Source organism: Actinomadura violacea, from assembly GCF_017573465.1.
In the GTDB taxonomy this organism is placed as follows: Bacteria; Actinomycetota; Actinomycetes; order Streptosporangiales; family Streptosporangiaceae; genus Spirillospora; species Spirillospora violacea.
On sequence record NZ_JAGEPF010000018.1, the window covers coordinates 107,619 to 159,615 of the forward strand.

Genomic DNA, 51,997 nt, shown 5'->3' on the forward strand with positions numbered 1-51,997 from the left:
GGGGTGGACGGCTCCGGCACGGCCGGCTGGGTGAACGCCGCGGCGACGCGGACCGCGGCGGCGCGGCTGAACGCCACGGCGACGGGGCGGCGGCGCGTCACCACCAGATGCATGCCCACCTCGTGCACGGTGCGCTCGATGACCACGTGCAGGCCGGGCAGGACCCGCACGGCGTGCGCCTCGGTGTGGCGCGTCGGCTTGTACCCCATCAGTCCTCGTCTTCGTCGGTGTCGAACCGGGCCGTGAACTTCGCGACGGCGCGGCACAGGTCTGCGGTCGACTCGGCCAGCGTCTCGACGGTGACTGCACCGGGGGTGGTGGTGTGGCGGGCCAGCAGGCGGCGGACGGCCGCGAGCTTGGTGTTGACGGAGTCCAGGTCTTCGGGCCACACCACGCTCGCCGTCACCTTGACGATGCGGCCGTCGACGACCTTGCACATCCACGGGTCGTCGTAGCTGTCGGCGTCGTCGCAGGAGAAGTGTCCGGCGAACGTGCGGGCCGTGCCGTCGGGTGCGGTGCCGTAGACGCCGATGAACCCCTTCAGGTGGTCGACGAGGTCGTAGGCGGGGTACGGGTCGTCCTTCAGCGGCTCCAGGGCGACGCCGGTGCGGCGGATGAGCGTGCCGTCGGCGGTCTCCTCTGGTGTCTCCTCGATGCGCACCTTGAACGCCATGTCGAACTCGTGGTCGCCGCGGTGCTTGACGAACCCGCAGACGTTCAGCTCGCTGTTGGTGAGCGGCGGCTCGATGGTGATCTGGCCGTTGACGGTGGTGGATCCCATGTTCAGTCCCTCGGGAAGGCGGGGCGGCCGTGCAGCGGCTCGCGGTGGCAGGTGGCGGCGTGCTCGTTGGCGAGCTGGTTGGTGGTGGCGTCCGGGTGCACGGGGCTGGAGCCGCTGCACCCGCTGCAGAAGTAGTGGGACCGGCCCCCGGGCGGGCCGCCGGAGCCGTCATCGGGGATGGCGAACATGAGCTGCCCGGCGGCCGTCCGGTAGCAGGCGAGGGCGCCGCTCGGCTGGAACATCTGGCCTGCGGTGACCTGCGGGGAGTACTGCACGAGGTCTCCTTGAAACGGGGAGCCGGGCGTGCTCGCGCACGGCCCCCTACATTGTCTGGTCGGTTAACGTCTGCCGCAAGGCGGCGGGCTCAGCGGGCCGCTATGCCGAAGAACAGCCAGCCGGTATGGCGGGGCGCCGGATACTCCACGTCGACCGTCAGGGTGGCGCCTGCGGCCACCCGGAACCGGTTGCCGCCCCGGCGCGGCGCGTACGCGCCGCTGCCGTAGTCGGGGGCGCCCAGGTACTGGCGCGGCACCCCGAACGCGATGTGCGGCAGGTCGACGGGCCTCCCGCCGCAGAAGTCGTACGCGCGGACGGCGGCGCGGATGGCTTCGCGGTCGGTGTCGTACACGCCGGGCGGCACCGGCACGCGCATCTGCACGCGGGTGCCCGACACCGCCACGGCACCGGCGGGCCCCGTCTTGGCTGCCACCAGGTGGTCGCGGGTGCCCAGGATGCGCCCGGCGAGCGCCAGCGCGGCGTCGGCGTCCATCGGCGTCCCGGCGACCACCACGTAGCGGTCCTTCTCGGCGATGGTGCCGGTGTAGCGCCCCCCGTGCTCGCGGGCGGCGTCCGCGACGGCGCGGTCGAACGCCTCGTCGGGGTCGGTGCCCGCCGCCGTGGTGTAGAACTCTTCCGCTCCCATGAGCGTGGCTCCTTCGATGTGAGGGGCGCCCGCCCGGGGCCGGCTGGGTGCCGGGCCCCGGGCGGGCGCCGTGGGGAAGGTCAGTTGAAGGCGCGGTACATCTGCCGCACGAACTGGGCGTCGTCGCCGTTGCTCTGGCTGTACGCCCACGCCACCTCCTTGATGAACTCCAGGGCGGCGAGCGCCTCGTACATGCGCGGCGCCTTGGCGTTGCCCGCCATCCCGTTGGAGCGGACCTCGCGGGGGAAGCGGAACACCGCCTTCACCGCGTCCTGCACCTCGCTCATCACGACCTCGCGAATGTCGTGGCCGCTGCCCACCGCCCGAAACACGCGGTGCGCGTACCGGGCGAGCCGCTCGGCGGTCTGGAAGTCGTCGCCGTGCCACTCGATCTGGTACGCCATGTCGTGCGGCTCAAGGGCCCGCACCGGCTCGCCGCTCTCGTCGACCTCGTGGGTCAGCTTCACCTTCGCCCGCTCGGCCGCCTTGATGAACCCGTTGAGCCGGGAGGCCATCTCGCGGTCGCCGCTCGCCTCCTCGGCCAGCCGGCGCAGCGTCGCGCCCGCCTCGTTGGCGTCGGCGTACGCCTCCACCGCCGCGTCGACCAGCTCCGCCTTCTTCTCGCGGCCGGTGAGGCGTGGGTTCTTGATGGCGCCCCGCTCAACGTCCTTGGTCAGCGCCGCCTTGATGTCGGCCATGTCCATGGCGTCGATGTCTGGGCGGTACCGGTCGGCGGCGGCGTTGCGCTGCTCGGTGAGCGTCTCGGTGCGCATGTCCTGCTCGCGGATGGCCTTGCTGGTGAGGGTGGCGAGATCGAACACGGCTGCTCCTTGCGATCGGGGCCCGGGTGCTTCAACCGGGCACATCTTCATTGTGGGGTCGGTTAACGCCGAACGCAAGGAGGGCAGCCGGTCAATCTGCGGGTTCTTCGACGAGCTGCCCGTCCACCACCCGGCCCGGCGGCATCTGGTCGCGGTCGGGGTCGCCGGCCAGCTCGTGCAGCCGCGCGGCCAGCGACGCGATCACCTGCGTGTGCTCCACCACCACCGGGCCGCCGCCCTCCCCGGTGACCTCGATCGCCGAGCGGCGCGCCCACCGGTCGGGGAACGCCCGCGAGGCGTAGTCGAGCGCGACCCGGCCGTCCGGCTGCGCGTACGTCCGCTCGGTCACCACCGTGCCGTCCGGCTCCCGCCGCGTCGTCTCCTTGATGATCTGGCCGCCCATGATGACCCGCTGGATCTGCCCGACGACGCGGACCTCCGACTCCGCGCGCGCGCGATTCACGGCATCACGAAACTCGCGCTTGGCGCGGGGTGCGCCGGGTTCGTCGCCTTCCTTCATCCAGCGGAACACGGTGCCGGGGTGGACGCCTGCGTAGGCGGCGGCGGTCTCGACGTAGTTGCCGGCTCGGACGGCGTTGACGATGGTGTCGTGGACGTCGGGGGTGAGTTTGGTGGGGCGGCCTCCGGTGCGGCGGGGGCGCCGGGTGGTGCTGGTGGTGGTGGGTTCGTTGGCCATAGCCTCCTCACGGTGACGTGTCTGGGGGGTTTGCGTCACGGGCTGTCCCCGCGCAGGCAGGGGAACCGGCTGTTCGGGAGAGGGGGAGGACGTGTTCGACCGGGTGATGTCTCAGGTGGAGCTGGCAGAGCTGCTGGGGGTGGGGGAGGAGCGGGTGTCGCGGACGCTGTCGAAGGCGCGTAAGGAGGGGCGTCCGCTGCCGGAGCGGGGCACGCATCCGCAGACGGGGCGGCCGGGGTGGGGTGTGGCGTCGTTCGTGTCCTGGTGGCGGGCGCAGGAAGGGCGGCGCGTGGAGCGGCCGGCGACGCCGTTGCGGCGGCCGGAGCTGCTGGAGTACGCGCGGCGCGGGTTCGATGTGCAGGACGTCGCCGAGGCGCGGGAGATGGACACGCGCAACGTGCGGCGCGCGGCCGAGCGGGAGGGGGTGGAGCTTGCGGACCGGTGGAAGCGGCGGCGGGAGCGGTGCCAAGCGATGGCGGCGCAGGGACTCGGTGCGGCTGAGATCGCCGCGAAGACCGGCATCCCGTACTCCACGGTGCGCAGGTATCTGCGGCAGTGGCGGGCCGGTAGCGCAGATGTGGCGGCCGGGGAGCCGCCCCGCTCGGTACCGTGAACAGGCAAGGTCCCCGATGCGACTCGGGGATTATGCGCGGATGCCGACGGCCGCCGGGGATCTGCCCGGCGGCCGTCGGTGTGCCCGGGGGTCACTTCTCCCAGTAGGTGCCGTCCTGGATGCTGTACCAGCGGTGCAGGTCGGTGTCGCCGTGGCCGTTGTCGACGATCTCCACGTCCTTGGACCAGCCGCCGTCGGTGCGGCGCGTCACCGGCATCACGGTGCACACGTTGCCGCCCGCCAGCTCGGCCTTGGCGGGCGCCATGACGTACCCGACGTAGTAGCCCTTCTTGGCGTCGTTGCGGCGCGCGACGCCCTTGCGCTCCGCCTTGGAGGGGTTGAACCATCCGGTGAACCGGCCCCGGCCGGTGTCGTCGGGCAGGAGCCCGAACACGTCGTCGGTGTCGTAGCCGCGGTTGACGGTGATGAGCTTGGCGGGCACCAGCCGGCCGTCGGTGTCGAACAGCGCGGGGAACATCGCCTTGCCGCCGTTCTCGGCGAGGTCGGCCTTCAGCAGGTCCAGGCCCGCCATGCGGCCGTGCGCCCACTGGGTGAGGGCGCCGTCCATGCCGGACCGCTCGAACGACTCCTCGGCGGCGCTGTGGTGGGCGGCGGCGCGGTCGCGCAGCTCCTGCGGGGTGGTGGCGGGTGCGGTGGCGGCGGTGGCGGCGTTCTGCATCTGGTGCTCCTTGACCTGGGTCCCGGCTGCTCTACCGGGGCACACCGCCAATGTATGGTCGGTTAACGCCCATCGCAAGGCGAAACGATCAATATTTCTGCTGGTCAGGACGCTGCGGCGCCGTCGCCGCGGACGTACGCGCGGAACGCGGCCGAGTCGAGCCTGAGGTGCCGCACCTCCCCGTGCGGCACGTCGCCCAGGTGCACTTCCCGCCTCCGGTCCACGGGCTCCTGCGCCCAGTACGCGGCCTGGAAGCGGTCGAGTAGCCCCGCCACCACGTCGACGTCGGCGTCCGCGGGCAGCATCGTGCTGAGCGTCCGCGCGATGCGCCACCCGGGCGTCGGCATGTTCGGGCCGTGCTCGACGCCGGCGACGTCGAACAGCGCCGCGGTGGTGCCGCGCGCCGCGTACTGCGCGACGACCGCCTCCCACTGCGCGGCCGTGGTCTGGGTGGCGGCGTGAAGGACCTGCTCGTACCACTGCCGGGCGAACACCGGGCAGTTCGCCTCGGACACGGCGCCGGAGCCGTGCGTGCACGGGCCCGCCGAGCGGCCGCGCCGCGACCCGGCCGCCGAGTCGCCCGACACCACGCCGGGTGCGATGAGCTTGAGGCCGAGCTTCTTCACCCCGAAGCCGTGCAGGCGGATGTTGCCGCCGAAGTGGTGGTGCAGCGCGGCGAACCGGTCGACGATCTTCACGGTGGACTGGAGACGGCAGACGGAGCCGACGCCGACGAGGGGTTCCTTGGTGAGGTCGATGCCGTGCTTCTCGTACATGTCGGCGCAGCGGAGCTGCGCGTCGATGCTGTTGCCCTGGATGACGGGGAAGATGGGCAGGTCGGGGTCGAGCCACCGCAGTTCGAGCGTGGACGTCACCGAGCGCGCCAGATGCTCGATCTCGGTGAGGCCGGTGGCGGCGCGGATGTGCGGCTCGGTCATGTAGTCCATGGGGGCGGCGCCGACCACGTGGCCAATCTCTTGCACGTAGCGGCGGACCTCGGCGATGTACTGGCGGGGCGTGATGGACCAGGTGGTGTAGCCGTCCTGGTCCTCGTCGGGGTCGAGTTCGGAGAAGCCGCCGGAGTCGATGAGGACGGGCGCCTGCGCGCGGGGCAGCGTCTTGCGGTGCGCCAGCCGTACCCGCGACATGCACAGCGGTATCGGTTGCTGGGGCGGGCCGCCCGGGTGGGCGGGGGCGAGCAGGGGCGAGTTGGGGCCCGCCCAGTGCGGCATGGACGCGCCGAGGAAGTACAGCTCCACGGGGTGTGGCTCCTTGAAGTGGGCGCCCGGGTGCTCAACCGGGCACAGACCCGCTGGCGGGTCGGTGTGGGGTGTACGACACCGCCCCGCGCCGGTAGGGGCGCGGGGCGGTGGTGAGGGGCCGCTAGACGCTGGCGCGGGCGGCGTGCATGGCGGCGGCGGCAGCGGCGTGGCCGGTTGCGTGCGTGGGCGTGGCCATGAACTGCTGGACGATGTCGTCGTCTCCGCCGGGCTCGGGGCGCCACGGCTCGGGTGCGGGTGCCCGCCAGTCGACCCAGCCGGCCGCGGGCTCGGGCACGCCGACGGCGGCCGGGTTGATGAGCCAGTGGCCCAGGCAGTCGATGACGACCAGGCGGGCGAGCACGAAGTGCTTCTCCCAGAACACCAGCCGGCTGCTCTCGCCCACGGGCACCATGCGCTCGCAGGTGGGGCAGGTGTCGCAGAACCACTTCCTGACGACGGTGTGGTCGTGGCTCAGCAGCGCGTGCTGCACGGCTTCGAGGTAGGCGACGTCTGCGGCGCTCACGGGCCGGGAGACGGGCGGCAGGGCGATGGGCAGGACTGCGTGATCAGGCACGACGTGTGCTCCTTGCGGTGAATCCCTGGGTGCTCGTCCGGGGATCTCATTGTGGGTCCGGTTGCCGGGCGCGGCAACCGTGTCGCGGTAGGTGAGGCGCACACCGACCACACATGCATTGTGTGGTCGGTTAACGTCCGATGCAAGGAGGCGGCGCCGTCATCCGGGCTGGTTGGCCAGCGTCAGGAACTCGTTGCGCAGCGCCGCGGACTCGCGGAACTGGCCGCGCATGTGGGAGGTGACCATGGCGGCGCCGTCGGCGCGGGCGCCGCGCAGCGTCATGCACGAGTGCTGGGAGCGGATGACGCAGGCGGCGCCGTCGGTGTCCAGGCTGCGGGTGATGGCCTGCACGATCTGGTCGCCGAGCCGCTCCTGCATCTGCGGGCGGGCGGCGTACTCGCGGGCGACGCGCGCGAGCTTGGACAGCCCGACGACGGGGGCGCCCGGCCGGGGCAGGTACCCGACGGCCATGGTGCCGGTGAACGCGAGCGCGTGATGCTCGCACACGCTGGTGAAGCGGATGCCGGGGACGATGATGATGCCGGGGTCGGCCGACGGCGCCGGGAAGGTGCGGGCGAAGTGCCGGTCGGGGTCGACGCGCAGGCCGGCCGTCAGCTCCAGCATGGCCCGGACGAACCTGTCCGGGGTGGCGGTGGTGCCCTCCTGGTCGCACGGCATGCCGAGCGCGGCGAACATGGCGCGGGCGTGCCGGATGGCGTCGCCGAGCTGGACACCGCAGTCGCCGTTGTCGGGGTCGCCGTCCTGGCCGGGTCGCAGGAACGGCGTCCAGTCGCCCTTCATCACGTCGGCGATGTCGGCCATCAGCGTCTCCGTTCGTCGGACCAGATGAGGGTGTGCAGGCGGGTGGTGAGCCGGAACCGGTGCGCCACGACGCGGTCGGCGATCGCCCGGGACGCCTCCAGCACCGTCGCCGGCGACGTGCCCTCCGGCATGATCCACACCCGGTCGCGGGGCAGGCGGTGCGCGGCCACGATCGCCGCGGCCTCGTCCACGTCGCCGGGGGTGGCGGCGACGAACTTGAACACCGCCTTGTTCGTTGCGGCGAGCGCGGCCAGCGCGGCGGGCACCACCCGCCGGGCGGTCGGCTCCCCGGAGTTGGCGAGCTTGGGCGAGCAGTTGAACTGCGCGACGCGGTGCGAGGTTAGCGACGACGGCACGATGGTGCCGTTGGTCTCCACCTCGATGCGGCGGCCGTGGTAGCTCAGCGCGTTCAGCAGCCGGTCCCAGCCGGGCTGCCCCTGGTGCAGCAGCGGTTCCCCGCCGGTGATGACGATGAGCGGGGTGTCGTGCGCCAGGACGTCGGCGACCACGTCGGCGACCGGTGTGCGGCGCAGCTCGGCGCGAAGGTCGTGGCGGCGGCCGTCCCAGGTGTAAGGGGTGTCGCAGAAGACGCAGCCGAGGTTGCAGCCGCCGGTGCGGACGAACGAGGCGGGCGTCCCCGCGGACGGCCCCTCACCCTGGAAGGTTGGCCCGAACCACTCCGCCAAGACGAGGGTCTCCCCCGTCGCCACGGCGGGCGCGGTCACCGCGCCTCCCAGACGGCGGCGTTCACGGCGGTCTCGGTGACGTGCACGCGGGTCACCTCGGTGCGGGCCGCGATGGTGGTGTCCATCGGGTCGTCCCACATCGACGACAGCCACCCGTACGCCTGCGCGGCCAGCAGCGCCGCGACCGCCTCCACCGTCGGCCACTGCGCGCCGCCCCAGTCGCCGCCCTCCCACTCGGCGCCGAACACGAACACCTTGCATCCGTCTTCGCGCAGCGGCCCGACCAGCGGGTCCCTCAGGCCGAGCATCGTGCCGTGGTCGAGCCGGTCATCGATCCATTCGCGCATCAGCTTCTTGAACCGCCCGAACTCCACGACGGTGCCCGCGCTGGACGCGCCGAGCTGGTTGCGGCCCGTCAGGCTCGGCGCCGACACCGTCACCTGGGCGCGCCAGGAATGGCCGTGCAGGCTCTGGCACTTCCCTTCCAGATGCGGGAGCCGGTGAGCCGTCTCGAAGTTGTGCTCGACGGTGATGGAGTGGGTGGTCATGGGCGGGACCGTAGGGCCGCGCGGGGGTTAGCGTCTCCGGCTGCGTTCCCGGCGGCGTCGTCGGCCGCCTTCACCGCCTGGATGGCGCCGTTCAGCTCCCGGTTGTTGACCACGCCGAGGAAGTAGGCGGGGCCGGGCGTGCGCCACCCGGGCGGCGGCGGGACGCGGTGCCGCCCGCTCAGCCATTCCTCGAACCGCAGGATGCCGGTCGCGGAGATCCGCAGCGCCATGTAGTAGTCGCGGACGTAGTCCTCGCGGGGCCGGTCGCCCAGCAGGCAGAACCCCTTGCGGGCCACGTCGGCGGCCACGCCGGAGTGCGCGCGGATCAGCTCGCGGTGCCGGTGCGCCTTGCCGTGGTCGCCGAACGGGATGGTGACGAACCGGGCCCGGCGGCCGTCCCACATCTGCAGGTTGCCGTACCGGATGCCGGCCTTCCAGGTGGTGGAGTCCACCGAGTAGAACGGGAGCCGGGCCAGCACGTCGGGGGTGGTCATCCCGAACCCGTGCAGGCCGGCGTCGTTGTCGCGGGCGATGCGGTGGCATTTGATCAGCCACTGCATGAGGAGCCGCTGATTGTTGGTGGCGGCCGAGGCCATGCCGCCGACGCCGACGTAGCCGTAGGCGGCGCACAGCCGCTCCAGCTCGGCCCACGGGGAGCCGGTGTGGAAGACCGGCAGCACCTTGCAGCCCGCGGCCTCCAGCTTCTCGCAGTTGCGGGCCGAGGCGGCGTGGTCGCCGATGACGTCAAGGTTGGCGGCAGTGGTGATGAGGGTGCGCCATTCGTGCAGCCAGGAGGCGTAGTCGGCCAGGCGGACGGTGGCGCCCACCGACTCGGCGGAGTAGGCGCCCGAGTCCACGAACAGCTCCACCGGCCCGTCGTAGTCGGCCAGCGCCGACAGGTCGATGTGGGAGGCGTAGTAGAAGGACACCAGCACCCGCAGGATCGGGCGCGTCACGATCGGGCCCGATCTGCGTGGATGCGGGCGTAGTTGACGATGCCGCCCGGGTGCAGCCCCCGGATGATGACGAATTCGCCGCAGTCGGGGTACTCGGTGGGCATCAGGGAGAAGAACTGCACGGGCAGCCCGTCCAGCAGCCGCGCGAACCCGGCGGTGTCCATCTCGGCCAGGTGGTAGGGGTTGTCGGCGCCCTTCCAGATCGGGATGCCGCCCGGCAGCCACGTCGGGCCCGACGCGTTGACCGACGACAGCAGCACGACGCGGGAGGCGACGCGCACCAGCTCGGCGACGGCGGCCAGCGGCGTCGCGACGTGCTCGACGGTCTCAAAGCACGTCACGAAGTCGAACGCGCCGTCGGCGAACGGCAGGTCGGTGACCGAGGCGGTGTAGTCGCAGCCGCAGGCGGGGTCGGCGTCGACGTCGGTGACGTCGCCGTACAGCAGGTGCTTGCCGAGCCGCTCGGTGCCGCCGCCGACGTCGAGGATGCGGCCCCGCCCCGACAGGGTGGCGCACGCCCAGTGGTAGGCGGCGCCGAACACGTCCCGGATCACCTCGGGGGCGCCGGGGTCGACCCGCTCGATCATGCGTGCTCCAGGATGTCGGGGCCGTAGCCGAGCGCGGTGAGCGCCTCGTCGGTGCCGGTGGCGCGGCCGGTACGCAGGCCGCCGGAGGCGCGCGCGGTCTTCTTGCTCCAGTACTTGGCGGCCGGGACCGACAGGTCGATGCCGCCGGGGAACGTCGCCTCGCACTCGGCACGGTGGCCGGCGACGGTGAACGCGAGCAGGCGTTGCATGCACGCCCAGCAGCGGCCGCAGTGCTCGGGGCGGCCGGTGAAGCAGGTGTAGGTGGACAGCGCCTCGTCGAGCCGGTCGCGGGCGGCCCACCAGCGGACCAGGTCCGGTTTGGTGAGCCCGCCCAGCGGCGACACCAGCCGCAGGTCGTGCCCGGCGGCGGTGAGCAGGTGCTGCGCGGTGGCCAGGAACCGGACGGACTTGTCGCCGCCGACGAGCTTGGTCTCCTCGGCGTGGTTGCCGAACCACAGCTCGCCCCACCAGTCGTGGTCGCGGGCCCATCCCGCGACGGTCCACAGCATGATCATGTTGCGGCCCACCTGGATGTGCTGGAACTGCTTGAACGCCACGGGCGGGCCGGACAGGACCCGCAGCTGCCCGCCGGTGAGCCGGCGGGCCCGCTCGATCTCCACGCCGGTGTAAGGGGCGTGGTTGTCGACGTAGACGGGCACGGCGGGCAGGTCGGCCTCGCACGCCATCGCCCACAGCGTGGAGGAGTCCAGGCCGCCCGACATCGGTACCACCACCCGCAGCGCCTCGTCGAAGTCGGCGCCCGACCAGTCGGGGTTCTCCGCGCAGTCGGCCATGGCGCGGCGGAAGGAGGTCTTGCGGGTCTCCCCCGCCCAGGTGGCGGCCAGCGGCGCGGTGGCGGCGCGCATCCACGCGTACTCCTCCATCGCGGCCGGGGGCAGCATCAGCCCCTTGTCGTCGATGTAGACGTCGACCGGCGGCTTGGCCGACAACGCGATCTGGCTGCAGGGGACGTTGTGCTCCTGCAGCCAGCTCTCGACCGTGAGGTGGTCGACGAGCGGGCGGGCGGAGTTCACCACCACCCACCAGCCGGTTTCGTGCAGGCGGCGGGCCAGCCGCACCATGGGCCAGCGGGGCCTGCCGGGCGTCTGCTGGCGGGTGTCTTCGCACAGGGTGCCGTCGAAGTCGAACGCCACCGACGGCGCGGCGTAGTGGTTACCCACGGGATGCCTCCTTGAGCGTCGCCGGCGCCTTCGCGGCGGCCTGCACGACCTGGTCGAAGCCGCCTTCGTCGCCGACGGCGAGGTACACCTTGGGGCCGGTGCCGCGGACCGGGCCGGGGGCAGGGACGGGCCGGTGCCGGGCCCGCAGATCGGCGCCGTAGGCGTGCCAGGACTCGCACGCGGCCAGCGCCATCCACTCGCGGTCGGTGCGGCCCATCGCGCCGCGCTCGGCGACACGCCCGAACCCGGGCGTGGCCACCTGCGCGGGGTCGCCGCCGTAGGCGCGCACCAGCGCGGCCATGCGCCGCGCATGCACCTGCCGGGTGCCGACGCGCATCCGCCGGAAGGTGTGCGCGGCGGGGTCGTACAGCCCGACGGTGCCGTTGCGCATGCCCGCCGACCAATAGGAGGAGTCCACCGAGTAGAACGGCAGCCGGTCGGGGTAGGGCGGCTTGGTCATCCCGAACCCGTGGAACACCGCGCCGTTGTCGCGGGCGATGCGGTGCGCCTTCACCAGCCACGCCATGAACGCGCTCTCGCGCTGCCCGACGCCGACTCCCCCGCCGAGCCCGACGTAGGGGTGGGCGGCGCACATCGCCTCCAGCTCGGCCCACGGAGACCCGACGTGGAAGATCGGGATGATGTACACCTGGTCGCCGACAGCGTCCCGCAGGGCTTCGGTGTTGCGGGCGGTCGCGGCCGGGTCGCCGATCACGTCGAGGGTGGCGGCGCAGTTGATGACGTGGCCGTGCACCGCCAGCCACGCCGCGTACTGCTTGACGGTGATGACCTTGCCGGAGGAATGGGCGGTGAACGCGCCGGAGTCGGCGAAGAAGTCCACGTCCACGCCGTACATGTCGCGGGCGCGGCGCACCAGGTGCGGCACGTCGGCCTTGGCAAGGTAGGCGAAGGATGCCAGCACGTACGCGGTCGCCATCACCGGATCCGGTTCGCGCAGGTGTCCCAGTGCATCCCGGTCGCCGCCCAGTAGGAGCATTCGCCGCCGTCGGCGCACGTGCCCGGGTTGGCGTGGCAGCTCTGGCAGTACCGGTCACCGTGCGCGGGACAGGTGGCATGCGGGTCGGGGAAGTGCGGCAACCGCTCGGCCAGGGCGGCCAGGGCGCGCCGCAGCCACGCCCCCGCCCGCACGGCCAGCCCGCAGCCGGTCACGCGTCGGCTCCGAGCTGGTCGGCGGCGACCTCCACCAGGTGGATGAACCGGGTGGAGTCCTCGGTGCCGCCCGCGTTCTCGGTCAGGGAGTAGAAGGTGTTGCGCACGTGCGGCGGCACCTTGATCCGCAGGATCGGCCACAGGTCGGAGTCGTCGGGGTCGCCGTACTCGTCGGCGAGCGCGTCCAGGTCGGGCGGCGGCGCGATCGCGGCGAGCATGTCGTCCAGGGCCTCGCGGGTGAAGCCGGCGACTTCCAGCATGTCGGGGTTGTCGGCGGCGATGTCGTCGAGCCATTCGGCCAGCGCCCGGTCGTCCCAGCCGCCGATGACGGTGAGCTGGTTGTCGGCGATGACGGCGGCGCGGGCCTGCTCGTCGTCGGCCGACGCCCAGCCGCGCACCAGCGGCACCAGCCACGTCCCCTCGGAGTCCAGGCGGACGCCGTCGGGGTGGCGGGCCAGCCCGTTGCCGCCCGTCAGGCCGTCCTTGACGGGCTTCTCGCTGAACACCGGCTCGTACTTGTCGGGGACGTCGTCGCCGTTGACGTAGGCGCGGATGATGCGCAGCGCCTCCAGGCGGCCGTTGCCGATGACGAGCTGCTCGGTGCGTTCGTCCAGCACGGCGGGCGCGGTGTAGCCGAGCGCGCAGATGGACCGGATCACCGAGCCGATGTCGTGCGCCTTGGGGTTGCCGTCGGTGCCGGCGATGTCGTCCAGCGGCACGTAGTCGATGCGGCGGCCCTCGCCGGGGCCGGTGACGTCGGGTGAGGTGCTGTCCACGCCGGGGACGGTAGGACCGCGGACCCGTTAACGTCGCGCCCTGCGCACGTAGGGGCCGGGCAGGGGGCGGGTGTGGCTGTGGTGGCCGCTCGGCGCGCCGCACTCCGTGCGGGCCGCCGCCATGTCGGGGCCCGCAACGCCGCGCCGAGCGGCCCGCTCAGGAGGCCGGCGTGTGCCGGTTGCCGCGCTTGCGGGTGCGGCGCGACGAGCCGCCCGGCTCCTCGGCCTTCGGCTCCTCGGCCTGCTCGCCCTCCGGCCGGTCGGTGTCCGGCTGGTCGGCCTGCGGTTCCCGGTTGGCGGTGGGCGCCTCGGCGGGCCCGGTGGCGGGCTCGGCGGTGCGCGCCTTCCACTCGGCGGCCAGCCGGTCGTAGATCGGGGTGTCGGGCAGCAGCGGGATGAAGGCGGGCGGGGCGGGGCGTGTCCCGGAGAAGTCCTGGTACGGCGGCGCGGCGTGCATGCCGGGCGCGGGCGCGTCCGGGTAGCGGGGCGGGGCCGGCTGGGGCGTGGCGTCGTCCATCGGCGTAGGGGGCGCTGGGAAGTGGTGTCCCGGGCCGCCCACCCCCCCTTTTCCTTTGGCGGGCAGCCCGGGACTGGCGGGACGCGCGGCACGCATGCGGTAGTTGTGGCCACCGGAGCAGCAGGGCGCGTCCCGAACTCGAGGATTTACCCGGCGGGTCGGCCGGGCGCCACGAACAGCCGGTCGTGGCAGTTGGCGATCCGGGCGGCGGCGCCGCCCGGATCGGTCACCTCGTGGTGGCGCACGTTGCCGCCCTCGACCCACCGGAAGCGGCCCGACAGCCGTGACACCGCGATGAACAGCTCGTCGGTCATCAGCCCGAGCGGCACGAGGCGGGACCTGACGCCCTGGCGGGCCAGCGCCGCGGCGAGCGTCTGCGCGGCCGGGTGGGTGTCGACGATGCTCACTGCGCCACCCCGAACAGGTGCGCCAGGTAGGTGGCGGCGGTCGCCGGCGATTCGCCGATGGCCCCGTACGCGGTGGCGAAGCACCAGGACACGCCCTGGCGGCTGCATTCCACGTCGACGTGGGCGGAGGGTGCGCCGGGGATCGAGGCGCGGGTGAACGCGCGGCCGTCGCGGGTGAACGCGCGTCCGTCCAGGTGGTGGCGCTCGATCTCGGCGGCGAGCAGGTCCGCGGCGGCGTAGGCCGACGGCGGCGCGCCATGCATGGTGGCGGTGCTCATGCGCATCATCCGGGCCCCCAAGTCCCCCACTGATCACCGTTAGCGTTTGGCACGATACGCGGCGCAACACCCCCGAACAAGCAGTTCGGCCGAACTCATTGTTCGTGTCGCGGGCAGACCGAAAGCCCGCCGGGGGTCGCCCCCTTCGCCCCGGCGGGCTTACGGGTTAGGGCAGGTCAGCCGACTGACGCCAGCGGCGCTTCAACGCCGACCAGCAGTTCGGAGGCCGTGGTGTCCAGCGCTGCGGCGATCCGGAACAGCGTCATCAATGATGGGTACCGCGACCCCGCTTCAATCATTTCCATGTAGCGGGTGGTGGTCTCTGCGGCGTTGGCGAGCCGGGGGACGCTCAGCCCCAGGGCGAGCCGGCGGTCCCTGATGTGCTTACCGATTCGCTGCATCACGACTCGCCGCCAATCGTCGTCCGATTCGCTTCGGGGGGAAGGGTATTCAGCTCCCGGTGGACGCACACCGGACACTCGCATCTGTCGTAGGTGACGACTCCGTTGCGCAGACGTTGCACTCTTCCGTCGCAACTTCGATGTGCCGTCGCGTTCCCGGTGGTCAACCCGACCGCGCATATCGCCGTCACCTCCTCCGCTCGCACGCCCTCCGGCAACTCCGTGGGAGTCGCGGCGGGCCAGTACCTGCTCCGCTTGGCCACATCTGGCAGCATCCCATGTCGCACCTGGGTGCGAAACGTTACGCGCGGTGCCCGTAAGCACACGCAGGGCCCCCGCCGCAAGGGGGCGGCGGGGGCTTGTCCGGGGCCTGTCGGCGGGGCGTTCAGCCGCGGTTCGGCCGGCGCTTCCCGCGCTGCCATTCCTCCAGCCCGACGGGGTTGTGCAGGCGGCCGCACTCGGTGTGAACCGCAACCCGGGCGGCCTTCGTCGCGCCCAGGTACTCGCCGATGCTCCACTGGCGGCGCTCGCCGTGCACGGCGACGAGCACGACCTGCGCCAGTGCCCGCTGCGACCCGAGCGTGGCCAGGGACGAGCCGCGCGCGGCCTCCCGCCAGTCCACCCCGCCCTCGGCCACGATCATCTGCTGCTCGCGGTAGGTGTCCACCGCCACCTCCCAGATGGCGGCGACGTAGTCGTTGCCCTCCACCAGGTCCTTCACGGTCTGGCCGGTGATGTCCATCGCGTCTCCTTGTCCGGGCCCGTCTAGCGGGCCAGCAGCATCGAGTTCTCGGCGGCGGTGCGGCGGCGCTGGCTGCGGCTGCCGCGCTCGGCGGCGTCGGCGGCGCGCAGGCGGCGGCGCATCAGGCGGGAATCGCGGGGCAACTCGGTGGGCCGGGTGCGGTGGGCCATGACGTTCTCCTTGACGAAGGCGTGGGCCCGGGGTGCTTCTCCCCGGGCCCGGTGGGTGGTGCGGGTCAGGCGCCGGTCGGCTCGGCGGGTACGGTCGCGTCGGGCCGGGAGTGGAACGTGATCTGCGCGCGGTACTCGCCGTCGGCCTCCAGCTTGTAGAGGGTCTGCGGCTGGCCGTCGACCCACAGGCGGGCGATGGAGTCGATGGCCTCCTGCGCCGTGCGGTAGGGGCGCTTGCGCTGGAAGCTCGACCCGGCCGTGTACTGCGGCTTCGCCATGTTCTGCTCCTTGCGTTGTGGTCCCGGGTGCTTCAACCGGGGCCGTACCCCTTCAATGTATGGTCGGTTAACGTCCAATGCAAGGGTCTACGCGGCGGGCGTGTAGACGAACTGGGCTGCGACGTTCATACGGGCGGCGCGGATCCGCGCCACGCAGTCCACGGTGCCGTGCGAGTCGTCCAGGCACCACGCCAGCGCCACGTCGGCGCCGGTCTCGACCATCTCGGCGTTGCGGCGGAACCCGGCGGTCGGGCAATGGGTGAGCTTGCCGCCCCGGGTGGCGCGGCGGTGCCCGTGGTCGCGGGGGTTGCAGTCGGGGGCGCAGGTGCGCCAGTCGGCGGGGTGCGGCTCGACGGCGACGGCGGCCAGGCCCGCCGCCGGGTTGCGCTGGTGGTGGCGGGCCCACTGGTGGGCGATGCGGTCGACGCCGGGCGGGTAGTCGCGGTCGGGGTCGTAGCCGACCACCACGACCAGCACGTCCCCGGCGCGGAGGCGGGCCCGCTGCGCATCGAGCGCGTCGGTGACGGTCGCCGGCCAGGGCCAGTTCCGTGACCCGGTCACCAGGACCCGCCGCGCCGTCACGGCTTGAACGCCAGCCGCAGCCGGTGCCGCCCCCGGCTCCACAGCCGGGGGCGGCGCGCCGCGCGCAGGCCGCGGCGGGGCTCGGCGCGGCGGACCAGTTTCCGGCCGGGCAGCGGCGACTCCTGCGACCAGAGGATCACGACCGCTCCAGCGTGTACCGGCGGGCGGCCATGAGCAGGTCGTAGGCCCACACCGCGTCGTCGTAGGCGTGGTGGCGGGCGTACCCGGTGGGGTCCAGACCGAGCGCGGCCGTGAGCGCGTCGGAGGAGTACGGCGGCACCCAGCCCAGCGCCCCGGCGGCGTAGGTCTCGGCGTCCATCAGGTGGTAGTGCCACGGGGTGGAGTCGTAGTCGATCAGCCGGGTGCGGATGAGCAGGTCCCGCAGCGTCGACTCGTCGAAGCCCGGGACGGCGCCGACGAGCGTGGGGTTGCCGCGCAGCCACGGGCCGTCCATCAGCGTCTGCGCCGCCGACATGTCGGTGCACACCGGGGCGGTCGGGCCGACGGCGGGGTTGCGCTGGGGGTGCCGTTGGTGGAACCCGCCGATGTCCAGCGACTCGCAGACGTCCTCGGGCAGGTGGTGGAACCAGGTGCCCTGGTGGCCGGGGGTGGGGGCGTCGTCGCCGCCTTCGGACAGGGCGCGGGCGGCGTCGGGGCACTCGCGGGCCAGGATGCCCTCCAGCCCGAGATAGTCGATGTCGGTGAACAGGTGCAGCTTGTTGCGGGAGCCGTCGGCGTTGACGCGCAGCCCGCCGATCTCCCAGGCGCGGCGACCGCCGGGCAGATGCGAGGGCCGCAGCCGGGTTGTCTCCAGATCGATGACGATGAGGTCGCCGGGCTCGTGGCCGGGCTGGAAGTCGCACTGGTCCTTCACTGTGTCTCCTTGGTGTGCCGAGGGTGTGCCGAGGCGGGTGCCGAGGCGGTGATGGTGGCGGGCGCGGGTGGTTAGCGTCGCCCCGTGCCGTCGTCGTCCAGCAACGGCGCGGCGGCGGTCGACACCGAGCCTTCGAGGATGCGGATGTCGGTGGCGCCCGCGAGCCACTGGCGGGCGGCGTGCAGGCGGGCGCCGCACCGGGTGCGGCACTGCTGGAAGCGCATCCGCACCACCTCCCGGTCGCCGGCGCCTGCGGGGGGTCGGTGCGCGGCGGGCGGGATGTAGGGGTAGACGCGGCCGGACGCGGGCGCCACGGGGATCGTCGCAACGCGCCGCCGGGACACGACGGTGAACACAGGGGCACTTCCATTGTGGGGTCGGTGAACAGCGCGGCTATGGGCCGCCCAGGGGCGTACAGGCGGATTCCTGCAAGTATGGAGCGGCCCGCCCCTGCGTGCGCGGGGACGGGCCGAAGAGGTCCTGAAATTTTCAGTCGGCGTAGCTGCGGCGGTACCGGGCGCCGCCGAAGTACACCCGCTGCCCGTCCATGTAGTAGCGGCCGTCCTTGCGGCGATGCGCGTACTGCCGAAGCTCCGGGCCCTCGTACCGCATCGTCTCCAGCTCGGCGTCGCTGTACTCGTGGTCCCACACCGGCCACGGGCCCACGTGGTAGGCCGGCTTGTGCCCGGTATGGCCGCCCACCGTCCGCAGCGCCTCCAGCGCCACCTTCGCGCCCGAGGGGCTGATGGCGGTGACCACGAACGGCATCCGGTCCTGGGGCATGGCGTGCGTGGCGCCCTTGCCGAGGACGGGCGTGTTGGCGCGGCGCACCGCGGCCTCCTGCTTGGCCTTGTAGGCGGCGCGCGCGGCGTCCACCACCTCCCGGTAGCGGACGCGCGCCTGCTCGGGGTCGGTGACCAGCTCCACCGTGCGGCCCGCCGCCCTCAGCTTGTCGGCCTCCCGGGCCGCCTCGTCGGCGTCGGTGAAGCTGCCGTAGGAGAACCCGAACCGCTCGTCGCCGGGCTCGGCGGGGGTCCACACGATGAGGGCGGTGGGCTGGTACATGGCTGCTCCTTGCGGTTGGGCCCGGGTGCTTCTCCCGGGCACACCCTCAATGTATGGTCGGTTAACGCCCAGTGCAAGGAGGGGCAGTGCAAAGAACAGCGCAGGTCAGGCGGGTCGCACGCGGCGGCGGCGGCGCCCGGCCGACTTGACGTCCGCCAGCCGGATCTTCACGGCGCCGGGCCACACGCGCAGCTGCACGGTGGGCGGCAGCGGCGTCTCGCGGGGGCCGTGCTTGGGCAGGTCGGCGTCGGGCGCGTCGACCTCCAGGCGGGTGGACACCCGCATCTCCCAGTCGGGCAGCGGGGTGTCCTCGTCGGTCTGGCCGAGGCCGAACGACCACGTGCCGTCGTGGACGCCGATGACGCGCATCTCCTGGCCGTCGTCGCCGCGCAGGATGGCCGACCACAGCAGCATGCCGTCGGCGCCGGGGTCGTAGGCGTCGAAGACGCCGTCGCCGGCGCGGGCGCCGGAAACGCGGACCCCGCCGTCGGGCGTCCCGTAGATCTCGATCATTGCCGTGCTCCGGTGTGGGGGCAGCCGTCATCGTCGACGGCCAGCGGGGCGGTGTCCGGGCCGGGGGCGGCCAGGACCGGGGCGACCCGCGGCGGCGTGCGCGGCGGCGCCGTCGTGGTCGGTGTCGAGCGTAGTCAGGGCGGGCGTCGGCGGCCGGGCAACGCCGATTCCTTCGCGTCCGGCGGCGTGCCGGATGCGGCCAGCGGGCCGGTACGGCGAGCGCCGCCCGCCCCCGGGGTGCCGGGGCGGGCGGCGCTCGGGCTCGCGCGGGCTCAGCGGTCGCTGGTCTTGAAGTGTTGGGGGTAGTCGCCCTCGCCGTGCCCGTCGGCCACCACGTGCAGGTAGAAGTTGACGTCGAAGTAGTCGGTCTGGATGTCACTGCGGTCGTAGTTGTAGGCGTTGGCAAGATCCTTCAGCGCCTGCCCGAGCGCGGCGAGTTCGGGCCCGGCGTCCTTGTACTTGACGTTGTCGTCCCAGTAGGCGGTCTTGGTGACCCACCAGTCGGCGGGCACGTTCTTGATCGTGATGTCGATCGAGCGGCCGCCCGAATAGATGTTGCGCCGCACGAAGATCCGGATGAAGTCGGGGGCGTCGCCGATCGGGTCGGCGTAGGGCACCGCGACCACGCCCGACTTCACCAGCGCCCCCGCCTGCGCCTTCCTGCTCTGCTTGCCGAGCTTGCGCGCCAGGGCGATGTCCTTGCGGATCGCGGCGGCCAGCTCGGTGGCGCCCATGAACTTGCCCGGCTCGTACTTGGCGCCCGCCCACCCGTCGGGCCGCTGGTAGTAGCCGCTGGACTGCGCGGCCTCCTCCCACTGCTCCTTCTCCTTGGCCCTGAGCCGCAGCAGGGCGCGGCGCGCGGCGTCACGCTCCTCTTCCCTGGTGGTGGGACGGTCGATGATCTGGGTCAGTGCGTCGATGCGGTGCGAGAGCGCGGCGACCTTGTCCTGCTTGGCGTTGGTCTTCACAGGCACGTGCTGCTCCTTGTCGTTGCGGCCCCGGGCGCTTCCACCGGGGCCCACCATTCAATGTATGGTCGGTTAACGCCGAACGCAAGGAGGGCGCGACAAAGAACGCGCTGGCCGGGCGGCTACTTCCCCGCCCGTGCGCGGTGCCGGTTGATGCGGTGCAGGACGCGGCCCTTCAGGACGTCGACGGTCGCGACGGTCGCGTGCTCCCAGGCGTCCAGGCGCTGCTCGCGGATGTCGCGGGCCGCCTGCTCCTCCCAGTCGGGCGCCCGGTCGTCCCCGGCGAGCGGGATGCCCAGCACGTCCATGGCCACCTCGTCGACGTGGCCGAGGTGGTTCTCGCAGTACCGGGCCAGGCGGGTGCGGGTGAGCGCTGGGTTCGGGCACCCGGCGGCCGTGCACAGCATGCAGACGGTGTCGGGTCCGCCGCCGATCTGAAGCTCGACGTTGAACCGCAGCCCGCCGACGTTCAGGGTCGCGGTGTCTCCGTCGCTGGACTCCAGCACGACGGGCAGCTTGCCGGGGTCGTGCCCGGCGGAGCCGGGGGCGGCGCCGGGCGCGCAGCAGTTGCCGTCGTCCAGGTCGTCGGCGACGGCGCCGTACAGGCGGGCGGCGGAGTCGAGGCAGATGAAGGTGCCGAACGGCTCGTCGAAGCAGTGTCCGGCGGCGGCCCGCTTCAGCAGGTCCCGCAGGGTGCGGTCGGGGTACATGCGTCTCCAGTCGTGGGGTCGGGGCAGGGCGGTGGCGGGGCTCAGCGCGTCACTGGCCGGATGGGAAGGCGACGATGATGCCGGTGCCGGCCTCCTCGGTCTCGGCCACGATCTCGAACAGCTCGTGGCGGGTGAGGATGTCGCGCAGGGCGTCCAGGGTGCCCCGGGCGACCGCGTGCACGCGGAAGGTGCCGTCGTCGGCCTGCCGGGGCGTGCCGTCGGCGTTGCCCTCGAAGTAGGCCAGGGTGACGTGCTGGATGGTCTCGTTGGCGTGGGCGACGCGCCACGCCGGGTCGGCGGCGTCGTGCTCGCCGGTGCGGACGGTCAGGACCGGATGGGTGGTGGTGGCGTCCATGTCTGCTCCTGGGGTGTCGGGGGTGGTCAGTTCAAGCCGCCGATGATGTACCAGCCGGGCACCGGGCCCACCTCGCCGAGGCGGTGGTGCCAGGCGGGCACCCGCCCGCTGGACATCACGATGTAGGAGTCGCTGCCGGCGATGAAGTCGCCCAGCGCGCGGACCTCATCAGACCCGGGGGTGGGCAGGGGCTTGGCCGGGTTGCGGCCGGGGACGAAGTCGCCGTAGCGGACCATGGCTGGTGCTCCTTGGAGTGGGGCCCGGGTGCTTCTCCCGGGCACGTCTTCATTGTGGGGTCGGTTAACGTCCGATGCAAGAGGGCGGGCAGCGAAACGCCCCCGGCGCGGCGGGCACCGGAGGCGTTGAGCTGGCGGGCGGTCAGCGGCGGGCGCGCCCCCTCCCCCGCCGCGGCTTGCGGTCGCCGCGGTTGCCGTCGCGGCGTTTGGGGCGGGGTGCCAGCAGCGGCAGCACCGCCACCGTCAGCCCCCACGGCCCGAACGACAGCAGCATCGCGGCGGCCAGCGCGGCGGTGAACCCGAAGTACACGGGCCCGTTCTCGGCCTCCCCGTTCACCTCGATCAGGTCCACGCCCCGCATGGTCTGCGACCAGGGCCAGCCGAGCGGGCAGCCGCCGGGGGTGACCATGTCGCCGGCGATGTGGGTCAGCGCGCCCAGCATCGTTGCAACGGGCACCACCCGAAGGTCGACGTGGAAGTGCATCAGCGCCCAGGTGATGGGCAGCGGCGCGATGTCGTCGAGCAGGCCGCGGATGTGCCACAGCCGGATCAGGGAGGCCAGCGCCAGCACCAGCAGCGCGGCCAGGACCGCCTTGCCTGCCACGTCGCCGTAGACCTTGGCTGCGGCGGTGAACACGGCGGCCAGGCCGGCGGTGGTGGCGAGCGCGGCCGGGCCGTGCCACGGCTTCTTGTAGGCGGGAGCGCCGCGCCCCTCGCCGGTGTCGGTGAGCGCGGTGACGTACCCGAGCGCGATCAGCAGCATGGCCAGGACGGCGCCGACGACCAGCCACATGACGTCGCCGCTGTAGGCGGCGTTGCCGCCGAACGCGGCGAAGGTGACCACCGCGACGCCCAGGAAGGAGTGCGTGCCGTTGCGGTGCCCGCCCGACAGCCACCGCACCAGCGCCGAGAACATCCGGGTCGCCGGCCCGAACGTCATCGTCACCCCGGAGTTCTGGTGGTCGATGTCGGGCAGCACCGCGAACCCGGCGGTGGCGGCGACACCGAGCCCGATCTCCAGCGGCGTCAGGTGCACGATCTGCGCGACGGCGGGCGCGGCGGCGGCGAACACCGTCGCGCCCGTCAGCGCGTGCGTGCGGCCCATCACGACCACTCACCGCCCGGCGTGCTGTCACCGGTGATGAACGCGTACAGCACCGTCGCGCTGCGGATGAACTCGGCGGGGTCGTCGCCTCCACGGGTGGAGGCGGCGATCAGGTTGGCGTGCCTCTTGCCCAGGGCGCTCTCGCGGGCGCGCAGGTCGTCCTCGTCGACGGCGTCCTGCAGCCACTCCAGCAGCGGGAGGGCGTTGACGGCGACAGCGATGCTGTCGGCCGGGTCGTCGGTGATGTTGGCGGCCCATGTCAGCACGCGGCCCCGCAGGGTGGGGCTGACGTTCATCGCCGCACCGCCTGGAGCCGGGTGCGGGCGGTGCAACCGCACTCGTGGACACCGACGGGCGCAGACCCGGGCGGCTCGTCCGCGGGGACATCCGCGGCGGCGGGCGCGGCGGCGGGCGTGGCATCGGCGGGCGTGGTGTCGACGAGTTGGCGGCAGGTGCCGGAGGCGTTCAGCCACCGGTCGTCGTACATCGCGGCCCAGTCGCCGTCGGCGCCGGTGCGGGGCGGGCCTCCTCCGCAGTGGACGCCGTTCTGGTGCCCGCACGCGGGGCAGTTCTGCTCGTGTTCCTCAAGCAGGATGCGGCGGCTCATGACGCCGCCTCGGCGGTGGGCCGGGTCTGGGTGGCGGCCTGCCGCCGGGCGGCGAGGTCGTTGGGAATTGCCACGGGCGCGCTCCTTGATCGGGCCCCGGGTGCTTCTCCCGGGGCTCCTCCCCATTGTGGGGTCGGTTAACGCTCGCGGCAACCCCGCACGTGATCATGCGACGGGAACTTTGCCGTTGCTGGTGTGCGCGGCCGTGGCTGCGTCGGCGGCCTCGTCGGCGTCGCCGGCGGGCTCGTCCTGCACGCTCTCCCCCGGGGTGTGCACGGCGGTGTGCGTCTCGTCGTGCACGGGGGTGTGCGCGGGGGTGTGCGCGTGTGCATGCAGGTCAGGGGCTTGCACGGCGTGCACGGCGCCGTCGTGCACGACGGGCTGTGCGTGCACACCCTCGCCCTGTGCACGCACAGTCTCGTGCACGGGCTCGTGCACGGCGGCGGCGTCCTGGTCCTGCACGGCGGGCTGTGCATGCACGGGTTCGCGCACGGTCTCCGGCTCGCGCACGGTCTCGGCGGCGGGCTCGGCGGGCGCGCTCGCCTGCTCGATCTCCCACCGCTCGTCGAAGTGCTTGGACATCCACCGCGACACCGACGACCGGTCCTTCTTGACCCCCGACTCCTTCCACACCTCCGCCGGGCGCGGCCGGGCGCCGTTGGCGGCGTACAGCGTGCGGTACGCCTCCCACGCGGCGGCCACCTCCGGGTCAGCGAGGAGCTGCTCCCAGGCGTCCTCGTGCACGGCCGCCGGCTTGGGCACGTCGTGCACGGCGGGCTGTGCAGCAGGCTGTGCACGGCGCTGTGCGCTCGACTGCGCGTCGTGCACGGGCGGCGCGGGCGCGGGCACGCGCGGCGCCGCCTCGTCGAGTGCGGGCTGGCTGCCCGGTGCACGCACGGCCGGAGCCGCGTTCGCCGACAACGTCTCGCGGGTGAGCATCGCCGCCGTCTTGCGCATGGCGCCCTCGGGGTTCAGCGCGTACGTGCGCACGGCCCACAGCTCGTCGGCCGAGGCGTTCTTCTTCCAGGACGGCCACCACCACCGCGCGAGCTTGCCTGTGCGCTCCTTGAGCCGCAGCACCGCCAGCTCCCGCGCCTGCTCGCGCTTCACCAGCTCGTCCAGGCTCTTCACGCGCCACCGGTTGCGGCGGTACCACATGCGGAACGTCGACAGCGGCGTCAGCCACATGTTCCACGGGATCGGCTCCATCACGGCCTCGTCGCCGTGCTTGTCGACCCACTTGCCCAGGCTGTGGCGGATCGCCTCCACCACGGCGATGTAGATGATCGGCATCATCGCGTGGAACGCCTTGCCCATCGGGTCATCCGACGCGGCGGTGTTGAACGAGATGGTGACGATGTTCAGTCCCAGGACGGCGTACCGCAGCCACGGCACCCCGACGGCCAGCCGGACGGTGAGCAGGTCGTAGGCGGTGAGGACCAGGATCGCGCAGTCGATGCCGATGGGGGCGATCCACGCGTCGTGGTGAAGGTACGGCTCGGCTGCGGTCCGCATGCCGCTGAACGAGCCGTAGAACCCGATGCCGGCGATCCCCAGCACGCCCACCGCCACCGGCAGCGACAGCAGCACGAACAGCCAGGTGGGCAGCGATGGCTTCTTGCGGCCCGCGGCCTGACCCGCGGCCTGTTCCTCGCCGCTCACGCCGACTCCTGCAACTGCGCGGCGGCCGATCTCAGTGCGGGCCCGTGCACCTTCACGGCGATGCGGACGGTGCCCTCCGACAGGCCGGTGCGGCGTCCCACCTCGGCCTGGCTCAGCCCGTCCAGCAGATGCATGGCGGCCAGCGCCCGGTCGCGGCGCTTGTACATGTCGCCCATCGTGGCGAGCTGGACGATGCATTCGAGCGCCTCGCGCTCGTGCTGGGAAGTGGTGTTGGTCAGCGTCGTTTCTGCGGTCACGGCACGGCACCGTAGCCCGCAACGCGTTACGGGTTACGGACGACGCGCCGAGCGGGCGCATAAAGAACCGCCCCGGAACCTGGATCCCGGGGCGGTTGATGTCGGTCTGGCATCAGATGAGCGCATCGCGCTCCAATGAGAAGAACCGGACCACGGCGTCCTCCACGCCCGGGTCGCTGTGACTGTCCTCGAAGGCGATGTCCTTGGAGTCCTTCAAGACGTCGGTGAACACCGCTTCCCGGGACGTGCCGGGCGCCACGTAGTAGCGGTCGAACCAGGTGCGCGACTCCCGGTGGCCCTGCACGGAGTCCCATTCGATCGTGAGCACGTAGTGGTAGGCGATCAGCCCGTCCCTCTGCCCCGCCGCAGCGGAGTTGTTGGTCCGGCGGGCGGCGTCCACGGCGTCGGCCAGGTTGATCCTGTCGTCCCGCATCGCCGCGGCGAGGGCCCGGCCCACGTCGGCCACGGCCACCATCGGCGCGTCCACGTCCGTGGGCGCGGGTTCGGGGACGGGGGTGAGGTTGGCGTGGCCGGGCTGCTCGGGGACGCCCAGCGGGTCGCCCTCACGGGCGGCGTACTCGGCGCGCAGCCCGCGCATCAACGCCAGCACCTCGGCCAGGGAGGCACACAGCGCGGCCCGCTGCACCTGCTCGCCGCTGCCCTCCTCCTCCCAGAGGGCTTCCACCTCGAAGGCCAGGCAGTCCGGGTCGCTCTTGGCGGGCACCGTCATGTCGGGGCGCGGCGGCTGGTAGCCCCAGTAGGCCGAGACGAGATAGGTCATCTCCGGCTCGTACTTGTTCCCGGCCGCCACCATCGTCAGCTCCTCGCGGCGCCGGTCGCTGTTCCAGCCGAAATCGACGTGGTCGAAGTGGACGTCGGCCTTCAACGCCTCGGCCATCCCCCTCAGCGCCTCGTCCCGCCTCCTCTCCTCGTGGCGGGAGTGGTGGGAGGCGATCTCCCAGAAGTCGACGTCGTGGAGCGCGCCGGCGATCGTCTCGCCGATGTTGAACGTCGCGTCCACGGCGTCGGGGCCGTAGAACCGCTCGCCCTGGAAGCCGATGCCGGTGCCGTCCAGGGCGGCGTCGATGGCGCGCCGGTAGTGGTCCTCCAGGCTGATGTGGTTGTAGTCGCCGGCCTTGTCGCCCAGGGCGCGGCGGACGTAGTCGCTGAAGTCGGCGGCGCCCAGCGTGTCGCCGGTGTGCTGCAGGAACGTGCCGTAGTCGGCCATGGGGTTCGCCTTTCGGAAGGTCGGACGATGTCGGCCCCCGCCCGGCATGGGCGGGGGCCGTGCCGGGGTCACCAGATGAGCATGGCCCCGGTGGGAAGGTCGATGATGGAGGCGGCGGGCCCCAGGTCGAACTGGGCCGACGCGGTGTCGAGCACCTCGGCCGCCATGTGCCGGTAGTTGCCGCCGGTGATGTCGACCACCACGGCGCGGTCGCTCTTGGTCCACGCCACCAGGGTGCGGACGGCGGCGTGGCGGGCCGGGCGGTACTCGGCGAGTCCGTCGTCATGGGCGAGGGCGGCGATGCGGCCGTCGATGACGTCGGTGGCGGCGGCGGTGAGGGCCTGCGCGGTGGCGGCGTGCTGCACGGTCTGCTCCTTGAGTCCGGGTCCCGGGTGCTTCTCCCGGGGCCACCACTTTATTGTGGGGTCGGTTAACGCCTATCGCAAGGGTCGCCAGTGGACGGGGCCGTGGATGTCGCTCCAGTACGCGCGGAACTTGTGCGCCGCGTCGTCGCCCACGGTCCACCGCGCCACCGCCTCGGGCGCGGCGCGCATCGCGGCCGAGGCCAGGTCCGCCAGCGGCGCCCCGACCTCGTCCTGCGCCAGCGCCTCCAGCGCCTGCGCTTCCCGCTCGAACGCGCGGGCGCGGCCCTCCCTGCCGACCTTGGTGGTGGTCAGGTACTCCTTGGCCACGAACGCGGCGAACTCCTTCGCGCGCTCGTAGGCGACGCGCAGTTCGGTGCGGCGGGCGAGCGCGGCCCGGTACGCCTCCACCTGCGGAATGCCGGTGGCGACCTGCATGTCCACGAGCATGTCCGGCGGCGTGTGCACCTGGCGCTCCTCTCGCTGGGTGTGGGACCGGCCCCCGGGCGGAGCAGTTGCCCGGGGGCCGGTGGTTCAGGAACCGGCGGCGGCGATGTCGGCGCTGGCGGTGTTGGCGGTGACTGCGTTGGCTTTGGCCTCGGCCAGCAGCCGGGTGAGTTCCCGGTGGGGCACCGAGGCCAGGATGGCGGCGGCCCGCTGCTGCTCGGCGGCGGCGGCGACCTCCTCGGCGGTGGCCACGCGGCGCCACCCGCGCATCGAGGCGTGGACGGCCAGGATGTGCTTGCACAGGTGCGGCTCTTCGTCGTTTGCCTTGTCGCGGTACTGGAAGTCCGGGCAGGTGCAGTGCGGCATGGTGACCACGTAGCTGCCGTGCGGGTTCTTGCCCGCCTTGTCGGCCTGCACCTCCACCTGGAGAGGGCGGATGATCAGGTCGCTCATGGGCTCGCGCGCTGGCATGAAGGCTCCTTGACGTCGGGCCCGGGTGCTCTTCCCGGGCACCACTTCATTGTATGGTCGGTTAACATGCGCCGCAAGGCGATGCGGTGGCGTGTTCGCTGGTGGCGGGCGGGTCAGGGGCCGTCGGGCAGCGCCACGGTGCCGTCGGGCTCGATGGCTTCCTCGGCGCGCAGGACCGCTTCCTGCAGAGCGGCGATGGTCACCGCGACCGCGTCGGCGCCGTACTGGAACTCGGTGGTCTGCAGGACGCCGAGGATGTCGCGCCAGCACCGGTCGGCGAGGCGGAGCTGCACCACCTGGTCGGCGGGGTGGTGCCAGGCCCGCTGCCCGATCATGGCAGCCTGCTGGTTCCAGGTCTCGATGCGGGTCAGGCACTCCTCGCGGCGGGCGGGGTCGGCCTGCCCGGACATGACGCGGGCTTCGAGCGCCATCCGGTTACGCAGGTGGCCGGCGACGGCGCAGGCCGCCTCGGCGGGCAGGAACACGATCATCGCGTTGCCCTGGATTCGGGGAGTCATGGCCATCGATCCTTCCGGGTCGAGAGCGATCCGGTGGGCGGTCTTCAGACACGTCTTGCAGGTGGGGACGCGATCCTGGCCGTCGTCGTCGCGCTCCAACCCGCGCAGCGGGTCCCGGCTGGTGCCGTTGCGCGGGGACACGCGTCGGCTGGCCGCCGAGCCCTGCGGCTCGCACAGCGCGTTGCGGGCCGGGCGGTACAGCCGCCCGACGCGCAGCTCCGCGGCGACCACGATGTGGTCGCCGCCGGACTGGTAGGTGTGGTCGTGCACGAGCGTCCAGTTGTGCCCGACGATCACCGGCACCGGCAGCCGGTCTTGCAGCTCGTGCCAGACCTCACGGCGGGCGGCGTCGGCTTCGGCGGCGGCTCGCTCGCGTTCCTGCCGGGCGCGGTCGGCGGTGGCGCGGCGCTCCAGCGCGGTGGCCGGGACGGGCCGGTCGGGTTCGGCGTCCAGCGCCAGCGCCAGCAGCTCGATCTCCCAGTCCTGCAGCTCGCGCAGGCCCGGGTAGGAGCGGCCGAGGATCGCCGTCGCCCACTCGGTGTGGAACCCGGTCGTGCGCACCTTGCGCAGCGCGTCGGGATCGATGAACCGGCCGTCGCGGCGCGCCTGCTCGCGGAGCCGCTCGAGATGGGCGGCGCTGAGGTTGGTGGCCACGGTCACCGCTCCTTGCGGCGGCGCAGGACGCCGGCGACGGCGGAGACGGCGTAGCCGATCGCGGCGGCTGCGGCGAGCGTCCAGCCGTACGGGGCCCCGGTGAGCACGACCAGCAGGCCGGCTGCGACCCCCAGCGGCACGAGGACGGGCATCTGGCGGCGGGTGCGGTGCACGGCCGTGCGCCACGGGTTCGGGCCGTTCGACATCGTTGGCTGGCGTTCGCTGGCGTTCACTCGCCCTCCTTGACGAGGCGGAGTTCCTCGGGGCGGTGCCAGCGTCGCCCGCCGTGCGTCCACGCGACGAGCACACACTCCCTGATGCCGTAGATGTCGACGTTGAGCGCGGCAGTGCCTTCGGTGCGCTCGATGGCGCTGGGTTCCACGACGGTCCCGAAGATGCGCGGGCCCTGCCTGGTCGTCACCTGGGCGCCGACCAGCTCCCGGGGGAACCCGTGCTGCTCGCGCAGCGCCCGGAGTCTCGGGGTGGCCAGCTTGGTTTCGTGGAGGGCGGCGCGGGCGTTGATGACTCGCTGAGCGCACGCCACCGCGTCAGCCCGGTTGTCGTACGCGCGGCCCTTGATCTGCTCGGTTCTGGTGGCGTGCACGCCGGTCTGTGGGCCGTAGTCGATGACGGGCACGTACGGCCAGCGTGGGTTGCGGCCCCGCTTGGCGGCCTTGGCGGTGCCGAAGTCCGGCTCGTTCACCAGGCCCCCTCGGTGTGGACGGTGACGCGGCCGGTGGGCGGCGTGACGGTGATGGTGATGTGCGCCTCGCTCAGCATCGCGCGGATGTCGTCGGCCACCCGGAACTCGTTGTTCGCGTCCACGCTGCCCATCAGGTGCTCGGACACGAACCTCTGCACGTCCATGTCGTCGAGGTCGGCCAGCAGGTGCTCGATGAATCGGCCGGCGAACCCGGCGATGGTGGCGGACGGGTACTCGCTGCGGCGGTTCACGGTGGGGTCCCTCCGGGGTCTTGGGTGCTGGTGATCAGTTCTTGGGCCGGACGCGGTACTGCGAGCCGGTGATCCGGTTGGCGATCCACTCCAGGGCCTTGGTCTGGCAGTCCTCGCCGGTGAAGGTCTTCACCGGCTTCCACTGGCCGTCTGCGTCGTAGCGTTCGACGTCGCACTCCGTGGTGCTCACGGCTCCTCCGTTCCAGACAGGTGGCGCCGGGCCCGCCCGGCGGGGCGGGCCCGGCGGCGGGGCTACAGCTTGATGGTGGTGGGGCGGGCGGCGCGGTAGTCGTTGGTCATCGTCACCCCGGCGAGGGTGCGGCGGGTGATGGTGACGAACCCGGTGCGCCCCTCGGTGGGCTTGGCGTCGCCGACGGCGGTGGCCCACCCGGTGTCGGTGCGGAACTGCTGGCCGTCGTGCACGTCGCCCATGGTGGCGGGGCGGACAGTGCGGGGTGCGATGGCGGTGACCATGTGCTGCTCCTTGACCTTGGGCCCGGGTGCTCTTCCCGGGCACACCCTCAATGTATGGTCGGTTAACGCCGAACGCAAGGAGGCGGGGTTGACTTCCTTGTTAACCTGACCCACATTGAAGACGCGGCCCGGTTGAAGCACCCGGGCCCTGGATCAAGGAGCAGCGGATGCCTTCCTTCCCCTCCCCCACGTGCGCGACCGTGCGGACCTTCGCCTACGGGATCGGCGTGAGCGGCGCGGCCAGCCTGGCGTGGGTGCGCCTCACCGGCGAGCACGCCAGCGTCGCCTACTACCTGCTGGCGCTGGTGCAGCTGTGCTGCGCGGGCGTGGTGCTGTACAAGACGAGCCGGACGGCGCGGACGCGGCGGGCATGGTCGCGGGCCCGGACGCTGGCCGACCTGGGCCGCCTCACGGCCGACTGGCTGGAAGGCCGGCTGCCCACCACCCCCACCTACCACGGGCCGCCCGACCCCGAGACCCGCCCGGTGGCCGAGGTGCTGGCGCGGGTGAACCGCGCCGGGTACGTCACCGACGAGTCCCAGACGCACTGCGACATCCCGGCCGGGCAGGGCGGGCCCCGGCGGCAGCGCGACGCCGTCACGGGGTTCTGCGGCGAGGCGATGATGGAGCGGCTGCGGGAGCTGGCCGACCGGCACGGCCTGGAGTACCGGATCCACCAGGGGTTCACGCGGCGCCGGTCGGGCGAGTGGGCCATCACGGTCAGCGAGTACGGGTCCTACGCCGACGACCTGGGCCGCCAGCAGGACCGCGCGGACCTGTCGTGGTGGGCGGCGGTGTGCTCGCCCCCGGCGCTGCTGGCGCTCAAGCGGGCGTGGCAGGTGACGCTCGTCGATCCGCGGTGGGACCGCCCCGGGTACCTGTGGCGGGTGCTGGAGGAAGTCGCGCAGACCACGGGCCGGTCACCCTTGCGATGATCGTTAACCGACCATACATTGAAGGTGTGCCCGGTTGAAGCACCCGGGCCCCAACCGCAAGGAGCAGCCGTGAGGTTTCCCGTGGGCACCCAGGAGTACGCCAGCGCCGTGCGCCGCACCCTCTCCCAGGACCCCGACAGCATCGCCCGGTGGCTGACGCCGGTGTGCCCGGAGTGTGAGGAGAAGCCGGTCACGGCGGGCCCCGGCATCACCACGGCGGACGGGAAGATCGAGTACGACCGGTGGGGCCACCTGGTGGTGGACGGGAACGTGGTGGTCGGCTGCGAGGCGTTCTGGGTGGTGTCCCCGGCGGTGGTGGGCGTGGCCGACTCGGCCGGCTGGTGCGACTGGACGGAGTAGAACCCCGGGCACGACGAAACCCCCGGTCCGCGTTGCGGGCCGGGGGTTTCTACGGTCCGTACAGGAAGTTGATTCCCGGGCCGGTGCGGTAGACGGCATGGCCGACCACCAGGCAGCGGGCGCCGGGGTCGAACAGCACGCGGCGGGTCTGGGTGAGCACCGTGGCGGTGTCGGGCAGCCCGAGCGTCTCGGTGTCGGCCTCGGTCGCGGTGCGGATGCGGATGTCGTCCAGCGGCGGCTGTGGGTGCGGCTGGGAGCCGGTGGCCTCGGCCACGACCTGCACGGTATCGACCGGCTGCTTGCGCATCAGCGGGGTGGTGCGGGCGATGTCGAAGTCGACGTAGTCGGCGACGAAGGCCAGGGCGGTGCCGCCCTCGTCGCGGAACACGCGGGCGCGGCACACCGCCAGCCCGGACTCGCCGAGGCCGAGCAGCTCCCCGAGCCGGTAGGCGCCGACGTGCTCGTCGGGCTCGGCGGTGGCCACCGTGAGCGGGCTGGCCTGCGTGGTGGTGCACACGCGGGCGTTCAGGTCCCAGGTGGCGGTCAGCGAGCTGGTGACGAAGTAGCCGCGGCGCGGCCGGTTGACGATGAGCCCTTCGTCGATGAGCAGTTGCAGCGCGCGGCGCACGGTGTTGCGGGCGACGTTGTAGCGGGCGCACAGGTCGTGCTCGCTCGGCAGCGCGGTGTCCACCGGGTAGCGCCCGGACACGATGCCGTCGCGCAGTTCGCCGGCGATGAAGTCCTGGGTGCTCTGGGCCGCGCGCGGCGGCCGGGCGGGCTGCTGCGGTGTGGGCACGGGCGTGTTCCTTTCCGGCGGGAGCGGGGCGCGCGGCTGGCCATGGTCATTCAAGCAGGGTTGACAACCGATACGACATCTTGTTTATGATTCGGTGTACCAGGTATACCAAGGTGTACAAAGGTATACTAGACGTGGCTGGGACCGGAGGCAAGGCCCCCGCCACCGACACAAGGGACCTTCAATGACCTGCCGTAGCTCCTCGGCGCCGCCGCGCCCCACCACTTTCCAAGGACGGTGAATCGCCCATGTCCGCAAACGATGCGCTGCTGGCCATCACCTTCGCCGTCGCGTTCACGACCTGCCTGCTCAAGGGCAAGCAGTGGCCCACACTCGTCACCGCCACGATCTTCGGGTGCTTTCTCGGCGCCACCCCCGCCGGGCACAAGGCCACCGGCGTCGTGAAGGAGATCGTCGGCCTTCTTCTGTCCTTCGCCCACCTGGGCCACTGAGAGGGGCCGACGTGCACGCCCGAGCCGCGGCACACCCGTCGCCCGTCCCCGTCTTCAAAGGAGGTGCACCGACATGATCTTCCTCTTTGCGATCCCCGCGCTGGTCATCGTGGTGTTCGGCCTGAAGGCGGCGCACGAGTACGCCAACCACAGCAGCACCATCGGCCGCAGCGCCTCCGGCACGACCCGCACGGCGGCCCGCACGTCGGGCGGCGCAGCGGCCCGTTCGTCGGGCGGTGGCCGGTCCACCGGCTCCCGTGGCGGCCGCTCCGCGTCGCGCAGCGGCACCGGTGCCCGGGGTAGCACCGCGGCGCCTGGCGCCCGCAGCGGGGCCCGTAGCCGTTCCACCGGTCCCGCCGCGCATGTGGTGGGCCGCATCCTGGTCCACGCCGTGAACGACGGCGCCCGCCGCCGGTACCGGGCCGACAAGGCCGCCCGGTACATGAAAAAGGCGCAGGACAAAGGGCGCACGGTCAAGACCCGCAACGCGCCCCGGTCGGGGGTGCTGATCCACCGGCGCTCACCGCGCGCGGCGCTGCGGGACCTGCGCGAGCAGTGGTTCCCCGGCCGAGACAAGGCCCGCGACAAGGGCTCACCGGCAGACCCGGAGCCCGCACCGAACCCGACCCCGACCCCAGCGCCGACCCCGAACCCGACTCCCAATCCGAACCCGGCTCCGGCACCGGATCCCACCCCGGCGCCGACTCCGAACCCGATTCCGGCGCCAACCCCGGCGCCGGCTCCGACTCCGGCGCCCGTGCCTTCCCCCAGGGGCGCACCGGACGCGGCATCCAAAGCCGCGCCGACCCCTGCACCCAACGACACCAAGATCCTGGAGGGAACCATCGTGGCGGACAACAACGGCAGCAACGGCGGCACCGGCGGTGGCCGGGGGCAGTTCATGGACAAGACCGCGGTCGCGCACCTGGAGCTGCTCCAGAACTTCTTCCCCGAGTCCGAGACCGATCTTCTGCGCATGCTCCGCTCCGAGACCAACTTCGATGCCGCCCGCAGCCTGGCGCTGGTCGGGCTGTACGAGACCTGCGTCAACACCATCGGCCTGGACCCGACGGCGATGGAGCAGGTCAACGTCGCCGGCGAGGCGGTGCAGGAGTGCGCGGCGGCGATGTCGCTGGCTTTCAACCGGTTCGTCGCGGTCTACCAGGAGGTCATGCAGGCCCGCGCGAACGGCGTGGTCCTGCCCTACAACGGCCGGTTCATGACCGGCGAGGCCGCCTGAGGCCGGCCGCCCCGCACACCCCATGACTCGGCGATCGAAGAAAAGGAGGCTCGTGATGCGCGCCATCGGCAGCGGGAAGAAGGCTCCCGCACGCAAGACCATCAGCAAGACGGTCAGCAAGAACACCGGCAAGACGACCGGCAAGACCGCTGCGGCGAACCGCGCCGTGCGCGAGCTGCCGCCGTCCCGGCCCGTCCGCGTCTACCGCTGGTTCAAGGCGCGCCCGCCCGAGCGGGTGCCGTGGGCGATCGCCCCGGCCCTGTACCTGGGCGGCGGGATGCTGCACGCCGCCGACCTGCCGTGGTGGGAGGGCGGCGTCGGCGGCGCCGCCGCCGGGTTCGGCGTCTACGCGGCCGTGCGCCGCAACACCGGCGACGAGGTGCTGGCGTCCAAGGCGGCCGGTGCCATCGGCGCGGCCGGGGTGTGGCTGGGGCTGTCGGCCGACTACGGGCTGGGCGCCGGGCCGCACGGGATGCTGTCGCTGGCCTACTGGGGCCTGTACGCGATCGCCTACGGGGTCTTCCGGATGGACGACGGTGTCCGCACGAAGATCGCCGACAGGAAGGAGGAGGAGGCGTTCGAGCGGCTGCTGCCCGCGCTCGGCCTGGAGGAGTGCCGGCTGCAGAAGCACGAGCCGACCCGGCTGGGGTTCAAGCTGGTGATCGACACCCGGCCGTCGGGCAAGCGCGCGTCCAGCTTCGTCAGCAAGGACCTGCAGGAGCGGATCGCCGAGCACTACCGCATCCCGATGACGCGGGTGCACGTCGGCCCGCACCGCATCCCGGGCGCCATCGAGATCAAGGTGAAGACCCGCGACCCGTGGTCCCAGCCGCTGGCGCACCCGATGCTCGACGCCGAGGCCGAGATCGAGCTGCCCGCCGTCGCCGACGCGCGCGAGCCGCTGGTGATCGGGATGGACCCCGACACCGGCAACCCGCTGAAGATGGTGGTGTGGAACAAGCAGGGCGCCGCCCACTGGGTGATCGTCGGGATCAAGGGGTCGGGTAAGACGGTCCTGCTGAACAACGTGCTGGAGCGGCTCACGGCCGCCGACAACGTGTTCACCGTGCTGATCGACCCGGCCAAGGGCAAGGACGGTCTGCGGTGGCGCGAGGCCGGCGCGCTGGGCATGTCGGCGCTGGGGCCTGAGGAGATCCCCAAGGCGCTGGCGATCCTGGAGTTCTGGGCCGACGCCGTTTCCTACCGCTCGAAGATGAACGCCCAGCCGGTGTTCGAGGTGGGGCCCGGCCGCCCGCTCGTGATGATCCTCATCGACGAGATCGACAAGCTGTTCAAGAAGCGGCCCGACCTGGCGCCCCGGTTCCAGGCGGCGCTGGCGATCCTGACCTCCACGTCCCGGTCGGAGTCGATCGGCATGATCCTGTGCGGTCAGCGCGGCACCGCCGCCTACCTGGGTGGGCCCGACACTCGCGCCAACATCGACCGGTTCGCGCTCGGCAAGGTGCAGAGGCTGAACGAGGCGCTGCACGTGCTGGGCGAGTTCGGGCTGGAGGCGCCAGACATGTCCAACTACGGGGAGGGCCACCCCGGTGTGTGGCTGCTGGCCGACGACGCCAACCGCACCGAGATGGGCCGGTCGTTCAACCTCACCGAGTTCGCCGACATCGACCGGCTCGCCGAGGGCCGCCGCCCGGCGGACCTGGAACCCGGTCTCGTGGAGTGGGCCGGCGACCACTTCGAGGAGCTGGTGACGGTCGCCGCCACCACCGACGAGAACGGCGAGCGCAAGCCTCCGCCGCCGCCGCGCGGCGCGCGCCGCCGGGCCGCGCCCGGCACCGCCGGTGACCCTCTGCCCGGTGACGACGTCACCGCGGCGGCTCCGCCCGACTTCGTGGCGCTGGACGCCGAGGTCGAAGCCGGGCTCCCTCCAGATCTGAAAGCGCAGCGTGACGCAATGGCATCCAGGCACCAGACGATCATGGACCGGCTCACGCCGATCCCCGACCCGGCCGACTTCGGCATCACCGAGGAGCAGGCCCGCGAGGCGTTCGCCGCGCGGGCCCGCCAGGCCGCCGAGCAGACCGACATCGCGCCCGAGCACCGGGCGGCGGTGATGGCGCTGCTGAAGAAGGGGCCCGCCTCCATGGCCGAGATCCGGCAGGCGGTCGGGCTCGGCGACGTGGAAGAGGACGGCGAGGCGGCCCGCAAGAAGAACGGCGCCCGCCGCAAGGCGGCCGGGCGGATGATGGCGCGCCTGCGCGACCTGGAGAAGGTCGTGCGTTCCGAGGGGAACGGCGCCGCCGCCCGCTGGTTCCTGGTCGACAACGCATCCGCGGAAAGTGACTCTCAGTAGTCGCCGCTGTGGGGTTGGGACATTGGGACAGACGGGACAACCCCCTGCCTATAGGGGGGCAGTCCCAACCCTGTCCCAACCCCCGATGTCCCATCCCCTGTCCCGTCCTTCGTCACGCACAGTCACGGAAAGGAAGTGAAGATCATGAGCCACACCGCCGAGGCAATGACGATCGTCGACACCGACCAGCTGGCCGTCGGCCTGTCGCACACCGCCGGGCGGTGCCTGGCCTCCGGCCTGGACCCCGACGCCTACCGGGGCGTGCTCAGCGCGTGCTTCGCCCTCGCGCAGCGGCCCTGGCGCGGCACGTCGGCCCAGTGGCGCGACGACCAGCAGATGTTCGGCGAGGTGGAGGAGCTGCACACCGCCATCACCGCGCAGATCGGCCTCATCGACCGCTACACCGACACCGTGTCAACGCGGCTGGCCGCCGAGCTGGCCAAGGACGAGGACGACCGCAACACCGCGCTCATCGCCGACTGCAAGCAGGCACTGCGGATCCTGCACGAGGCGCGCCCGCAGTTCGAGGCGCTGGCCGCGATGCTCGCCACCGTCCACGACGACACCCGCGACACCTACCAGGCCGCCTACGCCCTGGTCGACCAGGGCCGCGTCATGCCCTACGACGGGAGGTTCGTCGCCGGCCAAAACCCCTGACCCACCGGCCAACCAATCGGCCGCCCGCGACCCGTACAGCATCCCGATGAGGAGAACCCGATGAGCCCCACCCGCTGGAAGATCAACTGGCGGAAGGTCGTCCAGCTTGGCTTGGGCGTCGCCGCCGGCCTGGTCGCCGCGTTCGGCGCGCTCGCCGTGGCGGTGACGAGCTTCTCCCTGTCCTTCGACGCCATCACCGCCGTCGCCAAGGCCGCGCGGATCCGCGACTCGCGGGCGTGGATGATGCCGGTGTCGGTCGACGGCGCCATCCTCGTCGCCGCCGTCGCCGCCGTGGTGATGAGCCGCCTGCAGGCGGGCAAGCGGGTGCTGTACCCGTGGACGGTCGTGGTGATCGGCGTGGTCATCTCAATCCTGTGCAACGCCGCGCACTCCACCGGCCACACCGACGCGCACGGCGCCATCGCCCTCGATCTGCACCCGATCATTCGCGGCGCCATCTCGGCCATCCCCGCGCTGATGCTGGCGCTCGCGGTGCACCTGGTGATCGAGCTGCTGGAGGCGTTCATGAAGCTGGCCTCACCCGACCCGAACGGGCCCGAACCCACCCGATCGATCGACCCGATCGATCGGGTGGTCGCGGCGGCTCGATCGACCGCCGCCGACGCCCGGCCCGCCTCGGTCAGCATGCCGATCGACGCCGGTCCCGGCACCCGATCGCTCGGGGCGGGCGGGGCACTCGATCCTCGCGCTGACCAGCAGGAATCGACCCGATCGATCGGGTCCGGCGGCGCACAGGAATCGGGTCGGCCGACCCGATCGAACGACCCGATCGATCGGGTCGGGGCGGGTGCGCCGTACCCGATGCACCCGGCCAACCAGACCGGCACCGAGACGGGGAAGCCGACCCGATCGAACGCCGGGTCCGGCACCCGATCGACTACCCGATCGAACGCCGCGCAGGGCACCGCTCGATCGGGTCGCAGCGCGCCGAAGGTGACGCCGATCAAGACGGGCAAGCGCCGGTCGATGGACGACCTGCGCGAGCAGTTGCGGGCCGGGATCGCCGCCGGGCAGATCGACCCGCACCCGGCCGCCGACCCGATCCGCGAGTTCCTGCGGTGCTCGCCGAAGCGGTCCCGGGATCTGCGCGACGAGTTCGCCGGCGACCCGATCCCCGCGCCGGACTCCCCCGCCGCGAAGACAGCCGACTGACCCGCATCCTGTCCGCCTTCGGGCGGACCCCTTGACGCCGTGCCCCGCTCCCGGGTCCGCTTGGCCGCGAACCCCCGGGGGCGGGGCACGGTCCACGACCACCCCGCCAGTCACCCGACCCCACTCGCCCCTCAGGGAGCCCCACCATGCCGACCTACATCCACCAGTTGCCCGTAATTGACCTACCGGGCAACGAGCACTACACCGAACCCGGCCGCCCCACCTGCGCCACGAGCGCCAGGTACACGCGGATCTCCTTCGTCGGAGTGGTCGACGCCGACGACCCGCGGTTCGCCGAGGCCGCCGACGCCATCCCCGACCGGTACCGCCCGGTGGGCACGTTCGGGGTCGCCGGCATGGAGAGCCAGGAGACCGCGCTGTTCTGGCACGGGCCCGCCGACGTCATCACCGGCGCCCTGAACCCGGACTTCATCGACGGGCCCGCGCTGTTCGAGCAGCTCCGCGAGCACGGGCTGTTCAGCGGAGGATGGCCTGAGGCGCAGCCGTGGAACCAGCTCATCCCGGCCCGCACCTGGCACCCCGGCGGCTCCGGCGTCCTGGCCGAGTACCCGTTCCCCGACGGCCAGCCGGGGCAGGTGGTGGTGTACGAGATCTCCGGGAGGCCGGCGCGGCTGTCCAACTACGGGCCCGGCGACCGGCCCGGCCCCATGCCGATCGCCACCTGGCACTGCACCCGCTGCCATCTGCACGGCGACACCCACGACCGGTCGGAGTCCGGCGGCCCCGGCGACCGGCAGCAGATCTGCCGCGCCGCCCGCACGCACCTGCTGCCGGGCCGCTGCGAGCCCCGCGAGGAGTTCTGGGACGACGCCATCGCCACCATCCAGGAGGTCGGCGGCGGCCAGCGGCCAGCCGACGAGCGGGGGCTGCACGCCTCCTTCTGCGCCACCAGGGTCGTCGACCCCGAGCAGGTGATGGCGCGGTCGACGTGCGCGGAGATCCGCCAGGCCCGCGCCGCTGCGGCCGCGCCGTCGCCGGCGAACGGCTGAGCCGCCCCCTCCCAGGCAAAACGGAAGGGCCCCGACCGCATGGTCGGGGCCCTTCGTCGTCCCAGGTCAGGCGGGGTCGCCGGGCGCCTTGTCCAGGCTCACCGTGGCGGGCACCTCCTCCTCAAGGCCGGGGTCCTTGTCGGGCTTGGAGACAGGCTCGCGGGCGGGCTCGTTGCCGGGCGCGGCGACGATCGGGGCGGGCACCAGCGGCGTGCGCAGCGCGGCGACCGGCGAGGGGCCGGTGTACTGCTGGCACGGGCACGGCACCGACGTCCACCTCACCGGCACCTTCACCTCGTTCTCGTCGTCCCACACCCAGTCGACGGCCTGCTGGGCGGGGCCGTTGCAGCGGCCGGTGATGTGGTCGTGGAACGCCAGGTGGTGCTTGCAGCCGCACACTGGCTTCCCCGGGTCGGGCAGCATGCCGAGCCGGTGCCGCTGCACGGCCCGGCGGTGGTCCATCCAGTCGTCGAAGCGGCGCCAACCGGAGCCGATGATGATGAACACCAGCACCAGCGTGAGCAGGGTCCAGTCCATGGGGTGTATCCCTTCGTGTGATCGTTTCGTGTGATCGGTTGGTCGGGGTTACAGCGACATCCACACCACGGCGTCGCCGGCGGCCTCGTCCGCGGCCGCCCAGGCGGTCGCGAACCCCGGGGCCTGCTTCTCCTCCACGCACGCCGGAGCGGCCACCAGCAGGTGCTCCACCGTCGGAAAGGACATGGCGCGCCGCTCCAGCCAGACGCGCGGAAATCGGGCGTCCATGTCGTCGACGGCGATACCGAACTCGGCGGCGTAGCCCTCCAGCGCGACGGAGGTCTGCGCGCGGGTGCCTCGGCCGAGCCGCATGAGCGAGCGGGCGGTGTATCCGCGGGTGGTGCGGTCGGGGCTGCCGTCCTCGCGCTTCTTGGCCTTGAACGCGCGCCGCACCTCGTACACGCCCCACTCGGCAGCGTCCAGGTGCTCCTCAGCCAGCAGCAGCGCCGGTTCCATGCCGGGCGTGGCCGCCAGGATGTTCCACAGCCGTTTCCCGGCCACCAGCCCCATTGAGGGGTTCAGGGCGACGGCGCCGTGCTCCATCACCAGCGCCTCCACCGCCAGCTCCGGCCGGGCGCGGTACTCGGCGACGACCTCGGCGAGCCCCGCCTTGTTCGTCATCCGAAACGGACAAAAGCCGCACGCTGACTTGCGCCACGTGGCGCCGGTCTGCTCGGCGATGTACGCCAGGCACCGGGCCCGGTCCCACCCGAGCGTGATGAGCGGGTAGACGCCGGTGCGGGTCGCGCTGTCGCCGTCGGCCGCGTCGCGCTTGGCGCGGCGCCGCTCGTGCTTGGAGTCCTCGAACCCCATCACCTGGTAGAACGGCTCCCCGCCGAAGTAACCGTCCAGGAACGCATCGGTCGGCCACCCCTTCGCATGGATCGAGCATTTACGGACGAGTCCGGTGGTCGGCACCGTCCCGGCCCGCGTCATCTCCTCGTACAGCCGCAGGTCGCCGTCGGCGTGCAGCCGGGACGGGCTCGTGGACAACTCCAGCACCGTCACCTCGCCCTGGCCGCCGCCCCGGGGCCGGGCCACCTGCGCGTAGGGCAGGCCGGCGGCGGCCAGCCGCGGCAGGATGTGCTCCTCCACGAGCGCGACGGTGTCGGGGTGCTCCGACCCGGTCATCGCGGTGACGACCACGACGCGCGACAGGTCGGTGTCGGCGGGCAGCCCCAGCCGCTCCGCCGCCTGCGGGCCGGGCCCCTGCTCGGCGAGCACGCTCAGTAGCAGCAGCACCCAGCCGCCCGAGTCGGCACCGAGCCCGAAGTTGACGGCCAGCGGCCGACCCGCGGCCGTCACGACGCCCGCCGGTTCAGGAAGTACTCGACGCCGTCGGCCGGGCGGGCGTACTCGGGGACGTCGGTCAGCAGCAGGACGCGCCGCCCCGACCCCAGCACGATCGGGACGCGGGCGGGGTCCATGCCCATCGGCACCAGCCACCCGGTTGCCTCGGCGACCGCCCGGTCGGACTCGGTGTCGCCGTGGCATCCGACGACTCCGCCGAGCTTCCCGCCGCACAGAAGGACCATGTTGCACAGGTGGTTGATTGCGGGGTCGGTTGTTCCGCCCATGCCGCGCGGGTTGCGGTGGTGGACGGTCGCCGTGGTGGTCATGGTGCGGCCGTCCAGGTACACCCCGCACCGCTCGCAGTGCTGCTGCGAGCGGCCCGCCAGCAGGCTGCGGATCAGCCGCCACTCCTCGATCGTCGGGTGGGCTCCCCAGGACCACAGCCGCCCGCATGTGCAGCCTTCGCCGTCGGGCACGTCGGGCCCGAACCCGCGGTCGCATCCGGGGCACCGTGCGGCGCTCACCGAGCACGCCTGCGGCTGTGCGTGCACGGGCGGCGCGGCGTGCACGCGGCGGTGTGCATGCAGGTCAGCGGCGTGCACAGCGTGCGGGAGAGGGTGTGCGTGCACACCCTGGTCGTGCATGGGCGGGTGTGCGCGGCGCCGTGCACGGCGGTGTGCGCCGCCCTGTGCACGGTGGCGTGCACGCGGGTGTGCGCGGGCCTGTGCACGGCCCGGCGGGTGTGCGCGCACGGCGCCGTGCACACGGTCTCGTGCGCGGGCGGCGGTGTGCGCACGGCGCCCGTGCAGGCGTGCACGGGCGCCGTGGTGTGCGCGGTGGTGGGCATTGGTGCTCCCTTGCGATCGCCCCGGGTGCTTCTACCGGGGCCCCTCCAACCCATTGTGGGGTCGGTTAACAATCATCGCAAGGAGTGCGGCGTGTTCCACGGCAGGGCCAGGCCGTCGCCGGCGCTGCGCGGCACCGACGGTCTGGCGTGGGCAGGTCCGTTCGGACCCGGTTGTGGTGTTGTCCCGGTAGGAGCCGATTGCGCTCGATAGCCTCGCCTCGCCCGGTGATCCGGGACTGTCGAGAGAAGGGGTGGCCGGGGATGGCGCAGAGGAAGCAGCCGGGCGAGTACATGGACAAGGTCATCGGCCTGAAGGAGCTGGTCGACCTGCTGGCCCCGTTCGGGATGATCGTGCAGCTCGACCCGGGCGCGGAGCCGAACTACCAGGCAATGCAGATGGCACACGCGCTCGCCGGCTGCGTCCAGGCGCACGCATCCCGCGCCGAGGACGCCTACCGGGTCAGCGCGGCCGCCAACGGAGAGACCGACAAGGAGACCTGGGAGCACATCACCCAGGCGTCGCTGATGGCCTTCGCCGGGATCAACTGCCGGTCCGTCACCGACGAGCTGGCGCTGATCAACTGGCAGGCGACCCGGCTCGCCGGAGTGCTCGGCGCCCTGGACTTCCCCGGCCCCATCAAGCGGGAGGACAACGTCGGGTCCGGCGACACCCTGATGCGCACCATCCGGCTGACGGCCGCCGCGCTGTCGGGCATGGTCAAGGCTGCACACGCCGCCTCGGACCCGCACCGGCCAGACGGCGAACTCACGACCGCCGGGCAGGGGCTGGTCAAGGCGATGTCCGCGCTCGCAGCGGCTGCCGAGGACGTCAAGCTGCACACCGCGACCGGCGAACTGATGGCCATGGGCGACTGACTGCCCGCACGTCCCTGCGAGAGGCGACGGTCTCGCAGGGACGGGCACGGCACCGGCTACTCCCCCAAGCCCGCGAGGTGTGCACGGTAGGCGGTGTGCACGGCGCCGAGCGTCTCGCCGTGCAAGGACTCCCCGCACGTGCACACCATCACCGGCCCTGCACGGTCGCGCTCCCAGTACGGGAAGTGTGCGCTGTGCGTCCACACCTTCGAGTGCCGTGCACACATCCCCCAGCCGTGCACGCGGACCCAGCCGCGCACGGCGCCCGGGTCGCCGATCGAGTTGGAGACGGCGTCCATCAGCGCGGGGCACCCCGGCCAGGTGCAGCCGCGGTGCAGGCACCCGCCGTAGGCGTGGAAGACCGCGTCCAGGTCGACGGGCTCGCGGGGGATCCGCAGCCGCCAGTACCGGCCCCGCCGGGTCGGGAGCACCGTTATGTCGCCGCGGGCTCGACGCACCGCGACGTTCAGCGGCCCGCCCGCCCTGGGGGCGGCCGTCCAGTGCAGCCACGGCCACACGGGAGCTGAGGGCCGCGCGGACCTGCCGGTATATGCGATGAGGACCGTCACCGGCTCGGGCGGGACGCGGTCGCCGGCGAGCTTGTCGCCGTGGTCGAGGTAGATCCGGCCGAGGACGGTGGCCGGTCGACCCTCACCGCTCCCTACCTTTACTTCGTAAAGCTGGTGGGCGGTGTGGTCACCCGCACTCTGCTCCCCCGGGCCGTCACTAACAGTGGCGGCAGCGGCCGGGGCGGCGGCGTTCCGGTCACTCACCGTGCAGCCCTCCGAGGGAGGTCTGCCCGTCGCACTGCGCCAGCGAGTGGTCGGCGGGAATGTTCCACTCGGGGTCGGCGTGCGGCGCGGCGGCCAGGACGGCGTCGGCCTTGGCCGGGCCCCACGGGTGATGGACCTCGTAGTCGTCGACGGTGCCGCCATACTCGGCGACGACGTCGGAGCGGACCCGCTGCCACAGCCACCAGCCGATGTAGGCGGCCACCCGCACGTCGCATTCGCAGCCGCGGTCCAGCTCGTTGAACGAGTCGAAGGCGCTGTCGTCGCCGTTCCACCGGTCGCGGTAGTCGGGCCAGGCGGCGCGGTAGTCGGCCAGGTGCTCGGCGATGTAGGCGGGCACGTCCAGGGCGTTGCCGTAGAACGGCTCGTATCCGGGCTTCTTCCAGTTCTGCGCGCGGTAGGGGGCCGACAGCAGCGGCAGGCCCTCTCCGATCCCGAAGCCGGCCTCGCCGGTGCGGTAGGCGATGAACCACACGGCCCGGGGGTCGAACCCGTCGCCGGCGTCGGCGCCGTCCTCCTCGGTTCGGGCGTCTTCCTCCTCGACGGCGGCGTCTTCGAGGAGGACGCCGGTCACGGTGAGGGGGTGCGGCTCGTTGCGCGCGGTGTGCTCGGCGGGCCAGGCGGTCAGCCACATCGACTCGAAGGTGTCGATGGACACCCACGACCCCTCCCCGATCCGCACCATCACCTGCCCGGACGGGCCGGGCTGCTCGAACCCGAGCACGGTGTAGGAGTCGGCGGCGATGCAGGCCCCCGCCAGGGCGGCGCCGCGCACGCGGACGCCCTCGGGCCGCGACCACACCTGCCCCACGGCCAGGACGACGGCGGCGTGCGCCTCGTCCACCTGGTTCTCGGCGTAGCGGCGGGCCCGGTCCAGCGGCATGCCGTGCTCCAGCGCCAGGACGTCGGCCTGGCGCTCGATGAGGCGGGCGCGGCGCTCGGCGCCGATGACGGTGGCGGCCAGCGCGGCGCGTTCGGCGGTGTTCACCGGGTCACCTCCGGGCCGCACCAGCACGAGCGGGTCGGCTGGTGCAGCGGGTGGTCGCCGAAGCCGCGGCTCCCGGCGTGCACGACGATGGGCCGCTCCCCGTGGGTGCGGGACCGGGCGTAGGCGAGCGCCGCCTCACGGGTGGGGAGCCGGTCGACGTGCACGTCGCCGGCGCCCTCGGCCGGGCCGCAGGGAAGCAGGGGCAGGCCGGCGACGGTGTGGGTGTCGAACGGGCACGGCCACGGGTGGTCGCCGTGCAGCGTGCAGGCCAGGCCCCACCGTTCGGTGGCCTCGTCCAGCAGCGGGAAGTAGATACACATTCGGCGGCTCCTTGAATGGGGCCCGGGTGCTTCTACCGGGCCTACCTTCACGTTCGGGGTAACGTCGCGGCCTGCCCAGCGCGGGATCGCGCGGCAAGGGTGCGGGCAGACCGCGACGTCGTTCATTCAGTTCGCGGCGCGCAGCCGGTCGCCGATGCGGTCGATGCGGGCGCGGGCCGCCGTCAGGTGCGGTTCGGGCGGCAGCTTGTCGGGCGGCAGATCGTCGAGGCCCTCGGCCGCCCACGAGTACAGGAACGCCACGTCGGCCAGCGGCAACGTCACCTGCCGCCGGTCGCCGGCGGGCTGCACCGTCACCACGACCTCGTGCCCGCACGCCGCGGCGATCCGCTCGGCCCAGTCCAAGGTGAGGTTCGCGCGGCCGGTGAGCATCGCGCACAGATGCTTGCGGGTGACGCGCAGGTCGGCGGCGACGGTGGTCTGATGGCGGCCTGCGGCGTCGATGCAGGCGCGCAGGTCGGCGCGCAGCCGGTCCACCGGCCCGCTCACCGGGCCCCCTTGGTCTCCAGGCCGCCGGGGCGGCCGTCGGCGGGCTGGTGGGGGCACACGCCCGCCGGGATGTCGGCGCACGTGCGCAGCGGCAGCACCATCGCCAGGGCGGGCCAGCGCGCGAACCGGGTGCGGCAGCGGCAGCACTCGTACACCGCCCGCCACGTCGCCGGCGCGCCGGTGTCCACCACGGTGTGGCACTCAGGGCAGCGGTGCGCCTTGTCGGCGTTCCAGCGCCGCACGGTGATCACGGCGCCTCCCGGTGCCCGGCGGCGGTGGCGGCCCGCAGCGTCCGGTCGTCGAGCGCACCCAGCGCAACCCGGGCCGCGCCGTCGGGGTAGGGCTCCACGTCCACGAATCCGCGGCCCCGCGACACATACCCGGCCACCCGCACCAGACCGGGCAGCGCGGCGCCGATGCAGCGCCGCAGCTCGTCCCGCTCGGCGCGCAGGCACCGGGCGGCGTTGACAATGTCGTCCCAGTCGCGGGTCGGGGCCATGTGCAGCGCTTCCAGCAGCGCCGCCTTGCGTGCGTCGGCGGTCACGATGCCTCCCGGTGCTCGGTGTGCGCGGCGCGGTCGTGCTCGCGCAGCAGCTCCGCGGCCTTCAACGTCACGGCGCGGGACTCGGCGGCGCCGCCCAGCGCCTCCACCGCCTTGGCCTCCCATTCGTCGCGGTCGGGCACCAGCGCCAGCAGCGCGCGGGCGTGCCCCAGCTCGCGGTCCTCGTCGGCGGCGGCCGGGCGGTGCCGGATCGTCTTGAGCTGCCTGCGGACCTCGGCCGTCTCGGGGCGCGGCTCGGCCACCTCGAACCCGGCCTGGCCGGGCTTGCCGACGTACTTGGGCGGGGTGATCTCCTTGGGCAGGTCACACGCTGGGGGCCGCCGCACCTCGGCGGCCTGCCCGGTGCGGGCCCGCAGCTCGGCGATGAACCCGTTCGCCTCGGTCCGCGTGATGGGCGCGATGGCGTTCTGCACGTCGTGGGCGATGGCGGCCTCCCGCGCCGCCTTCACCCGCTTGATCACGTCGGCGGGCATGATGAACGGGCGGCGGCCGGTGCGCTCGTCGGTGCCGGTCTCGCAGTAGTACGCGACCACGGCTTCGGTCAGCGCGTCCTCACGCATGTCCCCCACCGCCAGCGACCACGCGGTGATGTCGGCCTCGCCGACTTTGCGCTGGTCGAACGCGGCGGCGTACTGCAGGACCCGCGCCACCATCGAGATGACGTCTTCGGTGATCCGGTCCGGGGTCAGCACGCGGCCCCCCCCTCGATCGCGGCCTGGCCGCTGCCGCGCTCGGCCGCGAGCTTGGCGCGCATGCGCGCCGCGACGTCCGCCACCTCCGAGACCCGCTGGTCGGTGGTCGACAGCGGCACGCCGGGCATGTCCGGTGTGGGCAGCCCGGCGCGCTGCGCGGCCAGCTTCTCGCGCATCCGGGCGGCGACCTCCTCCACCTGCGCGACGCGCTGGTCGGTGGTCGACGACTGCGCCGCCGCGCCGCCGGGCTGGGGCGGCGCGATCTCGCCGCGCAGCGCCTTGGCGACCTTCCACGGCGGCGGCACCGGCTCCTGGCACGCCCACAGCGCCTGCGCGAGCTGCCCCTCCGTCGCCCCGGCGCGGGCGAACTCCACCAGCCGGGCCTCCAGCGCGGACTGCTGCTCGCCGAAGATCCGGCCGTTCTCGACGCACCAGCGCCACCAGCGTTCGGCCAGCGGCCGCACCGCCGCAAGCTCCTGCTCGGTCGGCGGCGGGCCCGCCTGGCGGCGCCGCTGCCCGCGCTCGGCGGTCTGCTTGACGTTCGTCCGCCACGTCGCCGGCCAATCCCGGGTGACCTGCGCGAACTCCGGCTGGTCCCAGTAGGCGTTGAACTCGGCGATCTGCAACTCGAGGTCCACCGTCGGGTAGTGCTTGGCCGCCCACGCCCGCTGCGCCGCGTCCGGCTCGAACCGGCCGGGCCACGGCTGCTTGCGCGACGGCTTTCGCTTCGAGGCGGCGGCGGGGCCGCCGTCGAGCGTGTCCTGCTCGGCCGCGCCGTGCTCAGCGGCGGGGGCTCCCTCGCGCGTACGCGTGTCCGCGCTCGCGGGGGCGTGCGCGTACTCACCCCCCGAAGGGGGGTGAGGGGGTTCATGTTTCTGGTTCCGTACTTGTGGTTCGGGGGATTCTGAATCCCCCCTGGCGGGATTGGTAATCCCCCCAGCTGGGATTGACAATCCCCCCTGGCCGGTCTCGTCCTGGGGGGATTCTGAGTCCCCCCAGGGCTGTTCTTCCTGGTCAGGGCGGGGTCCGAGGCTCTTGGGGCGGCGGGCCGGGTTCGACTTGCCCTTGTCGCTGCGCTCCACCTTCGGCGGCGGCGGCGCAATCGCCGGCCGGTCCTCGGGCACCAGCGGGCCACGGCCGCGGCGGAGCCGGTCGTCGTTTACCCGAGCGATCTTGCTGCCGAACCAGGCGTACGGGATCAGCAGGTCGTACACCTTGGGGCGCCGGTTCTTCGGCAGGTAGTCGGCGGCGGACTGGTCTCCGAGCGCCAGGAGTCGGCGCTTGACCATGTCGCCGATCTTGCGCTGCACCGTCTTGGGGTCGCAGTGCGCGATGTTGGCGAGGGTGTCCTTGGACAGGAACGCGGCGCAGCCGTCGTCGTCGGCGGTCTCGGCGAGCGCGCTTAGGATGCAGCGCTCATGCGCGTCGGCGGTCGGGGCGTCCTTGGCGGCCCAGATCATCGCGTCGAGGCTCATGCGGTTACCGCCTCGACGTGCAGGACGTACCGGGCGCGGGCGCGGCCGTCGACCATCTCGTGCTCGGCGTGCAGCAGCCCTGCCTGCGTGAGTGCGAAGAGCTGGCGCTGCACGGTGCGGCGGTGGACGCCGCGGTGGTCGGCGAGGCGCCGGTGGCCCATGGGGCACACGAACGCGCCGTTGGAGCGGGAGAGCATGTACCGCAGCAGCGACAACTGCGCGGTCGCCTGTTCACCGCATAGGGCCTCGGCCCGTCGCATAAATGCGATTTTGCGGTCACGGCGAGTGATCGCGGGAGTCGAATCGGCACCAATTTGGGTGTCGAGTGTTGCAGACGACGTGGTTCCGGGTACGCTCAGTCCCGGACGCGTCGGATCAGACATATTGCTACGCCTTTCCAAGCGATGATCCGATGAGTCCGCCCGGCCCGGAGGTCCAAGTCCGGTCTGGGGCGGAACGGCGGCGACGGTTCGCTGAAGATCCTCTGTGGGTTGCCAGCCCGAGGGTCCTGAGCCGATCGTCGCCGTCTTCGTTTTCAGTTGTCCTGCATGCCTGCCGTGATCCCTACGTCCGTAGGGCGGCCGGGGCCAACCGTACCGGCTTTGTGACGCCTTGTCGCGCACCTGCGGGCAAGAAGTTGTGTGGCGCGGCGCGGACGTCACCGCAGGTCACCCCCCTGATCGGCGACCTTGGGGGCCTCCTGGGGGTCGCCGGCGGGCTCGTTGGCGGGCTCGTTGGCGGGGCCGGTAGCGGACGCGGCTGGGGTGTCGTCGGCGGGCTCCTCAGCGCTCCTCTCACCGATGATCGTGAGCAGGATGCGGCGGGCGTGCGTGAGGTCGCGACGGTGCCCCTCCTCCTCCGGCTGGGCCTGCGCGAGGGCCTTGGCGTAGGCGAACTGGACCTCGGCGGTGGAGTACAGCAGCATCTGCCACTGCCCGGCCCGCATGTCGTACATCCCCGACTCCCCCGCCAGGAGCTTGGCGGCCTGCGCCGCCGCGTCGGGGGTGAACGTCGTCTCGTCGCGCAGCAGGCCGTGCGCGGCGAGCACGTTGCGGTGCGCGACCAGCGCGGCCTTGAGCTTGCCGACCTCGTTGGCGGTGCGCATGGTGCCGTAGGCGCAGAACGCGGCGCGTTCGGCGTCGGCGAGCGGGTCTTGGGCCATCTGGTCCCCCGGGATGCTGGTGTGCGGCGCGCTCATGCCGCGCCGGCCTTCTGTAGGTCGATGACTTCGGCGTCGGCGGCCTCGGCGGCGCGCGCGGCGGCTTCCTCGGCGTCCAGGTCCGCGGCACGGACCGGCTTGACCTCCACCCAGTGGTCCCACCGGTAGGTCAGCGGGATCTTCTGGAGCTGCTCGGCGGTGGCCCCGTCGTCCAGCGCCGCCTTCACGGCCTTGGCCCACTTCTCGTGCTCGGGCATCTTCCGCGACTTGTTGGTCACCAGGACGTCGCCGTAGCGGCCGTTGTGCAGGCCGACCAGCAGGCTGTGCGCCCGCGTGTACTCGGTCTTGGCTTCGGCACGGTCCCGCTTGAAGCTCAGGGCCCGCTCGGCGGCCCACACCGCGTGACGCTGCTCGGGCTCGGCGCCGAGGATCGTGTACGACTCGGGGGAGCGCCCGGCGGCCTTCGCCGCCGCGACGTTCCAGCAGTGGTCGCGCACCGGGCAGAACCGCTCGCAGATCACGTCGCTGCTGGGACCGCCTCTGTCACGTTCCATTTCGGCGCCGACGTCGAGCGCGAAGTTCACGCCCGACAGCCAGTCGAGCGCTTCCTCGGCCGTGCCCTCGTCGTAGGGCTCGGGGAACCGCTCGACCTCGCCCTCCATGCGGTGCATGTACTCGATCTCGACGGTGTCGACGGGCCGCCCCTGGGCGCGCATGCCCAGGCCGTAGATGTGGCCCTGTCCGCGGTGCGCGGGGTCGGGGCCGTCGGCCAGGTCGTTCCAGGTGTGCTCGCCGGGGAACTTCAGGTCCTTCACCCGGGCCAGGACCCCGTCGTACTCGTCGAGCCGGCCGACGCGGTCCAGGCCGGGGATGGCCACCTCGTGCTCGTACTCCCGCCACGGGTACTGCTTCTCGCGGGCGAGGCGGGTCAGCTCGTGCCAGCCGGACCCGGCGCGGGCGGCGAACATGTCGACGTCGTTGCGGACCATGCCGGGCGGCGGCGCCTCGCGGAGCTGGATGGCCTTGCGGCACCCCAGGTAGTCCGAGGGGCCGACTCCGTGGCCGCCAGGCGCCGGGGTGGGGCGCGGGTACAGGCCGGTCAGGTAGGCGTCCACGTCGTCGAGCGGGTGGGTGTCGGCGTTGTCGACGGCGCGCGCGGCGAGCTGGTACGCGGTGTCGGGCCGGTAGCGGCGGCAGCCGGTGCCCGGGTGCCCGCCACGGTGCGCGGTCCCGGCGTGCTCGACCTCAGGGCCGCCGCAGGCGCACGGGTTGGTGCGCTCGCTGTCCATGGCGCCGGAGACGACGAAGGCGTGGGCCCGCTCGGCGAGGGCGCGGGCGAGGTCGGGCCTCACCGGCGGCGGCCGGGGGAGCGCGGGCAGGACAAGGCGAAGCTCATGGGCTGGCTCCTTGTGTCGCCGGGTCCCGGGTGCTCTGCCGGGGCCGCGGTGATGTGTGTGCCGTAGGTCATGAGGTCGGACGCTAGACCTGCGACGGTGTTAACGTCGCGTCCTCATGCATTGTGTGGCCGGTTAACGTCCACGGGGCCATGTTAACCGCTTGTGTCGGCTGTAACCAGGTGGGGCGCGCGGCGGGCTGCGGGCGGCCGGCGACACGCGGCGGGCGGGCGGCCGAGGGCGGCCGGATTCGGCATCGGGAAGGTCAAGAGAGCCTAAAGCCGCACCCGGCTGGGCATGACCGTGAATGATTCACCCGTGGCGGAAGCCAGATCGGTTGGCCGCCCCGAGCGGGCGACCGATCCCACGAGCAAGGCCGCCCACCAACCCCAGGAAAGCCCATGACACGCGAACCCCACCACGCCCCGCCATCCGGAAGTCACGTTCCGTACCCGAGTACGATACGGACCGTGGCAGCCCGCACAGCACCCGATTTCCTCGCCCGACGAACCGAGCTGGCTCGTACTGTCGCGGCCCGCGACATCCACGACGCCACCCTGGCACTGACCTGCCTGCACACCCCCGACGAGGACTGCATCCGCGCCTCCCGCCACCTCAACGTCCTGCAGAAACGCTTCAAGACCCTGTGCGTGCTGTCCGAACGCATCCTGAACGGCGCGAGCTGGGAGACGATCGCCGGACAGCTCGGCGTCACCGCCGCCACCGCCAAGGCCCTCTACGCCTCCCCCGAACAACGCTGGCGGGCCGGCGACCCGCAACCCTGGGCGCCGGTCCTGACCGGCCCCGACGCCATGGCCACCGTGGTCGGCGCCGCCCCCATAGTCATCGACACCCCCGCCCAAGCCGACGCCGTCGAGACGGAGCTGGCCGCCTACTGCGCCCAGCGCGGGTGCACACCGCCGTGCACACCGCCGTGCACACCCGCGCACACCTGCACAGGCTGAAAGCCCCCCCACCACCGCGCACAGCCGCGCGCACCGCTCCCCGTTTTCGGTGCACACCGCCGTGCACACCCCCGCCCGCCGTGCACATCGTGCACGCTCCCCCGGGTACCAACATCCGCGTGCACACCACCGTGCACACCGCCCTTGACGTGCACACCGAGCGCACAGTGCATGCCCCGGGCATGAGAAAAGGCCCGCCCCGTCCGGCGCGCACACCGGACGGGGCGGGCCCCCTCCTGGGCCTCCTGCGCGGTCAGGCCGCGCGGCCGAACAGCACCTCCACCGGAGCCACCATCTCCTCGCGGTACGCCCGCTCGTAGGCGTCGGCCTCGACCGTCCGGCCCTGCTCGCGCAGCGCCGCCACCACCCCGGGCCGCGACTGCCCCATCAGCCGCAGCAGCCGCCGCGACGTCGCCTGCTCCAGATCGCACCGCAGCCGCTGCACCAGCCGCGCCTCCAACTGCCCGACCGGGCGGCCGAGGATCTCGGCCATCTCCCCCAGCTCGGCCAGAAGCCACTCGCAGCGCTGCGCCTCCCCGCCCGCCCGTGCACCAGCGTCGGCCGCATGCACACCGGCAGCGTGCACGGGCCGCTCAGCGGCCGGCTGTGCGTCCGGGCCGTCCTGCTGTGCACGCGGGTGTGCACCGCCCTGTGCGCGGGGGTGTGCGCGGGGGTGTGCACGGTCCTGTGCACGGTGTTCGCGCAGGTCAGCGGCATCCTGTGCGTCCTGTGCGCGCTCGCCGT

78 protein-coding genes (2 of these 78 only partly in view) are annotated in these 51,997 nt (G+C 72.6%); 11 read left to right on the forward strand and 67 right to left on the reverse strand.

What is annotated here, in order from left to right; genetic code table 11:
* The 6 genes from J4709_RS28815 to J4709_RS28840 form a co-directional block, all read right to left on the reverse strand.
* A protein-coding gene (locus J4709_RS28815; protein ID WP_208244935.1) for a hypothetical protein crosses the window boundary here: on the reverse strand, positions 1-209 show its 5' portion. It extends 31 nt beyond the left edge of the window; only the first 209 of its 240 coding nucleotides appear in the window; it begins with the start codon at positions 207-209; the stop codon falls past the left edge of the window.
* Entirely contained in the window at positions 209-781 is a 573-nt protein-coding gene (locus J4709_RS28820; RefSeq protein ID WP_208244936.1) for a DUF6205 family protein, read from the reverse strand. The genes J4709_RS28815 and J4709_RS28820 overlap by 1 nt, the downstream gene beginning before the upstream one ends.
* A 2-nt stretch (positions 782-783) precedes the next feature.
* Complete coding sequence (locus J4709_RS28825) at positions 784-1,056, reverse strand: hypothetical protein (protein ID WP_208244937.1); 273 nt, start codon at positions 1,054-1,056, stop codon at positions 784-786.
* 89 nt (positions 1,057-1,145) lie between these two features.
* Entirely contained in the window at positions 1,146-1,703 is a 558-nt protein-coding gene (locus tag J4709_RS28830) for a hypothetical protein (RefSeq protein WP_208244938.1), read from the reverse strand.
* Between the two features lie 80 nt (positions 1,704-1,783).
* Entirely contained in the window at positions 1,784-2,524 is a 741-nt protein-coding gene (locus J4709_RS28835) for a hypothetical protein (RefSeq protein WP_208244939.1), read from the reverse strand.
* Positions 2,525-2,615: 91 nt separating this feature from the next.
* A complete protein-coding gene (locus J4709_RS28840; RefSeq protein ID WP_208244940.1) occupies positions 2,616-3,221 on the reverse strand; it encodes a hypothetical protein in 606 nt (201 codons plus the stop codon).
* 91 nt (positions 3,222-3,312) lie between these two features.
* On the opposite strand from J4709_RS28840, the gene J4709_RS55785 reads away from it, so the two are divergent.
* Entirely contained in the window at positions 3,313-3,834 is a 522-nt protein-coding gene (locus tag J4709_RS55785; protein ID WP_208244941.1) for a helix-turn-helix domain-containing protein, read from the forward strand.
* Positions 3,835-3,925: 91 nt separating this feature from the next.
* On the opposite strand, the gene J4709_RS28850 is transcribed toward J4709_RS55785, so the two are convergent.
* The 44 genes from J4709_RS28850 to J4709_RS29065 form a co-directional block, all read right to left on the reverse strand.
* Positions 3,926-4,513 (reverse strand): hypothetical protein, encoded by a 588-nt coding sequence (locus tag J4709_RS28850; protein ID WP_208244942.1) that lies wholly within the window; start codon positions 4,511-4,513, stop codon positions 3,926-3,928.
* Positions 4,514-4,617: 104 nt separating this feature from the next.
* Complete coding sequence (locus J4709_RS28855) at positions 4,618-5,772, reverse strand: deazapurine DNA modification protein DpdA family protein (protein WP_208244943.1); 1,155 nt, start codon at positions 5,770-5,772, stop codon at positions 4,618-4,620.
* A 124-nt stretch (positions 5,773-5,896) separates the two neighbouring features.
* The gene (locus J4709_RS28860) at positions 5,897-6,349 is read right to left on the reverse strand and encodes a hypothetical protein (protein ID WP_208244944.1); all 453 of its coding nucleotides are present in this window, start codon (positions 6,347-6,349) and stop codon (positions 5,897-5,899) included.
* 159 nt (positions 6,350-6,508) lie between these two features.
* Positions 6,509-7,171, reverse strand: a complete 663-nt coding sequence (folE, locus tag J4709_RS28865) for a GTP cyclohydrolase I (protein ID WP_208244945.1) — start codon at positions 7,169-7,171, stop codon at positions 6,509-6,511.
* Complete coding sequence (locus J4709_RS28870; RefSeq protein ID WP_307801629.1) at positions 7,171-7,896, reverse strand: 7-carboxy-7-deazaguanine synthase QueE; 726 nt, start codon at positions 7,894-7,896, stop codon at positions 7,171-7,173. The genes folE and J4709_RS28870 overlap by 1 nt, the downstream gene beginning before the upstream one ends.
* Entirely contained in the window at positions 7,893-8,405 is a 513-nt protein-coding gene (locus tag J4709_RS28875) for a 6-pyruvoyl trahydropterin synthase family protein (RefSeq protein ID WP_208244946.1), read from the reverse strand. Before J4709_RS28875 ends, J4709_RS28870 begins: the two co-directional genes overlap by 4 nt.
* A complete protein-coding gene (locus J4709_RS28880; RefSeq protein WP_208244947.1) occupies positions 8,402-9,361 on the reverse strand; it encodes a hypothetical protein in 960 nt (319 codons plus the stop codon). The genes J4709_RS28875 and J4709_RS28880 overlap by 4 nt, the downstream gene beginning before the upstream one ends.
* A complete protein-coding gene (locus J4709_RS28885) occupies positions 9,358-9,948 on the reverse strand; it encodes a class I SAM-dependent methyltransferase (protein WP_208244948.1) in 591 nt (196 codons plus the stop codon). The genes J4709_RS28880 and J4709_RS28885 overlap by 4 nt, the downstream gene beginning before the upstream one ends.
* Positions 9,945-11,129, reverse strand: a complete 1,185-nt coding sequence (locus J4709_RS55790) for a 7-cyano-7-deazaguanine synthase (protein WP_208244949.1) — start codon at positions 11,127-11,129, stop codon at positions 9,945-9,947. Before J4709_RS55790 ends, J4709_RS28885 begins: the two co-directional genes overlap by 4 nt.
* Complete coding sequence (locus J4709_RS28895) at positions 11,122-12,066, reverse strand: hypothetical protein (protein ID WP_208244950.1); 945 nt, start codon at positions 12,064-12,066, stop codon at positions 11,122-11,124. The genes J4709_RS55790 and J4709_RS28895 overlap by 8 nt, the downstream gene beginning before the upstream one ends.
* On the reverse strand, positions 12,066-12,299 hold the full coding sequence (locus J4709_RS28900; protein ID WP_208244951.1) for a hypothetical protein: 234 nt from the start codon (positions 12,297-12,299) through the stop codon (positions 12,066-12,068). Before J4709_RS28900 ends, J4709_RS28895 begins: the two co-directional genes overlap by 1 nt.
* Positions 12,296-13,075: a ParB N-terminal domain-containing protein gene (locus tag J4709_RS28905; RefSeq protein WP_208244952.1), complete on the reverse strand. Its 780-nt coding sequence runs from the start codon at positions 13,073-13,075 to the stop codon at positions 12,296-12,298. The genes J4709_RS28900 and J4709_RS28905 overlap by 4 nt, the downstream gene beginning before the upstream one ends.
* A gap of 157 nt (positions 13,076-13,232) precedes the next feature.
* Entirely contained in the window at positions 13,233-13,592 is a 360-nt protein-coding gene (locus J4709_RS28910) for a hypothetical protein (RefSeq protein ID WP_208244953.1), read from the reverse strand.
* Positions 13,593-13,738: 146 nt separating this feature from the next.
* Positions 13,739-13,999 (reverse strand): hypothetical protein, encoded by a 261-nt coding sequence (locus tag J4709_RS28915; RefSeq protein ID WP_208244954.1) that lies wholly within the window; start codon positions 13,997-13,999, stop codon positions 13,739-13,741.
* Positions 13,996-14,277 carry a hypothetical protein gene (locus J4709_RS28920; protein WP_208244956.1) on the reverse strand — a complete coding sequence of 94 codons (282 nt, stop codon included), beginning with the start codon at positions 14,275-14,277 and terminating at the stop codon, positions 13,996-13,998. Before J4709_RS28920 ends, J4709_RS28915 begins: the two co-directional genes overlap by 4 nt.
* Positions 14,278-14,453: 176 nt before the next feature.
* Positions 14,454-14,678 carry a helix-turn-helix domain-containing protein gene (locus J4709_RS28925; protein ID WP_372442164.1) on the reverse strand — a complete coding sequence of 75 codons (225 nt, stop codon included), beginning with the start codon at positions 14,676-14,678 and terminating at the stop codon, positions 14,454-14,456.
* Positions 14,679-15,063: 385 nt separating this feature from the next.
* Entirely contained in the window at positions 15,064-15,420 is a 357-nt protein-coding gene (locus J4709_RS28930; protein WP_208244960.1) for a hypothetical protein, read from the reverse strand.
* 23 nt (positions 15,421-15,443) lie between these two features.
* Positions 15,444-15,590 (reverse strand): hypothetical protein, encoded by a 147-nt coding sequence (locus J4709_RS28935; RefSeq protein ID WP_208244962.1) that lies wholly within the window; start codon positions 15,588-15,590, stop codon positions 15,444-15,446.
* A gap of 65 nt (positions 15,591-15,655) precedes the next feature.
* Entirely contained in the window at positions 15,656-15,868 is a 213-nt protein-coding gene (locus J4709_RS28940) for a hypothetical protein (RefSeq protein ID WP_208244963.1), read from the reverse strand.
* An 87-nt stretch (positions 15,869-15,955) separates the two neighbouring features.
* Positions 15,956-16,450, reverse strand: coding sequence for a hypothetical protein (locus J4709_RS28945; RefSeq protein WP_208244966.1), 495 nt, complete (start codon positions 16,448-16,450; stop codon positions 15,956-15,958).
* A complete protein-coding gene (locus J4709_RS28950) occupies positions 16,447-16,590 on the reverse strand; it encodes a hypothetical protein (RefSeq protein ID WP_208244968.1) in 144 nt (47 codons plus the stop codon). Before J4709_RS28950 ends, J4709_RS28945 begins: the two co-directional genes overlap by 4 nt.
* Positions 16,587-17,324, reverse strand: coding sequence for a hypothetical protein (locus J4709_RS28955; RefSeq protein WP_208244970.1), 738 nt, complete (start codon positions 17,322-17,324; stop codon positions 16,587-16,589). Before J4709_RS28955 ends, J4709_RS28950 begins: the two co-directional genes overlap by 4 nt.
* A 71-nt stretch (positions 17,325-17,395) precedes the next feature.
* Complete coding sequence (locus tag J4709_RS28960; RefSeq protein ID WP_208244971.1) at positions 17,396-17,680, reverse strand: hypothetical protein; 285 nt, start codon at positions 17,678-17,680, stop codon at positions 17,396-17,398.
* Positions 17,681-17,813: 133 nt separating this feature from the next.
* Positions 17,814-18,389 (reverse strand): hypothetical protein, encoded by a 576-nt coding sequence (locus J4709_RS28965; RefSeq protein WP_208244973.1) that lies wholly within the window; start codon positions 18,387-18,389, stop codon positions 17,814-17,816.
* A gap of 105 nt (positions 18,390-18,494) precedes the next feature.
* The gene (locus J4709_RS28970; protein WP_208244975.1) at positions 18,495-18,902 is read right to left on the reverse strand and encodes a hypothetical protein; all 408 of its coding nucleotides are present in this window, start codon (positions 18,900-18,902) and stop codon (positions 18,495-18,497) included.
* Between the two features lie 272 nt (positions 18,903-19,174).
* The gene (locus tag J4709_RS28975) at positions 19,175-19,876 is read right to left on the reverse strand and encodes a hypothetical protein (protein WP_208244977.1); all 702 of its coding nucleotides are present in this window, start codon (positions 19,874-19,876) and stop codon (positions 19,175-19,177) included.
* A gap of 116 nt (positions 19,877-19,992) precedes the next feature.
* Positions 19,993-20,580 carry a hypothetical protein gene (locus J4709_RS28980; RefSeq protein WP_208244979.1) on the reverse strand — a complete coding sequence of 196 codons (588 nt, stop codon included), beginning with the start codon at positions 20,578-20,580 and terminating at the stop codon, positions 19,993-19,995.
* Positions 20,581-20,629: 49 nt separating this feature from the next.
* Complete coding sequence (locus tag J4709_RS28985; protein ID WP_208244981.1) at positions 20,630-20,935, reverse strand: hypothetical protein; 306 nt, start codon at positions 20,933-20,935, stop codon at positions 20,630-20,632.
* Between the two features lie 26 nt (positions 20,936-20,961).
* Entirely contained in the window at positions 20,962-21,171 is a 210-nt protein-coding gene (locus J4709_RS28990; RefSeq protein WP_208244983.1) for a hypothetical protein, read from the reverse strand.
* 142 nt (positions 21,172-21,313) lie between these two features.
* Complete coding sequence (locus J4709_RS28995) at positions 21,314-22,276, reverse strand: metal-dependent hydrolase (RefSeq protein ID WP_208244985.1); 963 nt, start codon at positions 22,274-22,276, stop codon at positions 21,314-21,316.
* Positions 22,276-22,572 carry a hypothetical protein gene (locus J4709_RS29000; protein WP_208244987.1) on the reverse strand — a complete coding sequence of 99 codons (297 nt, stop codon included), beginning with the start codon at positions 22,570-22,572 and terminating at the stop codon, positions 22,276-22,278. Before J4709_RS29000 ends, J4709_RS28995 begins: the two co-directional genes overlap by 1 nt.
* A complete protein-coding gene (locus J4709_RS29005; protein WP_208244989.1) occupies positions 22,569-22,883 on the reverse strand; it encodes a hypothetical protein in 315 nt (104 codons plus the stop codon). Before J4709_RS29005 ends, J4709_RS29000 begins: the two co-directional genes overlap by 4 nt.
* A 165-nt stretch (positions 22,884-23,048) precedes the next feature.
* Positions 23,049-24,545, reverse strand: a complete 1,497-nt coding sequence (locus J4709_RS29010; protein WP_208244990.1) for a DUF2637 domain-containing protein — start codon at positions 24,543-24,545, stop codon at positions 23,049-23,051.
* Positions 24,542-24,802 (reverse strand): helix-turn-helix domain-containing protein, encoded by a 261-nt coding sequence (locus tag J4709_RS55795; protein ID WP_208244993.1) that lies wholly within the window; start codon positions 24,800-24,802, stop codon positions 24,542-24,544. Before J4709_RS55795 ends, J4709_RS29010 begins: the two co-directional genes overlap by 4 nt.
* Before the next feature lie 112 nt (positions 24,803-24,914).
* The gene (locus tag J4709_RS29020; RefSeq protein ID WP_208244995.1) at positions 24,915-26,030 is read right to left on the reverse strand and encodes a hypothetical protein; all 1,116 of its coding nucleotides are present in this window, start codon (positions 26,028-26,030) and stop codon (positions 24,915-24,917) included.
* A 68-nt stretch (positions 26,031-26,098) separates the two neighbouring features.
* On the reverse strand, positions 26,099-26,395 hold the full coding sequence (locus J4709_RS29025) for a hypothetical protein (RefSeq protein WP_208244997.1): 297 nt from the start codon (positions 26,393-26,395) through the stop codon (positions 26,099-26,101).
* A 72-nt stretch (positions 26,396-26,467) separates the two neighbouring features.
* A complete protein-coding gene (locus J4709_RS29030) occupies positions 26,468-26,860 on the reverse strand; it encodes a hypothetical protein (RefSeq protein WP_208244999.1) in 393 nt (130 codons plus the stop codon).
* 66 nt (positions 26,861-26,926) lie between these two features.
* Positions 26,927-27,310: an SWIM zinc finger family protein gene (locus J4709_RS29035; protein ID WP_208245001.1), complete on the reverse strand. Its 384-nt coding sequence runs from the start codon at positions 27,308-27,310 to the stop codon at positions 26,927-26,929.
* 113 nt (positions 27,311-27,423) lie between these two features.
* Positions 27,424-28,482, reverse strand: coding sequence for a DUF8336 domain-containing protein (locus J4709_RS29040; protein ID WP_208245003.1), 1,059 nt, complete (start codon positions 28,480-28,482; stop codon positions 27,424-27,426).
* A 2-nt stretch (positions 28,483-28,484) separates the two neighbouring features.
* Positions 28,485-28,715 carry a hypothetical protein gene (locus J4709_RS29045; RefSeq protein WP_208245004.1) on the reverse strand — a complete coding sequence of 77 codons (231 nt, stop codon included), beginning with the start codon at positions 28,713-28,715 and terminating at the stop codon, positions 28,485-28,487.
* Positions 28,712-29,185, reverse strand: coding sequence for a hypothetical protein (locus J4709_RS29050; protein ID WP_208245006.1), 474 nt, complete (start codon positions 29,183-29,185; stop codon positions 28,712-28,714). Before J4709_RS29050 ends, J4709_RS29045 begins: the two co-directional genes overlap by 4 nt.
* Entirely contained in the window at positions 29,182-29,436 is a 255-nt protein-coding gene (locus J4709_RS29055) for a hypothetical protein (protein WP_208245008.1), read from the reverse strand. Before J4709_RS29055 ends, J4709_RS29050 begins: the two co-directional genes overlap by 4 nt.
* 34 nt (positions 29,437-29,470) lie before the next feature.
* Positions 29,471-29,626: a hypothetical protein gene (locus tag J4709_RS29060; protein ID WP_208245010.1), complete on the reverse strand. Its 156-nt coding sequence runs from the start codon at positions 29,624-29,626 to the stop codon at positions 29,471-29,473.
* A 62-nt stretch (positions 29,627-29,688) separates the two neighbouring features.
* On the reverse strand, positions 29,689-29,910 hold the full coding sequence (locus tag J4709_RS29065) for a hypothetical protein (RefSeq protein WP_208245019.1): 222 nt from the start codon (positions 29,908-29,910) through the stop codon (positions 29,689-29,691).
* 167 nt (positions 29,911-30,077) lie between these two features.
* On the opposite strand from J4709_RS29065, the gene J4709_RS29070 reads away from it, so the two are divergent.
* Complete coding sequence (locus J4709_RS29070; RefSeq protein ID WP_208245020.1) at positions 30,078-30,845, forward strand: DUF6919 domain-containing protein; 768 nt, start codon at positions 30,078-30,080, stop codon at positions 30,843-30,845.
* A 69-nt stretch (positions 30,846-30,914) separates the two neighbouring features.
* Positions 30,915-31,205 (forward strand): hypothetical protein, encoded by a 291-nt coding sequence (locus J4709_RS29075; protein ID WP_208245022.1) that lies wholly within the window; start codon positions 30,915-30,917, stop codon positions 31,203-31,205.
* Positions 31,206-31,254: 49 nt separating this feature from the next.
* On the opposite strand, the gene J4709_RS29080 is transcribed toward J4709_RS29075, so the two are convergent.
* Positions 31,255-32,001 carry a GntR family transcriptional regulator gene (locus J4709_RS29080; protein WP_208245024.1) on the reverse strand — a complete coding sequence of 249 codons (747 nt, stop codon included), beginning with the start codon at positions 31,999-32,001 and terminating at the stop codon, positions 31,255-31,257.
* A 248-nt stretch (positions 32,002-32,249) separates the two neighbouring features.
* Between J4709_RS29080 and J4709_RS29085 the strand changes: the two genes are divergently transcribed.
* The 6 genes from J4709_RS29085 to J4709_RS29110 all read left to right on the forward strand — a co-directional run bounded on the left by J4709_RS29085 (position 32,250) and on the right by J4709_RS29110 (position 38,847).
* Positions 32,250-32,453, forward strand: coding sequence for a hypothetical protein (locus tag J4709_RS29085; RefSeq protein WP_208245026.1), 204 nt, complete (start codon positions 32,250-32,252; stop codon positions 32,451-32,453).
* A 73-nt stretch (positions 32,454-32,526) separates the two neighbouring features.
* Positions 32,527-33,693, forward strand: coding sequence for a hypothetical protein (locus J4709_RS29090; protein WP_208245028.1), 1,167 nt, complete (start codon positions 32,527-32,529; stop codon positions 33,691-33,693).
* A 55-nt stretch (positions 33,694-33,748) separates the two neighbouring features.
* Positions 33,749-36,007, forward strand: coding sequence for an ATP-binding protein (locus J4709_RS29095; protein WP_208245037.1), 2,259 nt, complete (start codon positions 33,749-33,751; stop codon positions 36,005-36,007).
* A 144-nt stretch (positions 36,008-36,151) separates the two neighbouring features.
* On the forward strand, positions 36,152-36,664 hold the full coding sequence (locus J4709_RS29100; RefSeq protein ID WP_208245039.1) for a hypothetical protein: 513 nt from the start codon (positions 36,152-36,154) through the stop codon (positions 36,662-36,664).
* Between the two features lie 60 nt (positions 36,665-36,724).
* Positions 36,725-37,837 (forward strand): DUF2637 domain-containing protein, encoded by a 1,113-nt coding sequence (locus J4709_RS29105; protein WP_208245041.1) that lies wholly within the window; start codon positions 36,725-36,727, stop codon positions 37,835-37,837.
* A gap of 146 nt (positions 37,838-37,983) precedes the next feature.
* Entirely contained in the window at positions 37,984-38,847 is an 864-nt protein-coding gene (locus J4709_RS29110; RefSeq protein ID WP_208245042.1) for a hypothetical protein, read from the forward strand.
* 66 nt (positions 38,848-38,913) lie between these two features.
* Here the strand turns inward: J4709_RS29110 and J4709_RS29115 are convergent, their stop codons facing one another.
* Genes J4709_RS29115 through J4709_RS29130 form a run of 4 tightly spaced genes read right to left on the reverse strand, consistent with a single transcriptional unit; the run spans position 38,914 to position 41,524 of the window.
* Positions 38,914-39,384: a hypothetical protein gene (locus tag J4709_RS29115; protein WP_208245043.1), complete on the reverse strand. Its 471-nt coding sequence runs from the start codon at positions 39,382-39,384 to the stop codon at positions 38,914-38,916.
* A gap of 48 nt (positions 39,385-39,432) precedes the next feature.
* Entirely contained in the window at positions 39,433-40,689 is a 1,257-nt protein-coding gene (locus J4709_RS29120) for a hypothetical protein (RefSeq protein ID WP_208245044.1), read from the reverse strand.
* Positions 40,686-41,201, reverse strand: coding sequence for an HNH endonuclease (locus tag J4709_RS29125; protein ID WP_208245045.1), 516 nt, complete (start codon positions 41,199-41,201; stop codon positions 40,686-40,688). The genes J4709_RS29120 and J4709_RS29125 overlap by 4 nt, the downstream gene beginning before the upstream one ends.
* Complete coding sequence (locus J4709_RS29130) at positions 41,198-41,524, reverse strand: hypothetical protein (protein ID WP_208245046.1); 327 nt, start codon at positions 41,522-41,524, stop codon at positions 41,198-41,200. Before J4709_RS29130 ends, J4709_RS29125 begins: the two co-directional genes overlap by 4 nt.
* Before the next feature lie 261 nt (positions 41,525-41,785).
* On the opposite strand from J4709_RS29130, the gene J4709_RS29135 reads away from it, so the two are divergent.
* A complete protein-coding gene (locus tag J4709_RS29135; RefSeq protein ID WP_208245047.1) occupies positions 41,786-42,400 on the forward strand; it encodes a hypothetical protein in 615 nt (204 codons plus the stop codon).
* A gap of 56 nt (positions 42,401-42,456) precedes the next feature.
* On the opposite strand, the gene J4709_RS29140 is transcribed toward J4709_RS29135, so the two are convergent.
* The 11 genes from J4709_RS29140 to J4709_RS54970 form a co-directional block, all read right to left on the reverse strand.
* Positions 42,457-43,173 (reverse strand): hypothetical protein, encoded by a 717-nt coding sequence (locus J4709_RS29140; protein WP_208245048.1) that lies wholly within the window; start codon positions 43,171-43,173, stop codon positions 42,457-42,459.
* Positions 43,166-44,179, reverse strand: a complete 1,014-nt coding sequence (locus tag J4709_RS29145; protein ID WP_208245050.1) for a hypothetical protein — start codon at positions 44,177-44,179, stop codon at positions 43,166-43,168. The genes J4709_RS29140 and J4709_RS29145 overlap by 8 nt, the downstream gene beginning before the upstream one ends.
* Positions 44,176-44,499, reverse strand: a complete 324-nt coding sequence (locus J4709_RS29150) for a hypothetical protein (RefSeq protein WP_208245052.1) — start codon at positions 44,497-44,499, stop codon at positions 44,176-44,178. The genes J4709_RS29145 and J4709_RS29150 overlap by 4 nt, the downstream gene beginning before the upstream one ends.
* Positions 44,500-44,625: 126 nt before the next feature.
* On the reverse strand, positions 44,626-45,006 hold the full coding sequence (locus tag J4709_RS29155) for a helix-turn-helix domain-containing protein (RefSeq protein ID WP_208245054.1): 381 nt from the start codon (positions 45,004-45,006) through the stop codon (positions 44,626-44,628).
* Positions 45,003-45,257: a hypothetical protein gene (locus J4709_RS29160; RefSeq protein ID WP_208245056.1), complete on the reverse strand. Its 255-nt coding sequence runs from the start codon at positions 45,255-45,257 to the stop codon at positions 45,003-45,005. The genes J4709_RS29155 and J4709_RS29160 overlap by 4 nt, the downstream gene beginning before the upstream one ends.
* On the reverse strand, positions 45,254-45,550 hold the full coding sequence (locus J4709_RS29165) for a hypothetical protein (protein WP_208245057.1): 297 nt from the start codon (positions 45,548-45,550) through the stop codon (positions 45,254-45,256). The genes J4709_RS29160 and J4709_RS29165 overlap by 4 nt, the downstream gene beginning before the upstream one ends.
* Positions 45,547-46,260, reverse strand: a complete 714-nt coding sequence (locus J4709_RS29170; RefSeq protein ID WP_208245059.1) for a hypothetical protein — start codon at positions 46,258-46,260, stop codon at positions 45,547-45,549. The genes J4709_RS29165 and J4709_RS29170 overlap by 4 nt, the downstream gene beginning before the upstream one ends.
* Complete coding sequence (locus J4709_RS29175) at positions 46,254-47,735, reverse strand: hypothetical protein (RefSeq protein ID WP_208245061.1); 1,482 nt, start codon at positions 47,733-47,735, stop codon at positions 46,254-46,256. Before J4709_RS29175 ends, J4709_RS29170 begins: the two co-directional genes overlap by 7 nt.
* On the reverse strand, positions 47,732-47,995 hold the full coding sequence (locus J4709_RS29180; protein WP_208245063.1) for a helix-turn-helix domain-containing protein: 264 nt from the start codon (positions 47,993-47,995) through the stop codon (positions 47,732-47,734). Before J4709_RS29180 ends, J4709_RS29175 begins: the two co-directional genes overlap by 4 nt.
* Before the next feature lie 398 nt (positions 47,996-48,393).
* Positions 48,394-48,933 carry a hypothetical protein gene (locus J4709_RS29185; protein WP_208245065.1) on the reverse strand — a complete coding sequence of 180 codons (540 nt, stop codon included), beginning with the start codon at positions 48,931-48,933 and terminating at the stop codon, positions 48,394-48,396.
* On the reverse strand, positions 48,930-50,246 hold the full coding sequence (locus J4709_RS54970) for a hypothetical protein (RefSeq protein ID WP_208245068.1): 1,317 nt from the start codon (positions 50,244-50,246) through the stop codon (positions 48,930-48,932). The genes J4709_RS29185 and J4709_RS54970 overlap by 4 nt, the downstream gene beginning before the upstream one ends.
* Positions 50,247-50,758: 512 nt before the next feature.
* On the opposite strand from J4709_RS54970, the gene J4709_RS29195 reads away from it, so the two are divergent.
* Entirely contained in the window at positions 50,759-51,253 is a 495-nt protein-coding gene (locus J4709_RS29195; protein ID WP_208245069.1) for a hypothetical protein, read from the forward strand.
* Positions 51,254-51,506: 253 nt separating this feature from the next.
* On the opposite strand, the gene J4709_RS29200 is transcribed toward J4709_RS29195, so the two are convergent.
* On the reverse strand, positions 51,507-51,997 hold the 3' end of the coding sequence (locus J4709_RS29200) for a recombinase RecT (protein WP_208245078.1). The gene runs 1,093 nt beyond the window's last position; 491 of the gene's 1,584 nt are visible here — the last part of the coding sequence; the start codon falls outside the window, past its right edge; it ends in the stop codon at positions 51,507-51,509.

Bases quoted from the DNA above. Each gene is read 5' to 3' on its own strand.
- J4709_RS28820 (WP_208244936.1), bottom strand. From the start codon at position 781: ATGGGATCCACCACCGTCAACGGCCAGATCACCATCGAGCCGCCGCTC.
- J4709_RS28830 (WP_208244938.1), bottom strand. From the start codon at position 1,703: ATGGGAGCGGAAGAGTTCTACACCACGGCGGCGGGCACCGACCCCGAC.
- J4709_RS28840 (WP_208244940.1), bottom strand. From the start codon at position 3,221: ATGGCCAACGAACCCACCACCACCAGCACCACCCGGCGCCCCCGCCGC.
- J4709_RS28850 (WP_208244942.1), bottom strand. From the start codon at position 4,513: ATGCAGAACGCCGCCACCGCCGCCACCGCACCCGCCACCACCCCGCAG.
- folE (WP_208244945.1), bottom strand. From the start codon at position 7,171: ATGGCCGACATCGCCGACGTGATGAAGGGCGACTGGACGCCGTTCCTG.
- J4709_RS28875 (WP_208244946.1), bottom strand. From the start codon at position 8,405: ATGACCACCCACTCCATCACCGTCGAGCACAACTTCGAGACGGCTCAC.
- J4709_RS28885 (WP_208244948.1), bottom strand. From the start codon at position 9,948: ATGATCGAGCGGGTCGACCCCGGCGCCCCCGAGGTGATCCGGGACGTG.
- J4709_RS28895 (WP_208244950.1), bottom strand. From the start codon at position 12,066: ATGGCGACCGCGTACGTGCTGGCATCCTTCGCCTACCTTGCCAAGGCC.
- J4709_RS28910 (WP_208244953.1), bottom strand. From the start codon at position 13,592: ATGGACGACGCCACGCCCCAGCCGGCCCCGCCCCGCTACCCGGACGCG.
- J4709_RS28920 (WP_208244956.1), bottom strand. From the start codon at position 14,277: ATGAGCACCGCCACCATGCATGGCGCGCCGCCGTCGGCCTACGCCGCC.
- J4709_RS28925 (WP_372442164.1), bottom strand. From the start codon at position 14,678: ATGCAGCGAATCGGTAAGCACATCAGGGACCGCCGGCTCGCCCTGGGG.
- J4709_RS28930 (WP_208244960.1), bottom strand. From the start codon at position 15,420: ATGGACATCACCGGCCAGACCGTGAAGGACCTGGTGGAGGGCAACGAC.
- J4709_RS28935 (WP_208244962.1), bottom strand. From the start codon at position 15,590: ATGGCCCACCGCACCCGGCCCACCGAGTTGCCCCGCGATTCCCGCCTG.
- J4709_RS28940 (WP_208244963.1), bottom strand. From the start codon at position 15,868: ATGGCGAAGCCGCAGTACACGGCCGGGTCGAGCTTCCAGCGCAAGCGC.
- J4709_RS28965 (WP_208244973.1), bottom strand. From the start codon at position 18,389: ATGTACCAGCCCACCGCCCTCATCGTGTGGACCCCCGCCGAGCCCGGC.
- J4709_RS28970 (WP_208244975.1), bottom strand. From the start codon at position 18,902: ATGATCGAGATCTACGGGACGCCCGACGGCGGGGTCCGCGTTTCCGGC.
- J4709_RS28980 (WP_208244979.1), bottom strand. From the start codon at position 20,580: ATGTACCCCGACCGCACCCTGCGGGACCTGCTGAAGCGGGCCGCCGCC.
- J4709_RS28985 (WP_208244981.1), bottom strand. From the start codon at position 20,935: ATGGACGCCACCACCACCCATCCGGTCCTGACCGTCCGCACCGGCGAG.
- J4709_RS28990 (WP_208244983.1), bottom strand. From the start codon at position 21,171: ATGGTCCGCTACGGCGACTTCGTCCCCGGCCGCAACCCGGCCAAGCCC.
- J4709_RS28995 (WP_208244985.1), bottom strand. From the start codon at position 22,276: ATGGGCCGCACGCACGCGCTGACGGGCGCGACGGTGTTCGCCGCCGCC.
- J4709_RS29000 (WP_208244987.1), bottom strand. From the start codon at position 22,572: ATGAACGTCAGCCCCACCCTGCGGGGCCGCGTGCTGACATGGGCCGCC.
- J4709_RS29005 (WP_208244989.1), bottom strand. From the start codon at position 22,883: ATGAGCCGCCGCATCCTGCTTGAGGAACACGAGCAGAACTGCCCCGCG.
- J4709_RS29020 (WP_208244995.1), bottom strand. From the start codon at position 26,030: ATGGCCGACTACGGCACGTTCCTGCAGCACACCGGCGACACGCTGGGC.
- J4709_RS29035 (WP_208245001.1), bottom strand. From the start codon at position 27,310: ATGCCAGCGCGCGAGCCCATGAGCGACCTGATCATCCGCCCTCTCCAG.
- J4709_RS29065 (WP_208245019.1), bottom strand. From the start codon at position 29,910: ATGGTCACCGCCATCGCACCCCGCACTGTCCGCCCCGCCACCATGGGC.
- J4709_RS29070 (WP_208245020.1), top strand. From the start codon at position 30,078: ATGCCTTCCTTCCCCTCCCCCACGTGCGCGACCGTGCGGACCTTCGCC.
- J4709_RS29085 (WP_208245026.1), top strand. From the start codon at position 32,250: ATGTCCGCAAACGATGCGCTGCTGGCCATCACCTTCGCCGTCGCGTTC.
- J4709_RS29090 (WP_208245028.1), top strand. From the start codon at position 32,527: ATGATCTTCCTCTTTGCGATCCCCGCGCTGGTCATCGTGGTGTTCGGC.
- J4709_RS29095 (WP_208245037.1), top strand. From the start codon at position 33,749: ATGCGCGCCATCGGCAGCGGGAAGAAGGCTCCCGCACGCAAGACCATC.
- J4709_RS29100 (WP_208245039.1), top strand. From the start codon at position 36,152: ATGAGCCACACCGCCGAGGCAATGACGATCGTCGACACCGACCAGCTG.
- J4709_RS29105 (WP_208245041.1), top strand. From the start codon at position 36,725: ATGAGCCCCACCCGCTGGAAGATCAACTGGCGGAAGGTCGTCCAGCTT.
- J4709_RS29110 (WP_208245042.1), top strand. From the start codon at position 37,984: ATGCCGACCTACATCCACCAGTTGCCCGTAATTGACCTACCGGGCAAC.
- J4709_RS29115 (WP_208245043.1), bottom strand. From the start codon at position 39,384: ATGGACTGGACCCTGCTCACGCTGGTGCTGGTGTTCATCATCATCGGC.
- J4709_RS29130 (WP_208245046.1), bottom strand. From the start codon at position 41,524: ATGCCCACCACCGCGCACACCACGGCGCCCGTGCACGCCTGCACGGGC.
- J4709_RS29135 (WP_208245047.1), top strand. From the start codon at position 41,786: ATGGCGCAGAGGAAGCAGCCGGGCGAGTACATGGACAAGGTCATCGGC.
- J4709_RS29150 (WP_208245052.1), bottom strand. From the start codon at position 44,499: ATGTGTATCTACTTCCCGCTGCTGGACGAGGCCACCGAACGGTGGGGC.
- J4709_RS29175 (WP_208245061.1), bottom strand. From the start codon at position 47,735: ATGAGCCTCGACGCGATGATCTGGGCCGCCAAGGACGCCCCGACCGCC.
- J4709_RS29180 (WP_208245063.1), bottom strand. From the start codon at position 47,995: ATGCGACGGGCCGAGGCCCTATGCGGTGAACAGGCGACCGCGCAGTTG.
- J4709_RS29185 (WP_208245065.1), bottom strand. From the start codon at position 48,933: ATGAGCGCGCCGCACACCAGCATCCCGGGGGACCAGATGGCCCAAGAC.